Source organism: Methylobacterium sp. TK31 (genome assembly GCF_055361545.1).
In genome coordinates this window covers 2,662,377-2,716,588 of record NZ_CM143964.1, presented here as the reverse complement: position 1 = coordinate 2,716,588, position 54,212 = coordinate 2,662,377, and the positions used below count along the sequence as shown (strand labels likewise).

The 54,212-nt window shown below is 71.7% G+C and carries 56 protein-coding genes and 1 tRNA gene (2 of these 57 cut by a window edge); 29 read left to right on the top strand and 28 right to left on the bottom strand.

Annotated features, from left to right (window positions below):
- A protein-coding gene (locus tag ACXJY8_RS12585) for a hypothetical protein (protein WP_463769339.1) crosses the window boundary here: on the top strand, positions 1-209 show its 3' portion. 10 nt of this gene lie to the left of the window's left edge; 209 of the gene's 219 nt are visible here — the last part of the coding sequence; its start codon lies off the left edge, out of view; it ends in the stop codon at positions 207-209.
- 12 nt (positions 210-221) lie between these two features.
- On the opposite strand, the gene ACXJY8_RS12580 is transcribed toward ACXJY8_RS12585, so the two are convergent.
- Entirely contained in the window at positions 222-401 is a 180-nt protein-coding gene (locus tag ACXJY8_RS12580; protein ID WP_463769337.1) for a hypothetical protein, read from the bottom strand.
- 277 nt (positions 402-678) lie between these two features.
- On the opposite strand from ACXJY8_RS12580, the gene ACXJY8_RS12575 reads away from it, so the two are divergent.
- Genes ACXJY8_RS12575 through ACXJY8_RS12565 form a run of 3 tightly spaced genes read left to right on the top strand, consistent with a single transcriptional unit; the run spans position 679 to position 3,332 of the window.
- On the top strand, positions 679-1,410 hold the full coding sequence (locus ACXJY8_RS12575; protein ID WP_463769335.1) for an NUDIX hydrolase: 732 nt from the start codon (positions 679-681) through the stop codon (positions 1,408-1,410).
- Positions 1,411-1,439: 29 nt separating this feature from the next.
- The gene (locus ACXJY8_RS12570) at positions 1,440-2,429 is read left to right on the top strand and encodes an SPFH domain-containing protein (RefSeq protein ID WP_463769333.1); all 990 of its coding nucleotides are present in this window, start codon (positions 1,440-1,442) and stop codon (positions 2,427-2,429) included.
- A gap of 9 nt (positions 2,430-2,438) precedes the next feature.
- Positions 2,439-3,332 carry an NAD(+)/NADH kinase gene (locus ACXJY8_RS12565; RefSeq protein WP_463769331.1) on the top strand — a complete coding sequence of 298 codons (894 nt, stop codon included), beginning with the start codon at positions 2,439-2,441 and terminating at the stop codon, positions 3,330-3,332.
- Between the two features lie 98 nt (positions 3,333-3,430).
- Here the strand turns inward: ACXJY8_RS12565 and ACXJY8_RS12560 are convergent.
- Positions 3,431-3,506: transfer RNA gene (locus tag ACXJY8_RS12560), tRNA-Glu, on the bottom strand.
- Between the two features lie 154 nt (positions 3,507-3,660).
- On the opposite strand from ACXJY8_RS12560, the gene rlmB reads away from it, so the two are divergent.
- Entirely contained in the window at positions 3,661-4,488 is an 828-nt protein-coding gene (gene rlmB / locus ACXJY8_RS12555; RefSeq protein ID WP_463769329.1) for a 23S rRNA (guanosine(2251)-2'-O)-methyltransferase RlmB, read from the top strand.
- A 91-nt stretch (positions 4,489-4,579) separates the two neighbouring features.
- Here the strand turns inward: rlmB and ACXJY8_RS12550 are convergent, their stop codons facing one another.
- Complete coding sequence (locus ACXJY8_RS12550) at positions 4,580-6,127, bottom strand: CYTH and CHAD domain-containing protein (RefSeq protein WP_463769327.1); 1,548 nt, start codon at positions 6,125-6,127, stop codon at positions 4,580-4,582.
- Between the two features lie 251 nt (positions 6,128-6,378).
- Between ACXJY8_RS12550 and ACXJY8_RS12545 the strand changes: the two genes are divergently transcribed.
- From ACXJY8_RS12545 to ACXJY8_RS12500, 10 genes are all read left to right on the top strand, one after another.
- Complete coding sequence (locus ACXJY8_RS12545; RefSeq protein WP_463780594.1) at positions 6,379-7,125, top strand: TlyA family RNA methyltransferase; 747 nt, start codon at positions 6,379-6,381, stop codon at positions 7,123-7,125.
- A complete protein-coding gene (locus ACXJY8_RS12540) occupies positions 7,122-8,384 on the top strand; it encodes a class I SAM-dependent RNA methyltransferase (protein WP_463769325.1) in 1,263 nt (420 codons plus the stop codon). Before ACXJY8_RS12545 ends, ACXJY8_RS12540 begins: the two co-directional genes overlap by 4 nt.
- A gap of 40 nt (positions 8,385-8,424) precedes the next feature.
- Positions 8,425-8,871, top strand: coding sequence for a hypothetical protein (locus ACXJY8_RS12535; RefSeq protein ID WP_463769323.1), 447 nt, complete (start codon positions 8,425-8,427; stop codon positions 8,869-8,871).
- Positions 8,872-9,132: 261 nt separating this feature from the next.
- Positions 9,133-9,582, top strand: a complete 450-nt coding sequence (locus tag ACXJY8_RS12530; protein WP_463769321.1) for a hypothetical protein — start codon at positions 9,133-9,135, stop codon at positions 9,580-9,582.
- Positions 9,579-9,980: a hypothetical protein gene (locus ACXJY8_RS12525; RefSeq protein ID WP_056475038.1), complete on the top strand. Its 402-nt coding sequence runs from the start codon at positions 9,579-9,581 to the stop codon at positions 9,978-9,980. The genes ACXJY8_RS12530 and ACXJY8_RS12525 overlap by 4 nt, the downstream gene beginning before the upstream one ends.
- A gap of 116 nt (positions 9,981-10,096) precedes the next feature.
- Positions 10,097-10,357, top strand: coding sequence for a hypothetical protein (locus ACXJY8_RS12520; protein ID WP_463780592.1), 261 nt, complete (start codon positions 10,097-10,099; stop codon positions 10,355-10,357).
- 79 nt (positions 10,358-10,436) lie between these two features.
- On the top strand, positions 10,437-10,934 hold the full coding sequence (locus tag ACXJY8_RS12515; RefSeq protein WP_463769319.1) for a DUF2934 domain-containing protein: 498 nt from the start codon (positions 10,437-10,439) through the stop codon (positions 10,932-10,934).
- A gap of 247 nt (positions 10,935-11,181) precedes the next feature.
- Positions 11,182-11,469: a hypothetical protein gene (locus ACXJY8_RS12510; RefSeq protein ID WP_463769317.1), complete on the top strand. Its 288-nt coding sequence runs from the start codon at positions 11,182-11,184 to the stop codon at positions 11,467-11,469.
- Positions 11,470-11,582: 113 nt separating this feature from the next.
- A complete protein-coding gene (locus ACXJY8_RS12505) occupies positions 11,583-12,257 on the top strand; it encodes an HAD family hydrolase (RefSeq protein WP_463769315.1) in 675 nt (224 codons plus the stop codon).
- Between the two features lie 219 nt (positions 12,258-12,476).
- Entirely contained in the window at positions 12,477-12,734 is a 258-nt protein-coding gene (locus ACXJY8_RS12500; protein WP_463769313.1) for a hypothetical protein, read from the top strand.
- Positions 12,735-12,762: 28 nt separating this feature from the next.
- Here ACXJY8_RS12500 and ACXJY8_RS12495 read toward each other — a convergent pair whose 3' ends face one another.
- The 4 genes from ACXJY8_RS12495 to ACXJY8_RS12480 all read right to left on the bottom strand — a co-directional run bounded on the left by ACXJY8_RS12495 (position 12,763) and on the right by ACXJY8_RS12480 (position 14,420).
- On the bottom strand, positions 12,763-13,023 hold the full coding sequence (locus tag ACXJY8_RS12495) for a hypothetical protein (protein WP_463769311.1): 261 nt from the start codon (positions 13,021-13,023) through the stop codon (positions 12,763-12,765).
- Positions 13,024-13,052: 29 nt separating this feature from the next.
- Complete coding sequence (locus tag ACXJY8_RS12490) at positions 13,053-13,397, bottom strand: hypothetical protein (protein ID WP_463769309.1); 345 nt, start codon at positions 13,395-13,397, stop codon at positions 13,053-13,055.
- Positions 13,394-13,828, bottom strand: a complete 435-nt coding sequence (locus tag ACXJY8_RS12485; RefSeq protein ID WP_463769307.1) for a hypothetical protein — start codon at positions 13,826-13,828, stop codon at positions 13,394-13,396. The genes ACXJY8_RS12490 and ACXJY8_RS12485 overlap by 4 nt, the downstream gene beginning before the upstream one ends.
- Before the next feature lie 88 nt (positions 13,829-13,916).
- Positions 13,917-14,420, bottom strand: a complete 504-nt coding sequence (locus ACXJY8_RS12480) for a peptide deformylase (RefSeq protein ID WP_463769305.1) — start codon at positions 14,418-14,420, stop codon at positions 13,917-13,919.
- A 117-nt stretch (positions 14,421-14,537) separates the two neighbouring features.
- On the opposite strand from ACXJY8_RS12480, the gene ACXJY8_RS12475 reads away from it, so the two are divergent.
- Positions 14,538-14,726, top strand: a complete 189-nt coding sequence (locus tag ACXJY8_RS12475; RefSeq protein ID WP_463769303.1) for a hypothetical protein — start codon at positions 14,538-14,540, stop codon at positions 14,724-14,726.
- A 3-nt stretch (positions 14,727-14,729) separates the two neighbouring features.
- On the opposite strand, the gene ACXJY8_RS12470 is transcribed toward ACXJY8_RS12475, so the two are convergent.
- Complete coding sequence (locus ACXJY8_RS12470; protein ID WP_463780590.1) at positions 14,730-19,010, bottom strand: translocation/assembly module TamB domain-containing protein; 4,281 nt, start codon at positions 19,008-19,010, stop codon at positions 14,730-14,732.
- 188 nt (positions 19,011-19,198) lie between these two features.
- Complete coding sequence (locus ACXJY8_RS12465) at positions 19,199-21,118, bottom strand: autotransporter assembly complex protein TamA (RefSeq protein ID WP_463780586.1); 1,920 nt, start codon at positions 21,116-21,118, stop codon at positions 19,199-19,201.
- A gap of 597 nt (positions 21,119-21,715) precedes the next feature.
- On the opposite strand from ACXJY8_RS12465, the gene ACXJY8_RS12460 reads away from it, so the two are divergent.
- On the top strand, positions 21,716-21,925 hold the full coding sequence (locus tag ACXJY8_RS12460; protein WP_055952791.1) for a cold-shock protein: 210 nt from the start codon (positions 21,716-21,718) through the stop codon (positions 21,923-21,925).
- 272 nt (positions 21,926-22,197) lie between these two features.
- Positions 22,198-22,572, top strand: coding sequence for a DUF6481 family protein (locus ACXJY8_RS12455; RefSeq protein ID WP_463769301.1), 375 nt, complete (start codon positions 22,198-22,200; stop codon positions 22,570-22,572).
- A 118-nt stretch (positions 22,573-22,690) separates the two neighbouring features.
- Here ACXJY8_RS12455 and ACXJY8_RS12450 read toward each other — a convergent pair whose 3' ends face one another.
- Positions 22,691-22,969: a hypothetical protein gene (locus ACXJY8_RS12450; protein ID WP_463769299.1), complete on the bottom strand. Its 279-nt coding sequence runs from the start codon at positions 22,967-22,969 to the stop codon at positions 22,691-22,693.
- Positions 22,970-23,107: 138 nt separating this feature from the next.
- Positions 23,108-25,243 (bottom strand): TonB-dependent receptor, encoded by a 2,136-nt coding sequence (locus ACXJY8_RS12445; RefSeq protein WP_463769297.1) that lies wholly within the window; start codon positions 25,241-25,243, stop codon positions 23,108-23,110.
- Positions 25,244-25,501: 258 nt separating this feature from the next.
- Here ACXJY8_RS12445 and ACXJY8_RS12440 point away from each other — a divergent pair, with 258 nt between their 5' ends.
- From ACXJY8_RS12440 to ACXJY8_RS12430, 3 genes are read left to right on the top strand one after another with little or no spacing between them, the layout of a single operon-like run.
- Positions 25,502-25,768, top strand: a complete 267-nt coding sequence (locus ACXJY8_RS12440; RefSeq protein ID WP_463769295.1) for a ferredoxin — start codon at positions 25,502-25,504, stop codon at positions 25,766-25,768.
- A complete protein-coding gene (locus ACXJY8_RS12435; protein WP_463769293.1) occupies positions 25,765-27,057 on the top strand; it encodes an NAD(P)/FAD-dependent oxidoreductase in 1,293 nt (430 codons plus the stop codon). The genes ACXJY8_RS12440 and ACXJY8_RS12435 overlap by 4 nt, the downstream gene beginning before the upstream one ends.
- Positions 27,054-28,298, top strand: coding sequence for a cytochrome P450 (locus ACXJY8_RS12430; protein WP_463769291.1), 1,245 nt, complete (start codon positions 27,054-27,056; stop codon positions 28,296-28,298). Before ACXJY8_RS12435 ends, ACXJY8_RS12430 begins: the two co-directional genes overlap by 4 nt.
- Before the next feature lie 502 nt (positions 28,299-28,800).
- On the opposite strand, the gene katG is transcribed toward ACXJY8_RS12430, so the two are convergent.
- Complete coding sequence (katG, locus tag ACXJY8_RS12425; RefSeq protein ID WP_463769289.1) at positions 28,801-31,122, bottom strand: catalase/peroxidase HPI; 2,322 nt, start codon at positions 31,120-31,122, stop codon at positions 28,801-28,803.
- A gap of 438 nt (positions 31,123-31,560) precedes the next feature.
- Between katG and ACXJY8_RS12420 the strand changes: the two genes are divergently transcribed.
- Positions 31,561-31,842, top strand: coding sequence for a hypothetical protein (locus tag ACXJY8_RS12420; protein WP_463769287.1), 282 nt, complete (start codon positions 31,561-31,563; stop codon positions 31,840-31,842).
- Positions 31,843-31,940: 98 nt separating this feature from the next.
- Here ACXJY8_RS12420 and ACXJY8_RS12415 read toward each other — a convergent pair whose 3' ends face one another.
- Complete coding sequence (locus ACXJY8_RS12415; RefSeq protein ID WP_463769285.1) at positions 31,941-32,210, bottom strand: DUF6894 family protein; 270 nt, start codon at positions 32,208-32,210, stop codon at positions 31,941-31,943.
- Between the two features lie 181 nt (positions 32,211-32,391).
- Positions 32,392-33,228 carry a DUF2778 domain-containing protein gene (locus tag ACXJY8_RS12410; RefSeq protein ID WP_463769283.1) on the bottom strand — a complete coding sequence of 279 codons (837 nt, stop codon included), beginning with the start codon at positions 33,226-33,228 and terminating at the stop codon, positions 32,392-32,394.
- A gap of 686 nt (positions 33,229-33,914) precedes the next feature.
- Here ACXJY8_RS12410 and ACXJY8_RS12405 point away from each other — a divergent pair.
- A complete protein-coding gene (locus ACXJY8_RS12405; RefSeq protein WP_463769281.1) occupies positions 33,915-34,511 on the top strand; it encodes an AprI/Inh family metalloprotease inhibitor in 597 nt (198 codons plus the stop codon).
- 61 nt (positions 34,512-34,572) lie between these two features.
- Here ACXJY8_RS12405 and ACXJY8_RS12400 read toward each other — a convergent pair whose 3' ends face one another.
- On the bottom strand, positions 34,573-36,225 hold the full coding sequence (locus ACXJY8_RS12400) for an outer membrane beta-barrel protein (protein ID WP_463780584.1): 1,653 nt from the start codon (positions 36,223-36,225) through the stop codon (positions 34,573-34,575).
- Positions 36,226-36,564: 339 nt separating this feature from the next.
- Here ACXJY8_RS12400 and ACXJY8_RS12395 point away from each other — a divergent pair, with 339 nt between their 5' ends.
- The gene (locus ACXJY8_RS12395) at positions 36,565-37,581 is read left to right on the top strand and encodes a KpsF/GutQ family sugar-phosphate isomerase (protein ID WP_463780579.1); all 1,017 of its coding nucleotides are present in this window, start codon (positions 36,565-36,567) and stop codon (positions 37,579-37,581) included.
- A 4-nt stretch (positions 37,582-37,585) separates the two neighbouring features.
- Here the strand turns inward: ACXJY8_RS12395 and ACXJY8_RS12390 are convergent, their stop codons facing one another.
- On the bottom strand, positions 37,586-38,749 hold the full coding sequence (locus ACXJY8_RS12390) for a glycosyltransferase family 61 protein (protein WP_463769279.1): 1,164 nt from the start codon (positions 38,747-38,749) through the stop codon (positions 37,586-37,588).
- A 96-nt stretch (positions 38,750-38,845) separates the two neighbouring features.
- On the opposite strand from ACXJY8_RS12390, the gene mutL reads away from it, so the two are divergent.
- Positions 38,846-40,747, top strand: coding sequence for a DNA mismatch repair endonuclease MutL (gene mutL, locus ACXJY8_RS12385; protein ID WP_463769277.1), 1,902 nt, complete (start codon positions 38,846-38,848; stop codon positions 40,745-40,747).
- Here the strand turns inward: mutL and ACXJY8_RS12380 are convergent.
- Positions 40,744-41,355: an FMN-dependent NADH-azoreductase gene (locus ACXJY8_RS12380; protein WP_463769275.1), complete on the bottom strand. Its 612-nt coding sequence runs from the start codon at positions 41,353-41,355 to the stop codon at positions 40,744-40,746. The two genes, mutL and ACXJY8_RS12380, sit on opposite strands and share 4 nt — an antisense overlap.
- A 76-nt stretch (positions 41,356-41,431) precedes the next feature.
- On the opposite strand from ACXJY8_RS12380, the gene ACXJY8_RS12375 reads away from it, so the two are divergent.
- Positions 41,432-41,827: a winged helix-turn-helix transcriptional regulator gene (locus ACXJY8_RS12375; RefSeq protein WP_463769273.1), complete on the top strand. Its 396-nt coding sequence runs from the start codon at positions 41,432-41,434 to the stop codon at positions 41,825-41,827.
- Between the two features lie 15 nt (positions 41,828-41,842).
- Here the strand turns inward: ACXJY8_RS12375 and ACXJY8_RS12370 are convergent, their stop codons facing one another.
- The 3 genes from ACXJY8_RS12370 to ACXJY8_RS12360 form a co-directional block, all read right to left on the bottom strand.
- Positions 41,843-42,955, bottom strand: coding sequence for a spore photoproduct lyase family protein (locus ACXJY8_RS12370; protein WP_463780576.1), 1,113 nt, complete (start codon positions 42,953-42,955; stop codon positions 41,843-41,845).
- A gap of 89 nt (positions 42,956-43,044) precedes the next feature.
- Positions 43,045-43,602, bottom strand: coding sequence for a 16S rRNA (guanine(966)-N(2))-methyltransferase RsmD (rsmD, locus tag ACXJY8_RS12365; protein WP_463769271.1), 558 nt, complete (start codon positions 43,600-43,602; stop codon positions 43,045-43,047).
- On the bottom strand, positions 43,599-45,635 hold the full coding sequence (locus ACXJY8_RS12360; protein WP_463780573.1) for a pseudouridine synthase: 2,037 nt from the start codon (positions 45,633-45,635) through the stop codon (positions 43,599-43,601). Before ACXJY8_RS12360 ends, rsmD begins: the two co-directional genes overlap by 4 nt.
- A 607-nt stretch (positions 45,636-46,242) precedes the next feature.
- Here ACXJY8_RS12360 and ACXJY8_RS12355 point away from each other — a divergent pair.
- Positions 46,243-46,707, top strand: coding sequence for a hypothetical protein (locus ACXJY8_RS12355; RefSeq protein WP_463769269.1), 465 nt, complete (start codon positions 46,243-46,245; stop codon positions 46,705-46,707).
- Between the two features lie 142 nt (positions 46,708-46,849).
- Here the strand turns inward: ACXJY8_RS12355 and ACXJY8_RS12350 are convergent, their stop codons facing one another.
- Entirely contained in the window at positions 46,850-47,053 is a 204-nt protein-coding gene (locus ACXJY8_RS12350; RefSeq protein ID WP_463769267.1) for a CsbD family protein, read from the bottom strand.
- 234 nt (positions 47,054-47,287) lie between these two features.
- Between ACXJY8_RS12350 and ACXJY8_RS12345 the strand changes: the two genes are divergently transcribed.
- Complete coding sequence (locus tag ACXJY8_RS12345) at positions 47,288-47,755, top strand: nucleoside deaminase (protein ID WP_463769265.1); 468 nt, start codon at positions 47,288-47,290, stop codon at positions 47,753-47,755.
- 4 nt (positions 47,756-47,759) lie between these two features.
- On the opposite strand, the gene ACXJY8_RS12340 is transcribed toward ACXJY8_RS12345, so the two are convergent.
- Positions 47,760-48,080, bottom strand: coding sequence for a hypothetical protein (locus tag ACXJY8_RS12340; protein WP_463769263.1), 321 nt, complete (start codon positions 48,078-48,080; stop codon positions 47,760-47,762).
- A gap of 96 nt (positions 48,081-48,176) precedes the next feature.
- Positions 48,177-49,667, bottom strand: coding sequence for an MFS transporter (locus ACXJY8_RS12335; RefSeq protein WP_463769261.1), 1,491 nt, complete (start codon positions 49,665-49,667; stop codon positions 48,177-48,179).
- 131 nt (positions 49,668-49,798) lie between these two features.
- Here ACXJY8_RS12335 and ACXJY8_RS12330 point away from each other — a divergent pair, with 131 nt between their 5' ends.
- The gene (locus ACXJY8_RS12330; RefSeq protein WP_463769259.1) at positions 49,799-50,056 is read left to right on the top strand and encodes a hypothetical protein; all 258 of its coding nucleotides are present in this window, start codon (positions 49,799-49,801) and stop codon (positions 50,054-50,056) included.
- Here the strand turns inward: ACXJY8_RS12330 and ACXJY8_RS12325 are convergent.
- The 5 genes from ACXJY8_RS12325 to ACXJY8_RS12305 all read right to left on the bottom strand — a co-directional run.
- Entirely contained in the window at positions 50,040-51,122 is a 1,083-nt protein-coding gene (locus tag ACXJY8_RS12325) for an ABC transporter permease (RefSeq protein ID WP_463769257.1), read from the bottom strand. The two genes, ACXJY8_RS12330 and ACXJY8_RS12325, sit on opposite strands and share 17 nt — an antisense overlap.
- Positions 51,119-52,042: an ABC transporter permease subunit gene (locus ACXJY8_RS12320; protein ID WP_463769255.1), complete on the bottom strand. Its 924-nt coding sequence runs from the start codon at positions 52,040-52,042 to the stop codon at positions 51,119-51,121. Before ACXJY8_RS12320 ends, ACXJY8_RS12325 begins: the two co-directional genes overlap by 4 nt.
- Positions 52,039-53,643, bottom strand: a complete 1,605-nt coding sequence (locus ACXJY8_RS12315) for a peptide ABC transporter substrate-binding protein (protein ID WP_463769253.1) — start codon at positions 53,641-53,643, stop codon at positions 52,039-52,041. Before ACXJY8_RS12315 ends, ACXJY8_RS12320 begins: the two co-directional genes overlap by 4 nt.
- A 4-nt stretch (positions 53,644-53,647) precedes the next feature.
- A complete protein-coding gene (locus ACXJY8_RS12310) occupies positions 53,648-54,082 on the bottom strand; it encodes a GlcG/HbpS family heme-binding protein (protein WP_463769251.1) in 435 nt (144 codons plus the stop codon).
- A 69-nt stretch (positions 54,083-54,151) separates the two neighbouring features.
- Positions 54,152-54,212 carry the 3' portion of an alpha/beta fold hydrolase gene (locus ACXJY8_RS12305; protein ID WP_463769249.1) on the bottom strand. Its footprint extends 923 nt past the window's final position, so the window shows 61 of its 984 coding nt (coding positions 924-984); its start codon lies beyond the right edge, outside the window — the gene reads right to left on this strand; the stop codon is at positions 54,152-54,154.

The window sequence follows — 54,212 nt, the reverse complement described above, 5'->3', positions numbered from 1 at the left end:
TGGCTTCCTACTGGCAGACGTTGGTCGACCTCGTCAGCGCCGCCTGGGAGGCGGCGGTGGGCGACGTCGCCGCCATACCGGCGCCGATTCTCCTGAGCCGCTATGCGCCGGGCCTGCTCCTGATCGGATTCGTGCTCGGCTACGCCCTGCGGGCCTCGATCTCCCGGCGCCGGCGCAACCGCATCCGGCGCATGCGCGAAGGCTGGTGAGCGGCCGCCGCCCTAGAGGCTTTCACCCGAATCCGGGCCGGCGACGAGTTGTTCGCTCTCGATGGTGGTGTAGCCCTCCAGCCAGTCGGCGCTGTCCTGCGATTCCGACGGATAGGGATTGGCGCTGACGGGCTGTCCAGCGGTCCGGGCGGCACTGCCCTCCAGCCAGATTGCGTTCGAAACGACGGTCATGGATGCACCTCCTGCCGGGAGGAAAGCGCCGCCACCGGCGAATGGTTCTCGTGTCAACGCGATCCCCGAAATCCCCGGCGACCCGGTGCGGGGACGCCACGGGCGTATCGCCGGATCCCCGTCACCGCGGACGCCCGATCCGATCCGCGCGGATCATGCGATGAGCCGGGCTCGGCACGGTCGTTCGCGGATCACCGCGGGTGGTCGTTCACTCCGACCCTTGACTTATATCCATATCGCATCTTAGTTAGATGCGAGATGGATATAAGGTGGTGCCGTGAGCGAGGATGCCTTTCTCGACGCCTATGACCCCGACGCCTTCGCGCGGCCGTCGCTGACCGTCGATCTGGTCCTGATGGGCGTGCGGGACAACCGGCCCGCCGCTCTGCTCCTGCGGCGCGATCGGCACCCGCATGCCGGCCGCTGGGCGCTGCCCGGCAGCTTCGTGCGCCTCGACGACACCCTGGATCGGGCGGCCGAGCGCATCCTGCGCGAGAAGGCCGGGATCGCCGCCGCGCATCTCGAACAACTCTACACCTTCGGCGCACTCGACCGGGACCCGCGCATGCGCATCGTCACGGTCGCCTATCTCGCGCTGCTGCCGGAGGCGGACTTCGCGCGGGCGCTGGCGAACGGGGCGGGGCTGTCGGCGGCGATCCTCGACATCCCCTGGGCGGGTGAGGCCGGCGGCCCGGTGGCGGCCTTCGCGCCCGGCGACCGCACGACGCCCCTGAGCCTCGCCTTCGACCATGCCGAGATCCTGGCCCTGGCGGTCCTGCGGCTGCGGGGAAAGCTCGACTATTCCGAGGTCGCCTTCGCGCTGCTGCCGGAGGTCTTCACCCTGCGCCAGCTGCAGGACGTGCACGAGGCGATCCTCGGCACCACCCTGAACAAGCCCGCCTTCCGCCGCCGGATGCTCGACCGCGGCTGGCTCGCGCCGACGGGCGCCCGCGAGGCCGGAACCTCGTTCCGCCCCGCCGAACTCTACCGCTTCCAGAAACCGCTCTGATCCCGGAGCGCGCCTGACAGGAGGGTCCCATGGCTACGATCCGCAACCTCGGCCCGGTCGCCCAGCTCAGGAGCGAGGCGAGCAGCCACGTCATCCGCTACCGCAACGGCCGGGTCCGGCAGAGCGGGCGCGGCCTGGTCTTCTGGTTCCGGCCGGAAACCGCGAGCATCAGCGAGGTGCCGATGGACGACCGCGAGATGACCCTGTTCGTGCGCGGCCGCAGCCGGGACTTCCAGACCGTCGTGGTGCAGGGAACGATCGGCTGGCGCGTCGTCGATCCGGAACGGCTGGCGAGCCGGGTCGACTTCTCACTCGGCCTGCGCACCGGCAAGCCGCAGGGCGAGCCGATCGAGCGGATCGAGGCGCGGCTCGGCGGCATCGCCGGCCAGGACGTCCTGCAGGCGATCGGCGCCAGCCCGGTGGGCGCGCTGCTCGATGCCGGCCCCGAACCCCTGCGCCTGGGCCTCGAAGCCGTGCTCGGGGCGGCGCCGGCCCTCTCGGAGATCGGCCTCGCGGTGGTCTCGGTGCGGCTCACCAACCTGGCGCCGTCGAGCGAGCTGGAGCGGGCGCTGCAGACGCCGACCTTCGAGGCCCTGCAGCAGAAGGCGGATGCAGCGACCTTCGCCCGGCGCGCCCTGGCGGTGCAGAAGGAGCGGGCCATCGCCGAGAACGAACTGGAGACGCGGACGGAACTCGCGCGGCAGGAGGCGGTGCTCATCGCCCGGGAGGCGGAGAACGCCCGCGACCGGGCGGCGGGCCTCGCCGAGGCGAAAGGCCTGGAGGCGGCGGCGGAGGCCGAGCGCATCCGCCTCGTCGAGGGCGCGCAGGCCGAGGCCGAGCAGCGCCGTGCCGCGATCTACCGCGACCTGCCGCCGGCCGTGCTCCTGGGCCTCGCAGCCCGCGAACTCGCGGGCAAGCTCGAGACCATCGAGCACGTCACCGTCACGCCGGACCTGCTCGCGAGCGCGCTCGGCGCGTTCCGGGGGGCGGCGGCCGCGCCGTCCGCCCTGCCGCGCTGAGGAGCGGCCATGCCGGCCATCAGCCCGCGCGCGGTGTTCGTGGTCCGCGAGACGGATTACGAGGCCCTGCTCGCCCGGCACGCCACCCGCGGCCAGGCCCGGTTCTTCCTGCAGAGCCGCGGCCAGGATCTCGCCGAGGTCGAGGAGCGGCATGCCCGCTTCCACGCCGTGCTGGCCCGGGCCCGGGCGGCGGTACCGGGGGATTGGCGGCAGGCACTGGCCCGGCGCGTCGACCTCGACCGTTTCCTGTTCGCCCCCGAGGACGTCGTCGTCACGGTGGGCCAGGACGGTCTCGTGGCCAACGTGGCCAAGTACCTGAACGCGCAGCCGGTGATCGGCGTCAATGCGGCCCCCGACCTCTATGACGGCGCCCTCGCGCGGGTCTCGGTGGAGCGCCTCGGCGCGCTGCTCCCGGCCAGCGTCGCCGGAGCCGCGCCGGTGGAGCGCCGCACCATGGTGCAGGCGGCCCTCGACGGCGGCCAGCGCCTGCTCGCCCTCAATGAGATCTTCGTGGGCCATCGCAGCCACCAGTCCGCCCGCTACCGGATCGAAGCGGAGGGCGCCGCCGAGGACCAGTCGTCCAGCGGCCTCATCGTCGCCTCCGGCACCGGCCTGACCGGCTGGGCCCGCTCGATCGGCGAGGCGACGCATCTTACGGTCGGGATCGGCGCGGAGGAATCGGCGGTCGGCTACTGGGTGCGCGAACCCTTCCCGAGCGTCGCCACTGGCACGAGCCTCCGGGCCGGCCGGCTCGCCGCGAGCCCCCTGGCGATCACCTCCCGCATGAACGAGGGCGGCGTCATCTTCGCCGACGGAATCGAGCAGGACTTCATCGCCTTCGACTGGGGCCGGCGGGTGGAGATCGGACCGGCGACCCGCGCGCTGACCCTGGTGGTCGCGTAGGCGCTCGGCGCCGGCGACAGGTCCGCGGCAGCGGGGCCGAGATCTCGCGAGGCGCCCGAACGCAACCTGATAAATCTGAGAAAGCTTCGAAGGCCGGATGGCGCGCCCTACGGGAATCGAACCCGTGTTTTCGCCGTGAAAGGGCGACGTCCTGGACCGCTAGACGAAGGGCGCCGCTGCGGTGAGCGGTTCTATATGCGGCTTCGGGCGCGGGGGCAACGGGGGAATCACCGCGCGTTTGCGGCTTGACGAACGGGGCCCCGGCCGGTTTGTCGGGGGAGGCGCGGCCCGCATCCTGGATCGGCGGCCGGAGAGCGGACCTGACTGCATGACGACGCGACGTGACGGCCCGCCGGGGCCGCGGACGAACAAGCCGGGCTTCTCGCGCGGTCCCTTCCGGCGCGGGCCGCCTCAGAACCAGCGCGGCGCGGCGAGCGTCGCGGCGGCCTCCGGCGACCACGTCGTGCTCTACGGCTGGCATCCGGTGGCGCAGGCGCTGGCCAACGAGGGCCGCAAGCTGCACCGCCTGCTCGCCACCGAGAACGCCATGATCCGCCTCACCGAGGAGATCGGGACCCTGCGGATCGATCCCGAGCTGGTGCGCCCGAGCGCCATCAACGCGCTGCTCGGGCCGGACGCCGTCCACCAGGGCCTCTACCTCGAAGCCGATCCGCTGCCGGGGCCGGACCTCGACGAGTTGGGCGACGACGTCCTGCTCCTCGCCCTCGACCAGATCACCGATCCGCACAATGTCGGCGCCATCGTGCGCACCGCCGCGGCCTTCGGCGTCGCCGGCATCATCACCACCGCGCGCCACTCGCCCAACGCCACCGGCGTGCTGGCGAAATCCGCCTCCGGCGGCCTGGAGCACGTGCCGCTGATCGTGGTGCGCAACCTGTCCGACGCCCTGGTCGATCTCGGCAAGCGCGGCTTTACCCGGATCGGGCTCGATTCCGATGCCGAGACCGCGCTGGACAGCATCGGTCCGAAGCGACCGGCGGTGATCGTTCTCGGCGCCGAGGGCAAGGGCCTGCGCCAGCGCACCCGCGACAATTGCGACGTGCTGGCCCGCATCCCGTTCAGCGGCGAGATTCGCAGCATCAACGTCTCGAACGCCGCCGCGATCACCCTCTACGCCCTCAGCCCCCGCGGCTGAGGCGCCCGCGACCCGAGATTCCATAGCCTAGGATTCCGCGGCCGAAGATTTCTCGCCTGATGATTTCTCGCCCGAGGATCCCGCGCCGGCCTCAGCGCCAGAACGGCTTGACCTCGACGAGTTCGGAATGGGCCTCGGCCGCCGCCTTGAGGAGCTTGCGGCCGTCCACCTCGTTGTCGCCGGCAGCGAGTCCCGCTGCGAAGGCGGTCTCGCCCGGCATCTCCTGGGGGTCGGGCACCGCCACCAGGCCGGCCAGCACCGTGTGGGCGGTGGCCTGGTCGTTGAGGGTGCCGAGGTAGTCCTGCAGGTCGGACAGGGCCGAGACGAAGGCCTTGTGGCGCTTGCGCAGCTTCTTCTCGCTGTAGAGGCTCGCGAAGAATTCCGCCCCGTAGCGCAGCTTCTTGGCCTCGATGCGGACCCGGTGGCGCTCCTCGGCCTCCAGCCGGTCGAGATGGCGGCCGCGCTTGCGGATTCGGCGCAGGGCCTTGTCGAGGACCTGGGCGGCGAAGTCGGCTGCCGGCGCGTCGCGGTCCGGGGCCGCCGGCCCGGTCCGCCAGGCGCCGGTCTCCAGCCAGGCGGCGACGTCGAGGATCAGGCCGCGCCATTCCTGCGATTCGAGGGTGGCGAGCACGCCGTCATGGGCGCGGGCCCGCTCGGCTTCCAGGCGCTCGCGCAGGTCGTCGAGGCCGGCCTCGTCGGGCCGCTTCGCCATCTCCGCCGGCAGCGTCTCGGCCAGGAACACGTCGAGGTTCCGGGCATGGCCGAAGGGCTCGGTGATGCGCTTGATCTCCTCGCGCAGGGTGGCGGCGGCCGCATCCTGGGCCAGGACCGGCTTGAACAGGGTGAAGGCCGAGCGCAGGCGGCGCAGGGCGACGCGCAGCTGGTGCAGAGCCTCCGCGTCCCGGCTGTGGAGGAAGACGTCCTCGTTGAGGCGCAGGTGCGCGAGGCAGGCGAAGGCGATGGCCCGGAACGCGTCGCCGGCGCTCGCGTCGTCGGCCAGACTCACCGGGCGCGCCTTGCTTGGGCGGCGCAGGGTCCCGTCGAGGAGGCTGAAGCCGCGGGCCGACTTGCTCAGGGCGCCGAGGCGGAGGGGCACGGTCTCGGCGAGGGCCTGGGCCAGGGTGAACAGGTCCTCGGGCCGGCCCTCCTTGAGTTCGAGCTCCAGCTCCCAGAGGGGCGCGTCCCCGTTCGGGGTCTCGATCCGGCCCTCGTCGAAGGCAACCTCGATCTGCGAGGCGCCGTAGCGCACCGCGCGGGCGCGCCGCTGCACCAGGGTCGCGAAGGCCGGGGCGAGGTCGGGCGTCCCGGCGGCTTCGAGCACGCCCGGCACCGGGGTCTCGGCCAGCGGCGCGAGGTCGGGGGCGTCGCCGGCCACGGGGGCTTCCCATTCCGAGCGGTCGAACAGGCCCGGCGCGGTGGCGGCGGCCTTCACGGTCTGGATGAAGGCGTCGCCGTCGCGGCGGACCCGCAGGGTCAGGCCGGCCTTGCGCAGGTCGCCGTCCGCGGTGTCGTAGTAGGTCGAGGCGAGAAGGTGGGAGATCTCGGGGGCCTCCGCCTGCAGGAAGGGGTGGCGGCCCAGCTCGGCGAGGTCGCCGCCCTCGCATTCCAGCTTCAACTCGATCTCACGCGGCGCGGCCATGGTCTGTCCCAGGTTTCGGCCCCGGCCCGTCTTTCGCGACGGACCCTGCGGACCCTTTCACGACCGGGACAAGCCCGGCCCGGCGCAACCGTTCCGCGAGGAATCAGTCGTGGCCGCCGATGGTTATGGAGCAGGGCACCCCGGCAGCGCGACTGAAATCGTCACGATTTCGGTTCGTCCCTCGCGTCGAGTGGTGTAGCGGGAGGGACCGGCCCGGGGGCCGGTCGATCGGGGACATGTCGGGCGTCGTGATGAATCGGGAGCGGCTGAGGGCCGACCGCCTGCTGGTGGAGCGGGGTCTCTTCGAGAGCCGCGCCCGGGCGCAGGCCGCCATCGCGGCGGGGCTCGTCCGGGCCGATGACCAGCCGGTGGCACGGGCCTCCGACCTGATCGCCCGCGACGCGCGCCTCGACGCCACCGCCCCGCACCCCTTCGTCTCGCGCGGCGGGCTGAAGCTCGAAGCCGCCCTCGACGCCTTCGGGTTCGACGCGGGCGGCCGGGTCTGCCTCGACGTCGGCGCCTCGACCGGCGGCTTCACCGACCTCCTGCTGACCCGGGGCGCCGCCCATGTCTACGCGGTCGATGTCGGGCGCGACCAGCTCCACGCCTCCCTGCGGGCTGATCCGCGCGTCACCAGCCTGGAGGGAACCGATGCCCGCGGCCTCGACCGCGCGGCGATCCCGCGCGCGCCCGACCTCTGCGCCATCGACGTCAGCTTCATCTCGCTCCGGCTGATCCTGCCGGCGGTCCTGCCGCTGCTCGCCCCCGGCGCCGGCCTCGCCGCGCTGATCAAGCCGCAATTCGAGGCCGGGCGGGCCCGGGTCGGACGCGGCGGCATCGTGCGCGATCCGGCGATCCACGAGGCGGTCTGCGCCGAGATCCGCGACGCGGTCGCGGCCGCCGGCCTGCGGATCCTTGGACTGATCCCGTCACCCGTCGCCGGCGGCGACGGCAACCGCGAGTTCCTGATCGGGGCTCGCCTGGACCCCCCTTCATGACCGAACCCCAGCCGCAGACCGACACCCTGGAGATCCGCCGCCTCGGCGCCCGCGGCGATGGGCTCGCCGAGGATGGCACCGCCGTCGCCCTCGCTCTCCCGGGCGAGCGCGTCACGGTCGTCCGGGCCGGCACGCGGGGCACGCTCGTGGCCGTGGAGCGAGCCTCGCCGGACCGGATCGCGCCGTTCTGCCCGTATTTCGGGACCTGCGGCGGCTGCGCGGTGCAGCACCTGGCGCCCGAGCCCTATGCCGTCTGGAAGCGTGACCACCTCGTCCAGGCCCTGTCCCATGCCGGGCTCGGCACCGTGCCGGAGCCGCTGGTCGATGCCCGCGGGGAGGGGCGCCGGCGCCTCACCCTGCACGTGCGGGCGGTGGAGGGGATCGCGCAGGCCGGCCTAATGGCGGCGCGCAGCCACGACCTCGTCGCCATCGACCATTGCCCGATCACGGTGCCGGCGCTGCACCGGGCGCCGCAGGCGGCGGCCGCCCTGAGCGCCCCCCTCGGGCATGGCCGCAAGCCCCTCGACGTCGCCTTCACCGCCACCGAGGCCGGCCTCGACGTCGACATCCGCGGGCACGGCCCCGCCGCCGAGGGTGTCCGCGCCGTCCTGGTGCGCCTGGCCGGCGACCTCGACCTCGCCCGCCTGTCGCTGCACGGGGAGGTGCTGGTGGAGCGCCGGGCGCCGGCCGTCACCACCTCGGGCCTGCGCCTGGTGCCGCCCGCCGGCGGCTTCCTCCAGGCCACGGCGGCGGGCGAGGCGGTGCTGACCGAGGCCGTCCTGGGCGCCCTCGACAAGAAGGTGAAGCGGGTGGTCGACCTGTTCTCCGGCAGCGGCCCGTTCACCCTCGCCATGGCCCGCACCCGCGACGTCCACGCGGTCGAGGGGGAGGCCGCCGCCCTCGCCAGCCTCGACCGGGCGGTGCGCGCCGTGCCGGGCCTGCGCCGGGTCACCACCGAGCGCCGCGACCTGTTCCGGCGCCCGCTCCTGCCCCTCGAACTCGACGCCTACGACGCTGTCGTGTTCGATCCGCCGCGGGCCGGGGCCGGGGCCCAGGCGGCCCGGATCGCCGAATCCAAGGTGCCGCTGGTGATCGGGGTCGCCTGCGACACCGGCACCTTCGCGCGGGACGCCGCCACTTTGGTGGCGGGCGGATACACCCTGGAGCGGGTGATCCCGGTCGACCAGTTCGCCTATTCGGGCCATCTCGAGATGGTCGGCGTGTTCCGGCGTCCGCGCCCGCCGCGCAAGCGGCTGTAGGGCGGCTCGACAACCGCGCGCACGCCCTTAGGTGAGGGGCATGCGCGCATTTCTCCTCGCCCTGGCCACGACCCTCGCCCTCGCCGGGCCCGCCGCGGCGGATTCCTGCGGCGAGCTCATCGACCGGGTCACGGCCGGGACCGGGGCGACCCTGGTCAAGCGGACGGCGGATTTCGCGGAGTTCAGCGCCGCGGACGGGATCGGGATGACGCTCGCCTGCGGCGAGCTCTCGGCCACCGGCACCCAGTTCCGGGGCACGCCGCTGCCTCCCGGCTATTTCGAGCTGTTCGGACGGGCCGGCCACGCCGTCACGGGCATCGCCGCCGACGTGCTGACCCAGGCGGGGCGGACGGCGCTGACCGCCGCGGCGACGACGCGGCACAGCAACGTCGATGCCGGGACGGCGCTCGTCACCTGCTCGCTCTCGGGGCCGCGCGACGCGCCCGTGACCGCCTGCGCGGTGATCGAGCGCGACGAGCGCCGCTAGGGTCGTTTGAGCAGCGCGGGTTCACGGTGCGCTCAGGAGCGCATGGCGATCACCATGTAGCCGGAATACAGGAGGGCTGCGGCCATCAGGAGGTAGACGTTGGGTTCCATGGCGCCCTGTTAGGCTGCGCGACCGCGGAGGGTCGAGCGGACGCGCTGCCGCTGCGGCATCCGGTTCGCTTCAGACAACGTTAACCCTGTTCGGTCGAACGATGGCACCGGACGTGACCGATCCCATCGTGGGCGCCCGCTCGAGGAGCCGATGCACCGTCTGATCCCCGCAATCCTGCTGATCCTCGCAATCCTGCGCCTGCCCCTGGCGATCGCCGGTAGCCTCGTCGCCCTCGCTCCTGCTATCGGGGTCCCGACGATCGGGATTCTCGCGGCGGACCCGGCCGCGGCGCAGGAGCCGCTGTTCATCCGAATCCGTCCCGGCGCCGAGCCGGCGCCCGGCCTCGGCGGGGGCGGCGCGTTCGACGAGGCCGCCGCCCAGGCGGCACGCGCCCGCAGCGAGGCGGTCTGGCAGCGGGCGGAGGCGCGCTCCCGCATCGCCATCGCCTCGATCTGCACCGGCTGCCTCGTGGCCCTCCGGCCCCCGGCGCCGCCGGTCCCGGCCGCTCCCGTCCGCGCCGATGCGGACGACCCGACCCCCATCGCGGCCGATCCCGCGGCCGCTTCCCTTCCGCCCCTCGCACAGGCAGACGCTCCATGACGCAGTCTCATCCGACCAGCGGCGCCGTTCCCGATCCGGATTGCCCGGTCTCCCTCGAACTCCTCGGCCAGGTCTACCGGGCCGACGAGGACGACCTGCCCGAGATCCTCGACGCGATGTCGACGACGACGCGGGCGCGCCTCGCGGTCTACCTCTACGGCAAGAGCCACATGCACCAGCTCGGCCTGCGGGTGGCCCGGGCCTGCGAGCGCGAGGACCTCGTGCGCGTCGCCGACGAGATCGGCTCGGTGGTCTACGGCCAGTCCCGCCTGAAGCCGGCCCGCCCGGCGACGCCGAGCCCCGCCGCCGCGCCCCCGAAGAAGATCAGCCTCGGCGGCTCGGGCACGAAGAAAATCAGCCTGGGCGGCTCCGGCGCGAAGAACCGCCTGTTCGACTGAACCCGGGCACGTCCGCGGACGCTCCGGCGGCGCGGGCGCGTTCCCATCCGGCCGGGCCGCTGCGGCGGCGCGCCGGATCCGATTCGCAACGAGACCGGCTTGAAGAGTGGATGCTGATGTTCGGTTCCTGGTGGAAGCTCGGCATGGACGCGACCCTGCTCGCCATGGAATCGCAGCAGGTCATCGGCCTGCGGCTCGCCAAGCTATCGACGGGCGGCGCGGCGGCGCAGGCGGAGGCCCAGCGCATGATCACCGAGAAGATCCTGGCCGCCAACGAGGCCGCCCTGCTGATCGCCACCGGCGGCTCCACCGCCCGTGTCGTTGCCGGCTACCGCCGGACGGTGCAGGCCAATGCCCGCCGCCTGTCCAAGGGCTGAGCGGGGCCGATTAACGCCCGCTTAACCATCCGGTTTCATCCTCGCCCGGGACGTCGGACCGACCGGACGAGGAGAGACCATGACCCCCTTCGAGCAGCAGGTGCGCGAGCGCGCCTATCATATTTGGGAAGACGAAGGCCGCCTGCACGGCCACGCCGACGCGCACTGGCTGCGCGCCGAGAACGAGATCCTGACCCCGTCGCGGATGGGCGTCGAGGTCATCCAGGCCGCCACGGCGGACGTCACCCTGTCGGCCAGCCCGGCCGCGGTGCTCGCCGAGAGCCTGAAGGCCAAGCCGAGCCGCAGCCGCAGCGCCGGCGCCAAGGTCGAGACCAAGCTCAAGGCCGCCACCGAGACGAAGACGGCCAAGGCGGCTTCCGCGAAGGCGCCCGCGGCCAAGGCAGCTGCCGCCAACGCTGCGACGACCAAGGCCGCGACGACCAAGTCGCCGGCAGGCAAGTCTCCGGTAAGCAAGGCTTCGGTGAGCAAGGCTCCGGTGAGCAAGGCCGCCGCCGCGAAGACCCCGCGGGCCCCGGCCCGCGCCCGCGCCGTCGAGACCGTCGCCACCGTGCATTGAGGCGCGCGGCCGGAGCGCTCCGGCCCCGCCATCGGACGAAGAGATCAAGCCCGCTTCGCCGGACCGGCGGGGCGGGCTTTCTGCTGGGTTCGGGAAACGGCCGTAAAACAGGGCTGCGAGGGGCTGGCGCAGCGGAAGTCCTCCTCGGGTGGCGCCGGAACGAAGCGGAACCTTGACCGTTGTCAGGCCAGACCCAGACACGCGCGTGCGGTCCGGACGGCTGCGCGCATCCTCACGCGAGGCTTCCATGAAGACGACGATCTCCACCCTCCTGGCCCTCAGCCTGGCCGGCCTGCCCATCGGCGCCGTGGCGTCCCCCGCGGGCTTGCGCGGCGGCCCGGCCCTCATCGACGTCGACACCACCGGCGGCGTCGGCGGCCGCGCGCCGTGGAGCCGCCCCTACGAGTACGATTCGGGCGGCGACAACGATCGCCGGCCCGAGCTGCCCTACTACCAGCAGGGCCGCGGCCAGCAGACCGGCGGCCCGGCCCGCAACCTGCTCCCGGATGACGGGCTGCAGATCTTCCCGCGCTGATCGGACCGGCGAATCGAATCGCGCCATCCGGGCGGAACAGCCCGGGTGGCCATCCGTTCGCTCGACGGAGCGTCGGCGTACAGCCCGGCGCCGAACCGGTTCGGGACGACGCAATGACCAAGACCGTACGGGCGGCCATCTTCGATATCGACGGCACCCTGCTCGACAGCGTCGACCTGCATGCCCAGGCCTGGGTCGACGCCTTCGCGCATTTCGGCGTCGCCGTCAGCCACGACGCGGCCCGCAGCCAGATCGGCAAGGGCGGCGACCAGTTGCTCCCGGTCTTCCTCGACGAGGCGCGGATCGCGCGCGAGGGCGAGACCATCGAGGTCTACCGCTCGGACCTGTTCAAGCGCGACTACCTGCCGAAGGTGAAGCCCTTTTCCGGCGTGCGGGCCCTGTTCGAGCGCCTGAAGGGCGAGGGCCTGACCGTCGCCCTGGCCTCGTCGGGCAAGGCGAAGGAGGTCGAGCATTATCAGGCGCTGATGAAGATCGAGGACCTCACCGACGTCGTCGTGAGCTCCGACGACGTCGAGCGTTCGAAGCCCTTCCCCGACATCTTCCAGGCCGCCCTGAAGAAGCTCGCCCCCCTGACGGCCGCCGAGGCGATCGTGATCGGCGACACGCCCTATGACGCCGAAGCCGCCGCGAAGGCCGGGCTGCGGACCATCGGCGTCCTCTGCGGCGGCTTTCCGGAGGCCGGTCTCAATGAGGCCGGCTGCATCGCGATCTACAAGGACCCGCAGGATCTCCTCGACGGATACGCCTCCTCGCCCCTGGCGAAGTGACCGGCGAAGAGATCGGCTGAGAGATCGGCGAAGGGCCGCGCATCGATTCGCGCGGCCGGCGTGGTAAACGGGCGACCAGGGCGTGGGATCTGACGCGATCCACACATTTCCCGCTTAATCCCGTTTTGTTCCCGCACGCAGAGCAGGATTGCGTGCCGGCTATGGATAGATGGCAAAAAACTCTAGCCGAGGCCCCGGGGATGGCGTAGCAGGCCGGCCGTGATCGCGCCCGATCACGCCCTCGATCTCGCCACGGATCCCCGGACCATGCTCCAGTCGGCCCAGACGACCTCGAAACCGCATCCGGTCAGCGAGCCGACCTCCCTGCGGACGCTCATCGACGCGGCGGTCCAGGACCGCACCACGCCGATTAGCCGGCTGCTCCGCCTGATGGCCGCCCTCGACGCGGACACCAACGACAACGAGAATCTCCGGCACGTCCTGCGGGCCCGGATCGGCGCGCCGCTCAGCGTCTGAGCGCGCCGGGCGGCCGCTTCGCGTCCCTTTAGGACGCGCGCGCCCGCTCTCGCCCGCGCGGTCCGGGTTGCGCGCGCTTCATGCAGGCGAAGTAGAGCTGCCGGCCGATCGCGTAGAGGCCGAGCCCCTTCGGATCGGGCGTCGAGAACACCCGGCTCCGCGCCTCGTTCCGGCAGGCGGCGTCCTGCGGACTCTGGATCGGCGTCGATTCGCCCTGCGCCGCGGCTCCTGAAGCCGCCAGCGCGAGTGCCGCGGCGAGCGCCGGCCCGGTCCATCCCATCGTCGTCATCCTCTCTCCTTCATCTTCGGTGGGGCGCGTCAGGGCATCACCCAGGCGCATTCGCTCTCACCGGCCACCCCGAGGCATTCGAACGGCGCACCGCCCACCATGGCGCGGTGCTCGGCGGCGCCGATCCGCGCGCGGGGAATCCGGCGGCAGCCCGGATGCTGCGGCAGGGCCGCTTCGGCCGCGGCCCTGTCGCCCTGGGCCATCAGAACCCGCAGCTCGACCAGGGTCTTGCAGGCCACGACGTCGGTCGGTTCGGCCAGCTGCGCATTTGCCGTTGCGACCCTTGCCGTCAAGACCCCTGCCGTCGCGGCGGCTCCGAGAAGGGTTGCCAGGAGGACAGCGCCTAGGGGACCGGGGCGGAGCGTGAGGGTCATCGGCGAGCCTTCTCGGGTGGCGGGGACCGGTCGGGCGGCGCCGGCTTGTCGGAGGGCCGCGGCTTGTCACCCGCGCGGGGCTTCGGCCCCGCCTCCACGGGCTTCGCCGTGCCGGCGACGACCCAGTGGCAGATGCTCGTGGTCCGCAGGGTCAGGCAATCATAGGCGCTGCCGTTGAGGGTCAGGTGCTCGGCGATCTCCGCCACCGTGTCGCGGGGGATGGCCGCGCAGCCGAGATGGTCGGCCTTGTCGTCGCCGAGGAGAACCACCGCCGCGGCCGCATCGTCCTTGCTCTGGCGCAGGAGCAGCCGGAGGTTGGCGAGCGAAGGGCATCCGACCGCCGGGGACGAAGCCGGCTGGGCCGCCGCGGCGGGAGAATGCGTCGGGCAGGCGAGCGCCAGGGCGAGCAGGGCGGGGCGAAGCGCAGGCATCGGGTCGAATCTCGGCGGGACGGCCGCCCGGGCGGGCCGCCGGGCTATAACGCGCGGCATCGCAAACCGCACCACGCCGGTGGCGCGTTCAGCCACCGGAGCGGCGCAACTTGGCGAAGCGCTTGATCGCGCGCTCCCGGCGCAGGCGGGACAGCCGCTCGATCCAGAAGATGCCGTCGAGCTGGTCGATCTCGTGCTGGAGGCAGGCCGCGCGGAACCCCTCCGCCTCCTCCTCGCCCTCGGCGCCGTCGAGGGTGCGGTAGCGAACCCGGATCCGCACCGCCCGGTCGACCACGTCCATCACGCCCGGCATGGAGACGCTGCCCTCCTGCTGCGGGCCGCGCTCGGGCGAGGCCCAGACGATCTCCGGATTGACGTAGGCCGCGATCGGCTCGCCGGGTTCCATCCGCAGCAGCACCAGGCGCTGCGCACGGCCGATATGCGGCAGGGTGAGGCCCAGCGCCGAGGCCGCCAGCATCACCGCCTCGAGATCCGCGGCCGAGGCCCGCAGGGCGTCGTCGAACTCGGTGACCGGCTCGGCCGAGCGGCGCAGGCCGGGGTCGGGATAGATCAGCAGGGACGGAGCGGACACGACGGCGTTTCCAGCGGGATATGGGAGTCACGGATGCGCGAGGCGGGCGCCCGGCGGCTGCCGTGGCCCGTGCCTTGCGGCGTCCGGCCCGAGCGACACGCCCGACCCGGAGACGGAATGGCACGGCCACCCAGCGAGACCCAACCCCCCAAGGCCGCCCGGCGGTTCCTGCGGCTGCGCGATTCCGGCGAGGTGATCCTCGTCGCCCTGACCACGCTTCTCGGCATGCTCTGGGCGATCGTCCTGGTCACGCATTTCCACGAGCCGCTGAGCGGCATCGGCCAGTCGCTCTGGCTGACGCGCTGAGCCTCAATATTCCCACTCGGCCCCGACGCCCACGGCGGTGCGGCCGTCGCTGCCGGCCTCGCCCTGGATCTTGACCCGACGGGTCACGTCGTAATCCACCGTCGCCGCGGTGTCGGCGGGCTTGGCGCCCGCCTTGACGCCGACGCTGAGGCGGTCGCTGAGATAGCGCGAGGCGCCGAGCGCCGGCCCGCCGCTGGCGCCGGTGGAGACGTCGAGGCTGTCGAGCCCGAGGCCCTTGCGCGCCTGCTCGAAGACGTCGACGCCGCCGGCCCCGCCGGAGAACTGCGCCACGGCCTGGGCGAGCTGCAGCGCCTGGAATGGCGACAGGCCCCCCGAGGCCTTCTTGAACAGCAGGCGCGACAGCACTTCGTCCTGCGGCAGGCTCGGGTCGGAGGTGAGGAGGAAGCTCGGCTGGTTGGCCGGGCCTGTCACGGCGATGCGCGCCGTGACCTCGGCCGCCTTGGTCTCGGCGATGAAGTCGAGTTCCGGGGTGGCGATCTCGCCACCGAAGGTGAGGCGTCCCCGGGTGAAGTCGAGGCGCTGGCCGACGACGCTGAGGCGCCCGCGCCGCATCTCGAAATCGCCGGTGGCGTTCGGGTCTCGCGAGGAGCCCGTGAGCCGCAGGGCGCCGCCGAGCTCGGCGTCGATCCCGCGCCCGCGCACGAAGATGCGGCTCGGGGCGTTCACCGCGATGTCCAGGGTGGCGTCGAAGGGCGGGGCGGCCTTGCCGCGCTTGCCCAGGGCCGCAATCTTGGCGCGACGGTCGGCCCGGGCGGCGAGACGGGCGCGCACCTCCGGTGGCGTGTTCACCCGGCGGATCTCGGGCAGGGGCTGCACGGTGGCGGGCAGGCGGTCCGGCACCGAGACGTCCACGGAGAGGAGCTCGATCCGGCCGGCGACCTTCGGGGTCCGGGCCAGCGGTCCCGTCAGGGCGAGGTTGAGGCTCGCCACCGCGGTCATCAGCGGACTCGAGACGAGTTCGGCCCGCTCGGCGGTGAGCCGGAGCGTGCCCGGGAAGCCGGCGGCGGGCTCCAGTGCCACGCGGCCGTCCCCCCGCAGGGTCCCGCCGTTGCGGGTCTGCGCGGTCAGGCGCTCCACCACCAGGGTGTCGCCGCGCCCCGTCACCCGACCCTCGATGTTGGTCAGGCGGATGCCCTGGAGCGGATCGGTGAAGGAGCCGCCCGTGAGGGTGGCGGCGCCCTCGGCCCGCGGGGCGGCCAGGGTGCCGGTCACGCCGGCATCGAGGGCGATGCGCCCGGCGACGCGCTGTCCGCCGACGCTGAGCAGGCTGTTGGCCAGGGCGGCATCCAGGGTGCCGCGCAGCTTCACCGCCAGGGCCTCGCCGGGGGCCACGGGCAGGGAGCCGGTGACGGTCATCTCGGCGCTGCGCCCGGCGGAGACCCGCCCGTCGATGCCGGCGCGACCGTCGCTCACCGTCCCGCTCGCCCGGGCGTCGATGGGCGGCAGGCCGGCCTTGCGGGTCTCGGGGGTGACGAGGCGGGCGACCGTGAGGGCGTAGCGCCCCTCGGGGCGGTCGGCGGAGCCGCGCAGGTCGGCCTCGCCGTCGAGGGCCCCGGTCAGGGCGAGGCCGGGCGCGGCGATCCGGGCCAGCGCCAGGGGGAGGGCGCGGATGCCGAGCTTGAGGTCGAGGGCCTGCCCGACCCGGCCGGACAGGCTCAGCCGCCCGCTGCCGGCGGCCACCACGAGATTGTCGACCACGGCCGAGCCGCCGTCGAGGGTGACGCTGGCGGGGCCGGCCAGCGCCAGCCGGTCGCCGCCCCGGGCGGCGGAGAAGCGCGCGAGATCGATGCGGGTGCGCTCGCCGGGAACGAGGCGGGCGGCGCCGTCGAGGTCGAAGCCGCGCGCCTTCGCCGTGAGGGTGATGTCGCTGGCGCTGGGCGCGCCCACCGCCACGAGGCGGATCGTGTCGAGGGTCTGACCGGCCGCGACGATCCGGTCGGCATTGACCCGGCCGTCGACGATGGGCCGGGCGAGCAGGTCGCGCCCGGTCAGGTCGGCCTCCAACCGCGACAGCCCGGTCTCGCCGAAGCGCAGCGAGGTCCCGGTCGCCCTGACGGCGGCGTCCTGGCGGCCGCCGGCCCGCGACAGGGTGACGGCGGCGTCGAGATGGCCCGCCATCGGCGTCAGGGCGAGGGGCGCGAGGTCGTCGAGGTTGCCGGCCGCGAGGGTGAGGGCGCCCTCGCTGAGCAGGGTCCGCGCATCGACGGCGGCGCGGCCGTCGAGGGCGACGGAGCCGAGCCGGAAGGCGAGCCGGTCCAGAGACCAGTCGTCGGGCGTGCGGCGGGCGACGTGCGCATCGCCCGTGAGCGCCTTGCCGGCGACGTCGCCGGAGAGGCGCAGGATGCCGTCGAGCGCCCCCGTGAGGTCCTTCAGGACGGCCTCGACCCGCAGGTCGCGCAGCGGCCGGCCGAGGGCGCGGGCCTCGCCCGCCGTCAGGGTGGCGGTGAGGTCGGGCTTCTCCAGGGTGCCGGTCAGCCGCCCGTCGAGGAGCGCGCGCCCGGCGAGCTTCGGATCGAGGGTCGAGAGATCCTTCAGGTCGACCACGAGCTTGGCGTCGGCGAGGCGCGCGGTGGCGCGTCCGTCGAGGCGCCCGACGATCTCGGCACCCTCGAAGCGGGCGCCGTCGAAGGCGTAGCCGTCATAGACCTGGGAGAGCCGGCCGCTGAAGCGCGGCGCGGGCCCGAGGGTGCGGTCGAGGGCGGGGAGCGAGAGGACGAGGCCGCTGGTGCGCAGGTCGACATCGGCACCGACCGCCTTGCGGGCGGGGTCGCCGGTGAGCGCGGCCCGCGCCGTCAGGGTGCCGGCGAGGGGCCGGCCGGCGACCTCCGAGAAGGCGGCGAGGTCGGACAGGGCCGCGTCCACCGTTCCGTCGAGGATGTTCTGGCCGATCCGGCCCGCATAGGCGGCCTTGGCGGTCGGCCCGTCGAGCCTGAGTTCGGCGACGTCGATGACGTTGTCGGGCTGCAGGGTGCCGCGGAAGGTGAGGGCGGCTCGGGTTCCGATGGCCCGGCGCAGGGCCGGGTCGGCGAGGCGCAGGCCGTCGACCTTCGCATCGGCCGCGAGGGCGAAGCGGGCCGCGGCGGGGTCGGGTCCGGCCGGCAGCATCGACAGGGTGGCGTCGATCCGCTCCAGGGCGGAGCCGCCGGCGCGCAGGCCCGCGGCCTTCAGCGTGCCGTTGACGGTCGGCCGCGCCACCGGACCCTTCAGGCTGCCGTCGAAGACCAGGGTGTCGAGTTCGGCATCCGCCGCCTTGGTGACACCGCCCTCGGTGGGCACGGCCCGGGCGGAGACGAGGAAATCCGCGACCCGGTCGGCCGCGAGGGTTCCCCGGGCGTCGAGCCGGGCGGTGCGCGAGGTCAGTTCCAGGCGGTCGATGCCGAAGGCGCCGCTGTCGGCGAAGCGCAGGCCGCCCTCGAGCTTGGTGGTGCCGGAGAAGATCGCCGCGGCCGGTCCGGGCAGCAGTCCCTCGATCCGCGAGGCGAGGTCGAGGGCGAGCCGGCGCTCGGCGCCGATGCGGGAGATCCGCGCGGTGCCGCGGGCGCCGAGGTCCGGCCCGGCATCGAAGTCGAGGCGGGCGTTCCAGGCGTCCAGCGTGCCGCGCCCGTCGAGGTCGAGATTGATCGGCGGCGTGCCGGGCAGGTTGGCGGCCTTGGAGAGGAGCCCGCCGGCGGGCTCCACCAGGGTGGTCTTGAGCTCCAGGGTCGCGCCCTTCGGCACGAAGAGCAGCCGCGCCCCGAAGCGGCCCTCGGCGTCGAGGCGACGCACCGCGACGTCCAAGTCGAGGCCCTCGGACGGGGCGCCGAGCTTCGCCCGGCCCTGGGCGGTCAGGCGGGCCGGCTGCCCGGCCAGGGCCTCGCCGAGGACGAGTTCGGCCAGGGTGAAGGCCTTCACCTCCACCTTCACCGGCAGGTCGGGGAGCAGCGATCCGTCGGGCTCCGGCGTCGCCGAGACCGGGGCGGGGAGGGGCCGGCGCAGGACTTCGAGGCGCCCGACCTCCAGGCTCTCCACCTCGAGACGGCCCGACAGCAGGGCCAGCCGCCGCCAGACCAGCCGGGCCCGGTCGAGCTTCAGCCAGACGCCGTTGGCGTCGCTGATCGCCACGTCGCGGATGGTGGCGTCGGAGGACAGGGCGCCGTCGACCGCCCCGATGGCGACCCGCGATCCGGGCGTCGACAGGGCCTTCGACAGGAGTCCGCCGAGCACGGTCTTCTCGCCCTCGTCGGCCCGGGTGAGGGTGGCCGGGCTCGCGGCGAAGAGGGACATGCACAGGATGGCGGCGAGGCGCAATCTCCCTCCCCCCTCTGCGGGGGAGGGTGCCTGCGGAGCAGGCGGGAGAGGGGAGCCCGCTGTCCGAAGATGGCGCTGCCCCTCACCCGGTCGCTGCGCGACCACCCTCCCCCGCAGAGGGGGGAGGGTCGCGATGCGGGCGAACAGTGCGGTCCAGAAGGCCATCAGAAGGACTGCCCCAGGCTGATGTACAGGGCCACCGGGCGCTCGCGGTTGCCCTTGATGCGGTCCATCGGGAAGGCGACGTCGACGCGGATCGGGCCGATGCCGGTGTAGTAGCGCAGGCCGAGGCCGACGGCGTAGCGGATGCGCTCGTCGAAATCGGGCAGGCTGCCGGCGAAGGCGGTGCCGGCATCGATGAAGGGCACCACGCCGATGGTGTCCGTGACCTTGATGCGGGCCTCCACGGACGCTTCGAGCAGGCTGCGGCCGCCGATGGGCAGGTTGAACGGCCCGCGCGGGCCCAGCGTCCGGTAGGGGAAGCCGCGCACCGAGCCGCCGCCGCCGGCGAAGAACCGGATGTTGGCCGGGATGTCCTCGAGGTTCGCCCCCGAGATCGAGCCGAAGCCGATGCGGCCGGCCAGGATGTAGCGGGCCTCGTCGTCGAAGGCGTAGTAGGTCGAGCCCTGCGCCTTGGCGACGAAGATCGACGGATCGGAGCCGAGGAAGCCCGCATAGGGCGTCGCTGAGGCGGTGAGGCGCACGCCCTGGGTCGGGTCGAGCAGGTTGTCGGTGGAATCGTAAGCCACCGAGAGCGGCACGCCCACGAGCCGGTAATCGACCTTGCCGAGGGCGTCCTGCGAGCGCCCGGCCTGCCCGTCGACGCCGATCTGCGCGAAGAAGCTGTCCGAGAAGCGGTGGCGCAGGGCCACCGTGCCGCCGGCCGCGTCGCTGACGTAGGATTGCTGCGCCTCGCGGCCCGCGAAGACGTTGGCGATGAAGTCGTTGCGGGTGCCCCAGAGGGCCGGCTTGACGAAGGTGGCGGAGAGGCGTCCGCCCAGACCGTTCGAGTCGATGCCGGCGGCCTTGCGCTGCTTGGCGTAGAGGTCGTTGCCCAGGTAGTAGATGTCGGCATCGACCCGGAAGGTCTCGCCGCCGCCGAACAGGTTGCGGTTGGCGTAGTAGGCCCGGATGCCGGGGCCGTCGACGGTGGAGTAGCGGGCCGCGACGCCGATCAGGTTCTTCTCGCGCTCGGTGACGTCGACGAAGATCGGCAGGTTGCCCGAGGGATCGAGGGTCTCGCCCTCGCGCACCCGGATCGAGCCCAGACCCTCGACCTTGGCCACCGAGCGGCGGATGTCGGAGACCGCCTTCGGCGAATAGGGGTCGCCCGGCTCGGCGTAGATGAACGAGCGCACCACCGCCGGATCGATGTCCTGCGTGCCGCGCACCGCGACCTCGCCGAGGCCGGCGATCGGGCCCGGGTCGATCGTGAAAGTGACGTCCATGACATGGGCCGCGTCGTCCACCACGGGATCGCGGGAGACGGCCTTCGCGAAGGGATGGCCGAGCGCGCGGAAGCGGTCGACGATCTTGGCCTCGCGGGCCAGCACCGTGGCCGAGCGGGCCGGCACGTCGTCGCCGACGCGGGTGAAGCGCCCGGGCAGGACCTCCTCGGGGAAGGGGTTGCCCCGGGGGTCCCGGGCCGCGACCGAGCGCAGGGTGTAGAGCGGGCCGGGATCGACCACGACCTTGACCGGCACCAGGGCCCGCGACCGCGAGGCCTCCGCGGCGCGAGCGGCGGCCACGACGGTGGACTCGCCCGCCAGCACGACGCCGTCGATGCGGATCGTCACCGTGCCCTGGTAGTAGCCGTAGCCGGAGAGCACGTCCGCGAGGCGGCGCTGGTCGGCCTCCGCCCGGCGGACCAGGCCCTCGCCGTCCGGCGGCGCCTCCTGGCGCAGGCGGTACAGGGTCGAGGTGTCCTGGAGCGCGCGCAGGACGTCGTCGTCATCGACGCCCGAGACCTTGACCGTGTAGGGCAGGGCGCCGGCGCTCGGGGCCGGCGGCTCCTCCTCGGAACCGAACAGGCCGAAAAGGTCGAAGGCCGAGGCCGGCCCGGCCGCGAGTCCGCCCACGGCCAGGCCGAGCGCGAGCGGCCACGCGGCGGCGGCGAGCCTCCAGAACGATGCGCCACGAACCCGCCCCCGAATTCGCGTCACGAATGGCCGTTCCCGCGAGCCGGGCGCGATCGCGTCCCCGGCTCTGGTCGCTGCAGCGCAGGCCCCGCCATCCCATCCCCTTCATCGAACCGCGGCCCCGCCGGCGGTCCCGCATCCCATCCTGGTCGGAGTCCCCTTCGACCCCCTTAATCTGGTCCGCAGACTACCGTCCCGGCGCCGGTGCAGCAACCAAGGCGGGCCCCGCCGCCCCCAGGCGCAGCGCCGGTTGCGCGCTTCGCCGCAGGGGGGCGGGTTTCGGCCGTCGTCCAGGGAACCCGGCTTTGCCTTGCGCCTTGTCCTTGCGTCGCAGGCTTCCTACTTTTGTAACCATCGCACCATGGCCGGATTTCACCGGGTCGCACACCCGCCATTTCGTCGGAAATGCATGCCAGTCCCGATCGCGGGTGCCGCTTCGATCGCATCCCATTCGAACACCCTGCGCCTCGGGCGCCCGCGCGTCTGCGCGCGGGTGCCGGGCAGCCGATGGCAGGCAAAGCAACGTTTCAGGAGAACAGCACCATGAGCACGGGTACCGTGAAATGGTTCAACGAGACCAAGGGCTACGGCTTCATCCAGCCCGATGACGGCGGCAAGGACGTCTTCGTCCACATCTCCGCCGTGGAGCGCGCCGGGATGCGCAACCTGATCGAGGGTCAGAAGGTCTCTTACGAGATCGAGAACGACCGCCGCACCGGCAAGCAGTCGGCCGGCAACCTCCAGGCCGCCTGATCCCGGCGGCCGCGTCCCGGTTGCCTGAGACCGGGCCCACGGTGCTTCCCGATTGAGTCCGCTGCCGACTGAGGCCGCTCCTGACTGAGGCATCGTGTCAACAACCCGACAGAAGCCGCTCGCCGAGGGGCGGCTTCTGTTGATTCCCGGCAGTCCGTCAGGCATGGGGCTGCTGCGATGCAAGACTAGCCGAAAACTTGATTCGCTTCACGACCCCATGCCGCGCGTGCTCCACGCCGGATGCGGGCGACACACCACATGAGAAAGGTCAGATGGGCGCCTTCGACTACAGGAATTTCGACGACCGCCGCAAGAACTCCCTCAGCGCCAAGCAGATGCTGCTGGAAAAATTCAAGGCCCGTCCTCCGGCCGACGATCCGGAGATGATCGCCAAGGCGCAGGCCCGCGCCGAGGTCGCCCGCGCCCGCGAAGAGCGCGCCCGCGAGCGCGAGGCTGCCCGGATCGCCGCCGAGAAGGCCGCGGCGGAGGAGAAGCGGGCCCGCGAGGAAGCCGAGCTCGCCGCTCAGATCGCCCGCGAGGAGGCCGAGGCCCTGGCTGCGGCCGAGGCGAAGGCCGCCGAGCTCGCCGCCAAGAAGGCGGCCCGCGACGCCCGCTACGCAGCCCGCAAGGCCAAGGCGCGCCGCTAGCCCGGACCGACGCGCCGCCCACCCGTGGCGGCGCCTGATCCGGTTCCGGACACGAAAAAGGGCCGACGCAGTGCGTCGGCCCTTTTTGCTGAACGATCGCGCAAGCCGGGCCGGAGCCTCAGGCTTCGCTGCGGTCCCCGGACTCGTGGTTGTCCGTCTCGCCGTCCTCGTTCTCGGTCTCGGCGGTCTCGTGACCCTCGGTCTGGGCCTCGGCCGGCTCGGTGGTCTCGCCCTCGGGACGCGGCCCGGCCTTGAAGGTGCGGCGCGGCGCGTTGGCGCGCTTCATCTGCACCGGCTTCTCGATGGCGCCGAGGCGCTCGGACAGGAGCTTCGCGCGCTCGTTGAAGTCATTGGTCGAGCGTGACTGGGATGCACCGCTCTTGAACGCATTTGCCACTTGGGCCTCATGGATTTGCCCAGGGCACGGGTTCGTGCGGGGTTGGCTTCTTCTAGCACGTCCGGCGCCCCGCGTCGGCTTTTATCTTCCCGCCCCCGGCGATGGACCGGCCGCCCCCGGCGATGGACCGGCCGGACCTTAGAACCGCGCCGTCAGGAACAGGCGCACGTTGCGGCCGGGCAGCAGGATCTCGTCCTTCTTGAACGACGCCGAGTTGCGGATGTCGTCGTTCAGGAGGTTGCGCCCCTGCAGGCCGAGGGTGAACGCGCTCGCGCCGTAGATCGCCGGGTCCACAGTCTTGGTGTAGCTCACCTCGGCGCGCAGGTCGTTCCAGCCGGGCGTCACCGTCTCGAAGGGCGCGATCTCGACATGGTCGAAGGCGTGCAGCAGGTTGACCCGGGCGAACCAGCCGTCGGTCGCCAGGAAGACGCCGCCGCCGAGGCGGTGGGGCGGGATCCGCGGCACGTAGGAGCCGTCGTCGAACTGCGCCCGGACGAAGTCGTACTGCGCCTCGATTCCGGCCCAGCCGTCGCCCACCGGGATCAGGTCGAGCTGCGCGGCGATCTCCGCCCCGTAGAAGGTGGCGTTCTGCTGCGAGTAGACGATCTGCCGGAGTTCGTCCCCGATCCCGCAGGAGGCGAAGTCGTCGTCGCAGCGGTTGCCCGTGTCGCGCTTGTAGATGAAGCCGGTATAGCGGGTGTAGTAGCCCGTGGCGTCGAGGCGCAGCGGGCCTTGCGCCCGGCGCAGGCTCATCTCCACCGTGCGGGCGCGCTCGAGCTTCAGGCGCGGATCGCCGATCTCGAAGGTCTCGGTGGCGTCGTGCGGCCCCTGCGAGAACAGCTCGTAGGCGGTGGGCGCCCGCTCCACGTAGGAGCCGTTGACGCTGGCCACGAAGCCGTAAGGCAGGTCCTGCAGGGCGCCGACGCTCGCGCTCTTGGGCGCGAACCGGCGCGTCAGGCCGAACGAGGCCGGGTCCTGCCCCACCACCGGCAGGTAGTCGCTCGGGAAATCCACCGCGGTGCTGGCGGAGCGCGCGCCCTCGATGCGCCCGGCCGCCTGCAGGCGCAGGCCCTGGCCGAGATTGAGCTGCTCGAAGAGATAGACCGCGTTCGAGCGCGACTCGGTCGGCGGCAGGAAGCTCTCGCCCTGGGTATTCAGCACGCGCCGGCCGCTCTGCACGCCGAGGGCGCCCGTCAGCGTGCCGAGGGGGGTGAAGACGGGCACGTGCTGGGCCTCGATGCGCCCCTCCGCCTCCCGGCTCTTGAAGGTAGCCTGGATGCCGTCGATGCCGTCCGCGCCGATGCCGCGCTCGTCGTGCCGGTAGACCGAGCCGCCGGCCCAGAACCGGATCACCTCCAGCGGGCCGTCGAGCGGCCGGTACTCGCCGCGGGCGAGGACCCGGTCCTGGCGCGGGTCGAGGCGGGTCCGGCTCTCAGCCGCCTCGCCGCCGGGGATCTGGTAGAGCGCGTCGTAGTGGCTGAACGAGATGCCCACGAAGCCGCGGTCGCCGATGGCCGAGATGCCGACGGAGCCGCCCTGGGACTCGGTGGCCGAGTTGCGCTGGATGCCGCCCGGGATGGCGTAGCTGTCCGTGGCGCTGCGGAAGCCGTCGGCATGGACTGCGATGCCGTCCTTGCCGGCATCCACGGTCGCGGCGCCGAGCCGCCCGTTGTCGACGCTGGAGAATCCGGTGGTGACCTGCCCCGAGACCCCGTTCGCCGGGATGAAGGTCGGGACGCGGTTGTTCTCGGCCGAGACGACGCCGCCGATCGCCCCGGAGCCATAGCGCAGGGTGGCGGGCCCACGGATCACCTCGATGCGATCGCTGACCAGGGGATTGACCGGGACGGCGTGGTCCTCGCCGAGATCGGAGACGCCGTTGTTGATGACGCCGTTCTCCTGGATGCGCACCCGGGCATTGTCGAGGCCGCGGATGATCGGGCGGCTGGCCGCCCCCGGCGCGTAGGTCGAGGAGGAGATGCCGGGCCGGTCGAACAGCGCGTCCCCGAGGGTGCGCGGCTGGTCGCGGGCGATCTGCTGCTGCGTGACAACCGTGACCGGCGAATAGGTGTTGGTCACCACCGGGAGCACGCCGACCGGGAAAGCCGCCCCGGAGCCCGAAGCGCCCCCCGTCCCCGAGACGGGCTGGATCGGGCTCGGCGAGGTGACGCTGAGCTCCTCCAGGGTCGCCTGGGCCTGCTGCGCCGCCGCGGACCCCGCCCCGAGACCGGCTCCCGCCGAGACACCCGCCAGGGCCGCCCCGGCCCACACCATCCGCGATCGCCGCACGCGCGCACCCCGTTTTCAACGTTATAATGTTTCGTGCCGCAGATGTTATAGTATGACAAGTGCGGGGAGCCGAACGGCTCCGCTTCCCGCCGCCCTGTGGCCCATGCGCATCATCGGCGGCCCGTGCGGGGCCTGCGCTTCGGCGCCCCGGATGATCCCCGGCCCGTGGACGTCGCGCGGGCGCGTCCCCACACCGCGCCGCCCGGGGCGGAACTCCGGAGCGCCCGGGCACATTGCGCAAACATGTCCGATTTTCCCCCCCACGACCGGCCGAGCGCCGATGGCCGGCGCGCCGCCGGCGGCCTGCGGGTCACCGTCGACCTGAACTTGTGCCAGGCCTACGCCCAGTGCTGCTACGCGGCCCCCGACCACTTCGTCCTGAAGGGCCGCGAGGCCCTGCACTACGACCCGGCGCCCACGGCGAGCGCCCGCGACGACGTCGAGCGCGCCCGCATCGCCTGCCCGGTCCAGGCCATCCGCGTCGAGGATGCCGGGGCCAATTCCCGATGACCGACGGACCGTCGCGTGCCGTGGTGGTCGGCGCCTCCCTCGCCGGCCTGCGCGGGGCCGAGAGCCTGCGACAGGCGGGTTTCACCGGGCCCCTGACGATCATCGGGGCGGAGCCCCACCGGCCCTACGACCGGCCGCCGCTCTCGAAGGCGGTGCTGACCGGCGAGGTTCCGGCCGATGCGACGGCCCTGCCGAACCTCGCGACCCTCGAGGCCGACTGGCGCTTCGGCGACCCGGCGACGCACCTCGACCGGAGCCGGCGCACGGTGACGCTCGCCAGCGGCGAGGCGGTGCCGTACGACCGGCTCCTCATCGCCACCGGCGCCTCGGCAAGGGCCTGGCCGAACGCCGCGGAAGCGGGTCTGGCGGGGGTGCACACCCTGCGCGGGCGCGACGACGCCGAGGCCCTGCGGCGCGACCTCGCCGCCGGCCCGGACCACGTCGTCATCATCGGCGGCGGCTTCATCGGCTGCGAGGTCGCGGCCTCGTGCCGGACCCTCGATCTGCCCGTCACCCTGGTGGAGACCGGCCCGACCCTGCTGGCGAAGGTGCTGGGCCGGCATCTCGGCTCCGTAGTCGAGGCGCTGCATGCCAGCCTCGGCACCACGATCCGCAGCGGGGTCAAGGTCGCGGCCCTGGAGGATGACGGCGCCGGCCGCGTCGCCGCCGTGCGCCTCGCCGACGGCACCCGGCTGCCGGCCGACGTCGTGGTGGTGGCCCTCGGCGCCGTGCGCAACACCGGCTGGCTCGCCGGCTCCGGCCTCGCCTTCGATGAAGGCGGGATCGACTGCGACGCGCAGGGCTACGTCCTCGACGGGTCGGAGCGGCCCGACACCCGGATCGCGGCCGCCGGCGACGTCGCCCGCTTTCCGCATCCGCTCTATCCGGGCCGGCGCATCGCCCTGGAGCATTGGGGCCACGCCGTCGCGCAGGGCCGGCATGCCGGGCGGCTGCTCGCCGGCCCCGCGCCCGAGCCCTACGCCGAGGTGCCGGCCTTCTGGTCGAGCCAGGGCGGCATCACCGTCAAGTCGGTGGGCCTGACCGAGGGCGCCGACGGCTTCGTCGTGGCCCGGGGCAGCCTCAAGGAGGGGCGGTTCCTGGCGGTCTACGGCCGCGAGGGCCGCTGCATCGCCGCCGTGGCCTTCGACTGCGCCCGCTGGCTCCCGACCTATGCCGAGCACATCGCGGCCGGCGCACCGTTCCCGCCGGAATCCGGCGGCGTCGATGCCGGCCCCTTCACGGTGCTGCCGCCAGCCTTCCCCGAACCTGCCGAGAAGGACAAGGCATGAGCGACCACACCCTGTTCGCGCAGATCAAGGACGAGGCCGCCCGGACGGACCCGTACCCGCTCTTCGCCCGCCTGCGGGAATGCCCGGTCTCACGCCAGGAGGACGGCACCTACGTGGCCGCCTCCCACGCGGCGATCGCGAGCCTGCTGCACGACCCGCGGGTGAGCTCGGAGACCCTGCCCCCCGCCGACCGGCCGAAGACCGGCAACCCGCTCAAGGACTGGCTGGTCAAGCCGGTGCGCGACCACATCACCGACACCCACCGGCCCTTCATCTTCCGCGATCCGCCGGACCACGACCACCTGCGCGCCGCGGTGATGCAGCAATTCACCCCGCAGCGGGTCCAGGCCCTGCGGACGCGCTCGCACGTCCTCGTGGACGAGATCCTCGACAAGCTCGGCGACGCGAAGACGATCGATATCGTGGACGACCTCGCCTACCCGCTCCCCGTGACGGTGATCTGCGAACTCCTCGGCATTCCGCCGGCCGACGAGGCGCAGTTCCACGGCTGGGCGACGCAGCTCGCCACCGCCCTGGAGCCCGACACCCTGCAGGACGACGACCTGCGCGCCGAGAACAGCCGCACCTTCGACGCCATCTCCGAGTACATGCAGGGCCTGATCGCGGAGAAGCGCAAGGACCCCAAGGACGACATGCTCTCGGGGCTGGCGACGGAGGGCGTCGAGGGCCGGGGCCGCATGAGCGACTTCGACCTCATCGCCACCGCGATCCTGATGCTGGTGGCCGGGCACGAGACCACGGTGAACCTCATCACCAACGGGATGCTGACGCTGCTGCGCCATCCGGAGGAGTTCCGCCGCCTGCGCGAGGACCCGAGCCGGGCCCCGCGCGTCGTCGAGGAATTGCTGCGCTACGAGCCGCCGGTCCAGTTCCGCACCCGCAAGACCCTGTGCCCGATCACCCAGAACGGGGTCACGATCCCCGAGGGCGCGCCCCTGGTGCTGCTGCTGGCCTCCGGCAACCGCGATCCCGAGGTCTACGCCGAGCCCGACCGCTTCGATCCCGACCGGACCGACAACCGCCATCTCGGCTTCGGCGGAAGCCTGCATTACTGCGTCGGCGCGCCGCTCGCCCGCTTCGAGGTCGAGGCCGCCCTGGTCGCGCTCACCCGCCGCCTGAAGAACCCGCGCCTGACAGCGGACCCGCCGCCCTACCGCCCCGGTTCGGCCCTGCGCGGGCCGAAGCACCTGCGGCTGACGATCGACGGCATCGCGCCCTAGGGGCGAGACCGCGCGGCAAGACCGGCGCCCGGACCCGACGGGCTCGGCGCGCGATTCCGTCTGCCATGGACCCAAATCTGTCGTGCGGACGGCCGTCGATGCTGCCCGAACGTGGCCCTGCGTGGGCTAAGACAGTTTCCCGCGGAATCGTTCGGGTTCCAGCGCGGGTCCCCTCTCCTGGCAGGAGAGGGACAGGGTGAGGTGTGTGATCTTTCCGGAGATGGACCACACCTCTCCCCAACCCTCTCCTGTCAGGAGAGGGAGACCGGCGCGCACAGGCTGACCGAAGCCATCATCCGGATACCGTGTCAGGAACCGAACGCATCGGGCAGGGCACTCCGGCCTCTGTTCTCGGAGCGGCATCGCGATGGTGATGCCGCTCCGACCGCACGGTGGGACGCGCCGCGGCGATCCCACCTCGCTTGTCGTCGATCCGTCCTTGCAGGCCCCCGCCCCCTGGAACGCCGGGACGGGGGCGAGGACGATCCGCGTCGGCCGCCGCTCAGGCCGCCATGGGTCCGAAGCGGCGGTGCCCCTTCACGTCGTATCGGTCGAGCATCATCACCTTGTCCCAGACCCGCACGAAGTCCGCGACGAACCGGCGCTGACCGTCGCTGCCGGCATAGGCATCGGCGATGTTGCGCAGCTGCGCGTTCGAGCCGAAGACGAGATCGTTGCGCGTGGCCTCGAACCTGACCTGGCCGCTGTCGCGATCCTTGAGCGTGAAGGCCGTCCCGGCGGAATCCGCCTTGTCCCAGACCAGGTTCGTGTCGGTCAGGGCCTTGAAGAAGTCCGTCGTCAGCACGCCCACCCGATCGGTGAAGATGCCCCGGTTCGATCCGTCGTGATTGGCGTTGAGGGCGCGCAGGCCGCCCGTCAGCACCACCCATTCCGGTGCCGTCAGCGTCAGCAGGTTGGCCCGGTCGAGGAACATCTCCTCCGGCGACAGGCGCGGTGCCATGGCCCCGAACCCGTCGTCGACATAGTTGCGGAAGCCGTCCACCACGGGCTTCAGCCACTCGAACATCTCGATGTCGGTCAGCTCCTGGCTCGTGTCGACCCGGCCGGGCGTGAACGGCACCACCGTCTCGACCCCGGCATCCTTGGCCGCTTTCTCCACGGCGACGCAGCCGGCGAGCACGATCAGATCGGCGAGCGAGACCTGCTTGCCGTCGCTGCGGCCCGCATTGAACGCGGTCATCACCCCGCGCAGCGCCTCGACCACCGGCGCGGCCCGGCGATTGACCGCCCAGTCCTTCTGCGGCGCGAGGGCGAGCCGGCCGCCATTGGCACCGCCGCGCTTGTCGCTGTCGCGGTAGGTCGCGGCGGCCGAGAAGGCCGTGAAGGCCAGGTCCGAGACCGTGACGTTGGTGGCCAGGATCGCCTGCTTGAGCGCCGAAACCTCGGCCTCGCCGACCATGCCGTAGGCGGCATCGGGGATCGGGTCCTGCCACAGCAGGCCGTCCTCGATCGTCACCTCCGGGCCGAGGTAGCGGTGCTTGGGCCCCATGTCGCGGTGGGTGAGCTTGTACCACGCCTTCGAGAAGGCCTGGGTGAAGGCGTCGAAGTCGTGCAGGAACTTCTCACAGACCTTGCGGTACTCCGGATCGACCTTCAGGGCGATGTCGGAGGTCATCATCATGAGGGGATGCATCTGCCCCGCGACGTGGGCGTCGGGGGTCTTCGGTGCGTTCGGGTCCTTCGGGGTCCATTGCAGGGCGCCGGCGGGACTCTTGGTCTGCTCCCAGTCGAACTTGAAGAGGTTTTCCAGGTAGGCGTTGTCCCACTTGGTCGGATCGGGGGTCCAGCTGCCCTCGATGCCGTTGGTCATGGTGTCCTTGCCCGAACCACTGCCCTTCGGGTTGTGCCAGCCCAGGCCCATCGCTTCCATCGGCGCCATCTCCGGCGGCGGTCCGATCTCCTTGGCCGGGGTCATGCCGTGGCTCTTGCCGAAGGCGTGGCCGCCGGCGATCAGCGCGACGGTCTCCTCGTCGTTCATGGCCATGCGGCTGAAGGTGACGCGGATGTCGTTGGCGGACCCCTGCGGATCGCCATTCGCGTAGGGCCCCTCGGGGTTCACGTAGATCAGCGACTGGTGCGAGGCGGCGAGCGGGTTCTCCAGGTCGTAGTCGGCGTCGCCGTTCTTGCCGCGCCAGCGCTGGTCGCGGTTGACCATCTCGTCGAAGCTCGACACCGAGCCCATCTCGACGACCTCGGGGCCCCAGTAGGTGGCGTCGTCCGCCTCCCAGGCGTCCAGGCGCCCGCCGGCGAAGCCGTAGGTCGGCAGGCCCATGATCTCCAGGGCGCAGTTGCCGGTCAGCACCATCAGGTCGGCCCAGGACAGCGCGTTGCCGTACTTGTGCTTGATCGGCTGCAGGAGGCGGCGCGACTTGTCGGTGTTGCCGTTGTCCCACCAGCTCGAGATCGGCGCGAACCGTTGCATCCCGGTGCCGGCCCCGCCGCGCCCGTCCGCGATGCGGTAGGTGCCGGCCGAGTGCCAGGCCATGCGGATCATCTGCGGGCCGTAATTGCCGTAATCCGACGGCCACCAGGCCACCGACGACGTCAGGAACTGCTTGATGTCGCTCTTGAGGGCGTCGAGATCGATCGCCCGGAACGCCGCGGCGTAGTCGAAATCCGGTCCGAGCGGATCGGCTGCCAGCCCGTTCTGGTGCAGGACTTCGACCCTGAGGCGATGCGGATACCAGTTCTCGAGGGTCGGACGGCTGCCCTGGGCCCCGCCGATGCGATCGCCGCCGAAGGGGCACTTGCCTTCCATCGGGTACGATTGGGTATTCGTCTTGTCGATCGTCATGTCGTTCATCAACGTTTCCCTCGCCGCAGGGCCGGCGCCATCGGACGGATCGGGCGGCCTGCCTGTTCCCGACAGCGTCGTGAAGCGGGCAATGCCTCATGCGCAAGCAAGGCTCGCGCCCCGTCACTACGAGCGAAGTTTGGCAGCTCCGGTGGAAATCAAGGTGCCGGCACCCCCCGCGAGGCCCGGGGGGTGCCGGCACGCCTTGGAACAACCGTCTCACGTTTGCGCGATGCGAAACGTGGGGTCCGATTCGATGCTAGGAAGACGGTCGCGTCCGATGCGCCGGGGCACGACCGGGACCGCGACGCCCCCTTCACCGCGAATCCGCCGCGAAGCGAAGGGGCGGCGATCCAGCCATCCCGGACGTTTCCGGCCGTCACCCAGCATCGGGCTTCTTCCGAGAAGCTCGCTGAATCGCGCCGCGTCCGGGATCGAGAGCGGACCATGACCCAGATGTTTCGCGTGCTCGGCCTCGTCGCATCCCTGGCGACGCTGCTGATCCTCGCGGCGATCCGTCATCTCAGCAGCGGCAGCGTCCCGGAAGGCCGGATTCCCATGCAATGGGACGTCCACGGCCATCCATCAGGGTTCGCGGACGAGCCGGTCAGCCCGTGGGTGCCCGTGGCGGTCTTCCTCTTCGTCGCAACCGCGATGTCTGCACGGCGGGACGCCCGGCGAAGCCCGCCTGGTCGCGTTTCGGCGCCCTCGCGGCCTTCTGTGTGCTGATGGTCGGGGTGCGGGCCTGGCACGTGTCGAAGATCATCGCCTGTGCAAAGGCCCTGCCCTGAGCCGGGCCCGGGAACCGTCCTGTTCTGCGGCGCGGATCACCGCTCCCCGGCGCGCGTGCAGAGGTCCTCCGCGCGCGTGCTGAAGCCGTGGAAGATGAGGGTGGCCGTGTAGACCGTCTCGTTGCGCTCGTCCCGCACGCGACAGGTGATCGCGTGGTGGTCGCCATCCTCGGGCAGGAAGTCCCGGGCGATCTCGGGCAGGGTGCGCTTGGCCTCGCGGCGGACCTCGTCGAAATCGACGCACTCGACGCCGTCCTCGTCCAGCCGGAAGATCCCATCATAGATATCGAAGTAGTAGCGAGGCATAGCGCTCTCCACGCATCGAGGCGGGAGCACGCTCTGTCTCTCAAGCGCGGAACGCCGAACCAGGGCCGCGACCGGAGGACCCTACGCGATTACTTGCGTGACCGCATCGGGGCGCGTGTGAAAACTTCGGCGCCCCCCCTTTTGTGTCGGATACCCGACCGACATTGAGTAGGGGGTGATCCTATCCCCCCGCCACCACGACGAGGCGCTGGACCTCGCCGCGCAGATAGGCCTGCAGGAACTTCTCGTAATCGCGGAACGAGACGCAGCCGTTCGAGGCCCCGCTCGGGCCCAGCATGTAGGTGTGGGCGAGGAGGCCGACACGGCCGTGGACGGCCTCGGGCCCGCCCACCGGCGTCAGGCGCAGGGCGCGGACACCGTGGAAGGGCTGCTCGCGCTCGCGGATGTCGTAGGTGCCGAGGGGCGTCGGCCCCTTCATGCGCACATGCACGTGGCCGGGATTGTCCATGGCCTCGCCCAGGCCGGAATGGGCCTCGAGCTTCTCGCCGTTCGGCAGGGTCACGACCTTGGCACGGATATCGTAGACGGCGACCCCGCCCGCTCCGCTGGGCGGGAGGGCGCTCAGGGCCTGGCGGAAGACGTTGTCGACGGGCTTCGTCTCCAGGGCGGCGTAGGCGAGCCGCGGCGGCTCCGGGCTCTCGACCCCGAACAGCTTCTCGATGAAGGAGCGCGTGTCCTCCGGCGGCGGCGCGGCGCTGGTGGTGCGGGCCGGAAGCGCGCGCGGCGCCCGCGCGGTCAGCCGCCCGGCCCGGAATTCCGGCGGGCGCGGCACGGGCAGCGGCACCCACCGCGCGGTGAGGGGGGGCGTCGCCGTGGTCGGATCGACCGGGGCCGGCGGAGCCTCCGCCGGGGCCGGGGCGAGCGCCGCTTCGGCGACCGCCTCCGATGGGGCCGCCGCGAGGCTCTCGGCCGCCGGGCCCTCCTCGGGGGCCCTCAGCGCGAAATTGGCACCGCTCTCGGCCTCGGTCTCCCCGGGTGCCGGGGTTTGCGGCTGCACCGGCGCGGGCGCATGCGCGGCTGTCTCGACCGTCGCGGGCGGGCCTTCGACCGGCGCTCGGGACCAGAGCGCGAGTCCACCGGCTCCGCCGCCGAGCAGGAGCGCCGCCGCGAGGAGACCACGGAGGGCAGGCCGCGACGACGGCGTGGGCGGGGATCTCTCGGCAGCTTCAGCCATGCTCGGCGCCATCCGCTCCACGGGACCGGCGCAGATGCCGGCCCTTCGTTCCGCACCATCCCGGGTGCGGCTGGCGGCTTCCGAATCCGTCGGCCGTCGGGATGCGATTCCACCGGGTGGACTCGGCGTTTCTACGGCCGGATTGTGCCGAAACTGGACACCGCCTCGAAGACTCGCCGATCTACTGACGATCACAGATGAGGATCGATCCGACGACGTTCGCTCGATTGTCGCCACATTGCGCCCGGACCGGCGCCCGGGCCACGCGCCTCGCGCTCCGACCCATGCCGCCCGGAGGGGCGCCTGTGGCTCTCCCGAAAAGGCGCGGACCGGCGCCGCCGAGACCCCGTGCGGCACGAACGCCACACCGGCCGCCAAATCCTTGGCCGTCCCCCCAAAACCCGCATGGGCCGCGGGCGATGCCTTGCCGCCAGCGCAATTGCCGGTGACGCAGGCTCGAACCGGGGATTCCAGGCCCCGATCCCGCTCCTGCTCGGAATTTGTCATCGATGCCGCGTTCGCTCCTGTCGACAGCTGCCGTCCTCGCGCTCGCCGCCGGTCTCGGCGCCTGCGCCTCCCAGCGCCTCGAAGGTCCGACCCGCGGCCGCCTCGCCCCGGGACCCCAGGCGGCCCTGGAGCCCGTCGTGCCGGCCATGCCGTCCGGTCCGGTCACCTCGGAGCCCCTCGCCCCGCCGCCGGGTGCCTCCGCCGCCCCGGCCGAGCTGGCGCCGCCCGTCGGCGCCAACGTCGCCGTCGCCCCCGCGACGCCGGTGATCGCGCCGGAGCCGGCCCCGGTCGCGCCGCCTCCGCCGCCGGTGGTGGCCAGCGGCCGCTCCTCGGTGGTCGGCACCTGGAACGCCAAGGACGCCACCGGCGCGAGCTGCAAGGTCTCCCTGTCGAGCGCCCCCGCCCTCGATCTCTACAAGGCCAGCGCCTCGGGCTGCCCGAACAAGGACCTCTCCAAGGTCACCGCCTGGGATTACCGCGACGGCGAGGTCTATCTCTACCAGCCCGGCGGCACCGTCGCGGCCCGCCTGCGCCAGGGCGGCGGGGCGCTCGACGGCGCGCTGTCGAAATCCGGCGCGTCGCTCGCGATGGTGCGCTGAAAACCGCGCGACCTCTCCGCGACCCTCTCGGTATACCGCGGGCAAAAAACGGCCCTGCGCGTCACGGATTGACGCGCAGGCCGAGCAGGAACGTGTTCGCGTGGAAGCTCGAACCGGCCGCCGTGCTGTCGAGACGCTGGTAGATGTAGCTCCCGCGCATCGCCAGCCAGCGGTTGAAGCGATAGTCGAGCCGGGCCGTCGCGGAGAAACCGCGCTCGGTGATGTTCACCCGGTCATAGTCGTTCGACAGATAACTGAAGCCGCCGGTCAGCGAGAGATTGCGCAGGAGATCGTGCTGGACTTCCAGCGTCGCGGTCTGTGTCAGGACACCGCTCGAACCCGGGACCGACGTCTCGGTGACGCCGGTGGCGGCATTCAGCCGGACGGTGGTGAGCGGACTCGCGCTCCAGATCAGCCCCGCGCTGACGACCGGCGCGGTCAGATCGCGCAGACTCGGGTCGACATAGCTGCGATGCTGAAGACCGGCGGAGATTTCGCCGGTGACGAACCGGGTCAGCGCGAAGGTCGCACCGCCCGAGAGCGTAATGCCATCCGAGTCCCGCCGTATTCCCGCAGAATCCACGCGGGTGTCGTAGACGCGCGTATCGGCCAGGACATCCACGAACGGGGTGATGATCGGCGAGATCTCGTAACCCGCCCGCAGTTGCAGGCCGTACTGGTTCAGGTTGCGGTCGCTCTGGCGCAGGATGGTGCCGTCGGAGAGCTGCGCATCCTCGAATTCCGAGCGGTCGAGCAGGCCCCGCAGCGACACCTGCACCCGGTTGAACCGCTCGGTGACCCCGACCGTCGTCCCGTAGCTCGCGACCAGCGGCCGGGTCGCCGTCGCGGCCGCCAGGTCGGGCGTACCAGTGCGTTGTGTTTCCAAGAGAAATCGGCCTTCGACCTCGATCCGCGTATCGCGGTTCGCATCGATCCGCAGCCGGGTCACGCCGGCGCCGTTGGGGCGGCTCGCCCCCTGGTTATCGGGAAAATCGACGTAGCCGCCGCGCAGATCGCCGGTGAGTTCGCTCGACGACCAGTCGCTGCGGAAGCTCAACTCGCCGTCGGTCCGAAGCGCCAGCGAAGGCTTGGCCAGCCGGTTGGTGATCTGGTCCGGATTGGTGTCGTAGCCGATGCTCTGCTGGATCGCCGGCAGGATCGTGAAGGTCCCGACCTTGATGCCGAGCGGGGCGTAGGCCTCGTCGATCGTGATCGGCCGGCGCAGCGCCGTCGAGAGGAAGAAGCCCGGTGTCTGCACCCCGGCGAGCGGCAGGATCGTCGGCAGCGGTACGCCGCTCACGGCACTGCGCACCACCGGCGTCAGGCGCAGGTCGTAGGGCGGCACCTGCGTGATCGACCGCACCGGTTGGACCGTGGCGCTTCCCAACCGACGCGGCGGTATCGCCCGTAGGCGCAGGATACTGGTCAGGCCGCGATTGTTGGCGCCGCTGCCGCTGCCCGATGTCAGCGCGCTGCCCGAGCGGCTCCCTGAGAGCGCACGGGTCGCGAGGCCGCCCCCGCCCGTCGTCTCGCCGCCGGTCGCGCTACCGCTGCTGCTGAGGACGGCACTGCCGGAGGCGCTGCTTCCGCGCAGGCTCGGGCCCAGAGGCTGGACATCACCGACGCCCGCGGTCTCGGACGTCCCGCCGGCCGTGTCCGAAGGGGTGGCTTGGGCATACGCCGGCTGCACCGGCAGTGTGATCGCAGCGATCACCGCCAAGCCACCAAGGCTTCGGAAGCGCCATCCTGCGGTCGGCCCTGCGCATGTCACGGATCGACGTCTTTCGGCTGACCTTCGCGCCGAACCCGGCGCTGCGAGACCTGGACCGCCGGCGGAAACGCGCGGCGGACGACGCCGCGGCATCCCCCTGCGAGGATGCCTGGACGCCATAGTTAACAGGCCTACAACCGGCACGGTTAATGGGGCGTCAACGGGAGGCGACCGGCATCGGCGAGGCCGCCGGAGTCGCCATCCGACCACAATCGCTGTTCATAGGCAGTCGGCTTTTGCGGCTCACAGATCCGCGATCTTATGAGAAGGACGTGGGGCGGTATGGCTCCAGTAGATTCCGCGCAGGCCTTGCGCCCAGCCGAAACGACGCTTTCGCCCGCGGTCGCATCGGCCTTGCGAACCATCGAGACCGAACGCGAAGGGCTCGCCTGCCTGATGGAGTCCATCGGCAATGGACTCGGCACTGCGTTCACGGAGGCGGTTTCGCGTATCGCTCAGGCCAAGGGGCGCGCGATCCTGACCGGAATGGGCAAGTCGGGCCATATCGGACGCAAGATCGCCGCGACCCTGGCATCGACCGGCACACCGGCACTCTATGTCCATCCCGCCGAGGCGAGCCATGGCGACCTCGGCATGATCCAGCCCGAGGATGTCGTGGTGGCGCTGTCGTGGTCGGGTGAGACCACCGAACTCGCCGACATCATCGGCTATGCCCGACGCTATCGGGTCGGGCTCATCGCGATCACGTCCAACCGCACGTCGACCCTGGGCCGCGAGTCCGACATCTGTCTCGCGCTGCCGAAGGCGCGCGAGGCCTGCCCGAACGGTCTGGCCCCGACGACTTCGACGGCCATGCAACTCGCGCTCGGCGACGCCCTGGCCATCGCCCTTCTGGAGGCCCGCGGTTTCTCGGCGCGGGAATTCAGTATCTACCATCCCGGCGGTCGGCTCGGCGCGTCGCTGCGCCAGGTCCGCGAGGTCATGCACACCGGTTCCCAGTTGCCGGTCGTTCCGCGCGGAACGCCGATGCGCGCGGCCATCGCCGAGATCGATGCGAAGGGGTTCGGCTCGGTGGTCGTCGTAGAGGCCGACGGGCGCCTGGCGGGAATTCTCACCGACGGCGATCTGCGTCGGAACGTCTTCCGCAGCGACCTCGACAGCCTCGCCGTCGAAGCGCTGATGAGCGGAAAGCCTCGGACGGTATCCCCCGAGACCCTGCTGGCGAAGGCCTTGGAAATTCAGGAATCGATGAAGATCACGGCGCTGATCGTCGTCGACAACGAACATCCGGTCGGCCTCGTGCACTACCACGACTTGCTACGCTCGGGCGTCGCCTGAGCGGTCAGGTCCGGCGATCGAGCCAGCGCTGGACCGGCCTCCAGCCCGGGATCCACTTGGCTCGCCACCGAGCCGCGTCCTCCGCCGCATCGCGGGCGTCAAGGGTTACGAAGGTCCGGACCCGCTCCAGCATCTCCGCGGCGACCGCCTCCGGGTCGGGAATGGACCAGCCGAAATGGAAGCCGGGCTCGTCTCCGATCGTGCTTCCGGGAACGAAATAATAGCGGGCTCGCGTGCCATTCAGGGCATCGAGCAGGAGAAAGTTGGCATTGATCGGCGGTGTCCAGTTCAGAGCCAAGATGCGCCGGTTCGGAGCCGCGAACACGGCGGTGTGAAACGCCGATCCCGCGGTTCCGAGCACCATCCACCGCTCGGAAAGCAGGCGGACGAGTTCGGGGAAGCGCAGGGTCTCGGGAAAGACGATGTCGACGCCCTGCCGAGCCAGGGCATCACACAACGCGTCCTCGTTGCGCAGCCGCGAAATCCCCGACGCCAATCGCGCCTTCGACAGGTAGACGGGCCGCTTCTCCTGATCGACGGCGGACCGGTCGTAGAATGCTTCTCCGGCGAAACGGGTGAGCGTGCCGTAGATCGCGTAGGTGAAGTCCTGCTCCTTCACGCAGGGCTCGGGGATCAACAGTTCGGGGATCCGCGTCACCTCCTGGAAGGTGACGAGATCGTCGATACCCAGATCGAAGCGACTCAGGATGTCCGCGAGGAACGGAAGCGTGGACCATTTGGCGTGCAACGCGTCCAGCGGTCCCTCCGCGTAGCAGAGGAGCCGGGGCTTCGGCCCTGTCCAATTCAGCAGCGGCCAGAGGCGCGCGAAGGTACCCAGCAGGAAATGGCCATAATGGGTGATCAGCGGACCGATGAAGAGGGTCGGGCGATCGTCGGCCTGATCGACGACGTCCGTCAGCATCGGGTTGGCGCCGAACTCGATGATTGTCCCGGCGGCGTCACAGAGCGCCCAACTCCCATCCGGGGCCGCCGGTTGATAGATGGCGTTCTTCTCGGTGCGGAGAGCCGGCAGGGTGTCGCGGTGTTCGGTACGTCCCCAGACTGTGCGGCAACGCTGAAGCTTGGGTCTCACGCGCGAACAGGTCCTCGGATCATGATGTAAGGTGGCGTCATCCTGTGCGCGGGAACCGCCGGCCGTTCGGGTCAACGCGACAGGTCGACGATCCAGCACGGCCGGTGCCAGCGATTAGGGGCTTCGCATGGCCTTTCGGCCGGGTCTGGGCGCACCTATAGTTGCCTCCGCATGCTCACGCCACCTCGCCCCGTCCGCCGCCTCGATCCGATCCTCGTCGACCGCATCGCGGCGGGCGAGGTGGTGGAGCGACCCGCCTCGGCGGTCAAGGAACTCGTGGAGAACGCGATCGATGCGGGCGCGCGAAGCATCGAGGTTTCGCTTGAGAGCGGCGGCCGACGCCTGATCCGCGTGGTCGACGACGGCGCCGGCATGGATGCCACAGACTTGGCGCTCGCCGTCGAACGGCATGCAACCTCGAAACTCCCGGGCGGCGATCTGACCTGCATCGAGACACTGGGCTTCCGGGGTGAGGCGCTCCCCTCCATCGGTGCCGTCGCGCGCCTCACTCTCACCAGTCGTACAGCGCAAGCGGACACCGGCGTGACGTTGACCGTCGATGCCGGCGTCAAGGGTGAGGTTCGGCCGGCACCGAGCGCGAAAGGCACGCGCATCGAGGTTTGTGATCTTTTCGCCGCCACGCCGGCACGCCTGAAATTCCTCAAGTCCGACAGAGCCGAAACGGCGGCGGTCGGTGACATTCTGCGTCGCCTCGCCGTCGCGCAGCCGCAGATCCGTCTGGTGCTCCGCTCCGAGAGCGGAACGCCTCTTGTCTTTCCGGCGGAAGCCGACACGGGACCCTCCGCTACACTGCGCCGGCTGACCGGGGTGTTCGGTCCCGATTTCGGAGCGAACGCTCTCGCCCTCGACATGGCCCGCGAGGGCTTTGCCCTCTCCGGGCATATCGGACTGCCAAGCTTCCACCGGGGGGCCGCCAATCAGATCCACTTCACGGTGAATGGCCGGCCGGTTCGCGACCGGCTTCTGCTCGGTGCGGTACGAGGCGCCTATGCCGATACCATGAGCTCCGACCGCCATCCGGTCCTCGCTCTCGCGATCCACTGCGACCCGTCGCTGGTCGACGTAAACGTACATCCGGCCAAGACGGAGGTCCGCTTCCGCGATCCGGGCCTAGTCCGTAGCCTGATCGTCAGCGCGATCCATGAGACTCTGCGCCAAGCCGGCCTGCGCGGTTCGACCACCGGTATGGCCCGGACCCTGGATGCCCTGCGTCCAGCAGGGCTTACCGCGCAGTCCGCTGCGACCGCCTACCCGAACATCCTGCAGCACCACTCTCGTTACACCCCATCCGTTTCGGCCCCGAGCCAGTACCGCCCGGCGATCCCCCGGGCTTCGGCGTTTGCCGGACTGGCCGAGTCGGCGCAGGCTGAGTTCGAGCATGACATCACGGCACCGTCGGTAGATTACCGTCCTGAGCGGGAGCGTTCGGAGGATGTCGCTCACCCGCTCGGTGCGGCCCGGGCGCAGCTGCATGAGACCTATATCGTGGCCCAGACCACGGATGGGCTCGTGCTGGTCGACCAGCACGCGGCCCATGAGCGTCTGGTCTACGAGCGACTGAAGCGGGAACGCGCGGGCGGCGGCATCGCCCGGCAGGGGCTGCTGATCCCCGATGTCATCGACTTGCCTCCCGGGGACGCGGAGCGCCTCGTGGCCGCCGCGCCGGACCTCGACCGCCTCGGTTTGACGCTCGAGCCCTTCGGCAGCGGCGCTGTTCTAGTCCGGGAGGTTCCCTCCATCCTCGCCGGTGCCTCGACCCGGAACCTCGTCGAGGATATCCTCGATGCACTCAGCGAAAGTGGACTCGAGGACGGCAGCCCGGACGGCACCGACGAAGGGGGGGGGCCCCTCGGCCGGCGCCTGGATGCGATCCTGTCGCGGATGAGCTGCCACGGCTCGATCCGAGCGGGTCGACGCCTGCGCCCCGAGGAGATGAACGCCCTCCTGCGCGAGATGGAGGCGACGCCCCTCGCCGGCACCTGCAACCATGGCCGCCCGACCTTCGTGGAACTCAAGCTCCACGATATCGAGCGGCTGTTCGGGCGTCGCTAGGCTGCGGGCAGGTTCGAGGCAGCCTGCAGGGCTCCGTCGAGGGCCTTCTGCCGGGCTTCCGGGCCCAGCGCGATACCCTCGGCGACGATCACCTCAGGTTCGGTGACGCCGATGAAGCTCAAGACCACCCGCAGGTAGGTTTCGGCATGTTCGGCCGCGGCGTTCGGCGAATCCGCTTCGTAGAGCCCACCGCGGGCGACGGCGACGATCACCCGCTTCTGAGGGACGAGGCCGACCGGTCCGTTCTCCGTGTACTTGAAGGTCTGGCCGGCCACGAGGATCCGGTCGATCCAAGCCTTGAGCTGCGAGGAGATCGTGAAATTGTAGAGCGGAGCGCCGATCACCACGATATCGGCTGCGAGGAATTCGGCGAGGACGGTGCGACCGAGTTCGACGTCGTGCTGGATGTCCGGTGCGTTCGTCGCGTTCGGCTGCTGGCCGGCGAGATACGCTCCTGACAGGTGCGGAATAGGCGTGGCGGCAAGGTCGCGATAGCTGACATCCAGATCGGGGTTCCCCTTCCTGAGATGCGAGACGATCGCCGCCGACACCGTGCGGCTGACGGAATGGTCGCCCAGGATGCTTCCGTCGACGTGAAGGAGTTTCATGATCGGTTCCCGGTATCAGAAGTGTACCGGGGCGCTATAGAGAATTGCAGGGACGCCGGCGCAAGGAGGCACATTCGTGGAACCGGGGCACACCGAGGGAACCGAGTCCACGCAACCGCACAACCACGGCGATTGCCGAGCCGTCGGAACGGTGCTGTCGCGGATCGGTGACAAATGGACGATTCTCGTCGTCATGACGCTGACCGACGGCCCACGGCGCTTCAATGAATTGAAGCGGATGATCGGGGGCGTTTCGCAACGGATGCTGACCTTCACGCTGCGTGGACTCGAGCGCGACGGCCTCGTTTCGCGCACCGTCTATCCAACGATTCCACCTCGCGTGGAGTATGCGCTTACGGACCTCGGCCGGTCCCTGCAGAAGCCGGTCCAGGCCCTGGGGTCCTGGGCGTTCGCGAACCTTCCGGCCATTCAGGACGCTCGCATTCGCTTCGACGGACCTGGAGAAGGCTGAGATCGCAGTGTCGTTTCAGGTCCAGTAGAGTACCTTGGCCTGCGGAAGGTAACGCGTAAGGTTCTCGGTAATCGACAGACGCATCGCCTGCATGAGGTCGCGCGGGTAGACATATTTGAGGGAGCCGAACTTCGTCATCTTTCGGCTGCGGTCTGTCTCCTGCATCGGCAGATCTGAACCTGGATACCAGGTTTGCAGCACCTCCTTCGAGCCGGGCGTGAATCGATGGGTGATGAGTTCGGCCGTGAGATCGAGGTTCTTCACGCCGGTCAGCGCCGTAGCGGCATCCTGGATCAGACCGGAATAGGCGGCCTCCCAGTCTGGTACGGGCAGGATCGGCGCGATGGTGAGGCCGACGGGATAGCCGGCCTCCGCGATGGCTCGAAGGGCCGCGAGACGGGCGTCGAGGCTGCTGGTTCCGCCCTCGTAGCGGGCGGCGGCGCGCGCATTCACCGAGAAACGGATGCGGGTGCGGCGGCGATGTGGAAGGTCCAGCAAGGACTTGACTGCCGCGAACTTCGTGGTGAAGCGCAGCTGAACTGGCGCATCCCAGGCCCCGAAACGGGTGATGGCAGCGGAGAGCGAGCCGGTCAGATGTTCGATGCCGAGGGGGTCGGTGTAGCAGGAGGCCTCGAAGGTGGTGCCTTCCTGAGCACGGGTCGGTTGGGCGGAGGTGACGGCGCCCTGGCCGAGATAGGCCGGGAGGTTGTCGAGGATGGCGTCGAGATTGGCGTAGGCGCGCGTCACCGGGGGGCCCGAGAGCGAGCCGGCGAGGTAGCAGTACTGGCAATGGGCCGGGCAGCCCTCGGCGAGGTCGAAGCGCCAGTCGGCACTCGGTGGAATCGGCTGGAGTTTCAGCTTGGTCGGCGGGGCGACGACGATGGCGAGGGTGGCCTTGGCCTCGCGATAGGCCACGCGCGGATCCGGATTGCGCAATCCTGTCAGACGGTTGGCGGGAAGACGCTCCACCGGCAGGCCGAGGGCTTCGGCGCGGGCGACCATCGCGCGGCCGTGGTCGTAGTCCAGGGCGGCGGGCGTGACGAGGACGCGGCGCGGGCGCCAGAGGCGGGCGGGGCGCGGGTCGGGAGCGACCGGCGGGGCATCGGTTCGGGCTTCGGCGAGGACCATTTCGGGTGAACGCACCGGCCGTCGTCGGGGTCCGGAGCGCGCGCGCGGGTCGCGCCCGTATACCAGGAGGGTCGCGTCGAGGTCGTGTCTCAGGCGGCGTAGCGCGCGTAGGCGAGGGCCGTGTCGCCGTAGACCCGGCGTTCAAGCTCGGTGAACCCGGCCGGGAGCGCGACGTGGACGCTCGCGGATTCCTCGACGACCGCCAGGGCGCCGGGCGCGAGCCAGCCGCCAGCCGCCGCGCTGGCCAGGGCCGCCGCGGCGAGATCGCGGTTGTAGGGCGGATCGCAGAACACGAGGGTGAAGGTGCCGCTGGTGCCGGCCGGACCGAGCCGCGTGGCGTCGCGCCGGAACAGGCGGGTCGATCCTTCGGCGCCGAAGGATTCGATGTTCTCGCGAATCAGCGCCCGGGCCTCGGCGCCCTCGTCGACCAGGAGGGCGTAGGACGCTCCGCGGGACAGGGCCTCGAAGCTGAGGGCGCCGGTGCCGGCGAACAGGTCGAGCACCCGGGCCCCCGCGACGGCGTCGTCATAGGCATGGGCGAGGACGTTGAAGATCGCCTCGCGCAGGCGGTCCGAGGTCGGCCGGATGGCGTCGGTCTTCGGCGTGGCGAGGCGGCGACCGCGATGATCGCCGCCGACGATCCTCACCGGCTTCCACCGCGGGGCGGACGGGCGCCGCCGCCACCGGGCTTGCCGCCGCCGGAACCGCCGCGGCTGAAGCCGCCGGGCTTGCCGAAGCCGCCGGGCTTGCCCGACCCGCCCGGCTTGCCGCCGCCCTTGAAGCCACCGCCGGGCTTGCCGGTTCCCTTGAAGCCGCCGCGATCGCCATCCGGGCGGGCGCCCTTGTAGCCGCCACGCTCGCCGTCCTGGCGGGGGGCGCCGCCCTTGAAGCCGCCGCGCTCGGTGCCGGGGCGGTCGTTGCCGCGGAAGCCGCTGGGCTTGTCGTTGCGGAAGCCGTCGCGGGCCGGGGCGCCGCGGGAGGCCGGACGGGCACCGCGCTCCTCGCCGCCTTCGGCGCGGTTGGCGTTGCTGCGGAAGGGGCCGCGCGGCCGGTCTTCGCTCCCGCGAGGGGGACCACGGCGCTCGGCGCCGTCCTGGCTCCCGCGAGGGGGACCACGGCGCTCGGCGCCGTCCTGGCTCCCGCGAGGGGGACCACGGCGCTCGGCGCCGTCCTGGCTCCCGCGCGGCGGGCCGCGACGCTCGGCACCGTCCTGCGAGCGGAAGTTCCCACGCGGACGGTCGTCGTCCCGACGCGGCGGTCGGCCCTCGCCGCCGAAGCTGCGGGCGGGCCGGTCACCGGAGGGGCGAGGCCCCGAGGCACGATCGTCGGACTGCCGGAAGGGGCGGGCCTGCGCCTCGGCGCGGGGGGCGCGGTTCTCGCGGGGGGCGGTCTCATCGCTCCGACGGCGCACGGCGCTGTCGCGGCGATGCGGCTCGGCGGCGGCCTCCTGCGGAGACGACTTCAGGCGCTCGACCAGCACCCGGCGCTCGCCGGTGCTGATGGCACCGACGCGCTCGCGCCCCCGGGAGGCGGCGGCCTCGCGCTCGGCCTTCGGATCGGCGCCCCGGCGCGGGATCTTGACCCGGCGCGGCGCGTCCTCGGGACGGGCTTCGTCCTCGGCGCGCCACACGGAGCGGCGCGGGCCGGCGCTGTTGCCGCCGGTGGGCACGCGAACGGGCTTGGCCGGCGCTATCGGGCGACCGCCCCCGCGCAGGGCCTCGTCGTCGTAGCCGCGGGTGTCCCGGCGCTGGGCGGCCGAGGCGCTGCGGGCGGGCTGCTTGGCCTGCTGCTTGGGCGAGCCGAAGGGCGCGATCGGCTCGCGCACCGGGCTCTCGAAATCGACGCCGGCCTGCTCCGAGAGGGCCGGGCCGAGCTGCTCCTTGAGCACCTTGGTGCGGATCTCCTCCGCGAGGCCCGCCTCGAGATCGCCGAGCTGGAACGGCCCGAAGGAGAGCCGGATCAGGCGGTTCACCGCGAGCCCGAGATGCTCGAGGATGCGCTTGACCTCGCGGTTCTTGCCCTCGCGCAGGCCCAGCGTGATCCAGAGGTTGTCGCCGGAGGCGCGGTCGAGGGTCGCCTCCACCGGGCCGTAATCCATGCCGTCGATGGTCACGCCGCGACGCAGCTTGTCGAGCTCGGCCTGGGTGGTATCGCCGTGGGCGCGCACGCGGTAGCGGCGCAGCCAGCCGGTATCCGGGTGGGCCACGACCTTGGCGAGGCCGCCGTCGTTGGTCAGGAGCAGGAGCCCCTCGGTGTTGATGTCGAGCCGGCCGATGGCGACGACGCGGGGCAGGTCCTCGGGCAGGTTGTCGAAGACGGTCTGGCGACCCTCGGGGTCGCGCGCCGTGGTCACGAGGCCGCGGGGCTTGTGGTAGATCCACAGGCGGGTGCGCTCGCGGGCCGGCAGCGGCTCGCCGTCGACGGTGATCCGGTCGTCGGGGGTCACGTTGATCGCCGGCGAGGTCAGGACCCTGCCGTTGAGGGTGACGCGGCCCTGCTCGATCATCGCTTCGGCGTCGCGGCGCGAGGCGATGCCGGCGCGGGCGATGGCCTTGGCGATGCGGTCGCCCTCGGGCGTGCCCTCGTCGCGGGCCGGCCCGTCGGCGGCGGCCTCGGGCCTCGGCGCGGGCTTGGCCAGGGCCGTCTTGCGGCGCAGGGGCGCATCGCCGCCGCGCGGCATGGCGGCGGGCCGGACCTTGGGCTTCTCCTCGGCCGACGGGCCGGGAATGCCGGCATCGGTCGCCGGGGCCCAGGGCTCGGGCGGGACCGGCTTGCGTTCGGACGATGCCGGCTCGGAGCGTTCTGGCTCCGGCGCCGAAGCCGCGACGGGCTTCGCCTTGGCGCGCTTGGCCGCAGGCTCGGCCACGGACGGTTCCGCGGCGGATGCGGGGGCCTCGGCTGCGGACGTCTTGGATTCCGAAGTCTTCAATTCCGAAGTCTTGGATTCCGGAGTCTTGGACGCCTTCGCCGGCTTGGCCTCGGCCTTCACCGGCTCGGCCTCGACGGACGTGTCCTTGCCGGACTTGGCCTCGGTCGACTTGGCCTCAGTCGACTTGGCATTTTCGGACTTGGCCTTGCCAGCTTTGGCCTCCACCGGCGCGGCCTTGACCGTCTTGGCCGGCGCCTCGGACACGGCCGCCGCGGGCGCGCGCGACACGGATTTCGACTTGCCGGAGGCGGCCTTAGGCGCCGTCGCCTCGGCAGGCTCGGTCTTGGTAGTCGCGGTCTCGGAAGGCTCGGTCTTGGCAGTCTCGGTCTTGGCGGTCTCGACCTTCGCGGTCTTCGACTTGGCCGAATTGGCCTTCAACGGCTCGCTCTTGGAGACCGCAATCTCGGTGGCATCGTCCTTCGCGGAGGCAGCCTTACCCTTCGAAGACTTGGACTCCGAAGCCTCGGACTCTGAAGTCTTGCCGTTCGAAGCCCTGCCCTTCGAAGCCTTGCCCTTCGAATCCTCGATCTTCGAAGGTTTCGCCTCGGACGTCTTCCCCTTGGAAGCCTTGGTCTCTGAAGCCTTGGTCTCGGAAGACTTCGTGGCGGAGGCCGTTGCGCGTGCAGGCACGCTCGTCTCCGCCTCGGCCTTGGCAGCCTTGCGCGCCGGCGTCTCGGCCGCCGCTGCGGCGGGCGTCGTCGCGCTGCTCTTCGGTGAGGCCGTCTTCGACGAGGCCTTTGCCTTCGAACGGGAGGTCTTGGCAGGCGCGTCCTCGGACCCGCCCATCGTATCGTCAGTCTTGTCGGTCATGCCTGCCCCATAACAGAGCAGGGGCGCTGTTGCGAGTGATCCCGCGCGCACGGGCCGCGGGTTTGGTGAATCCAGGCATCAGACACGAAAAAAGGCGGCTCGCGCCGCCTTTTGCCGTTCCGCTCGCCGCGGCGTCGAACGCCGGGCCGCGATGCTTAGAGCTTGCTCTTGACCGTGTCGGCGGCATTCTTGACGCCGTCCTTGGCGTCGCCGACGGTCTTCTGGGTCTCGCCCTTCAGCTCCTGGGCCTTGCCCTCGGCCTTCAGCTTGTCGTTATCGGTCATGTTGCCGATGCCCTGCTTGACGTTGCCGACGGCCTCGTTGGCGAGACCCTTGATCTTGTCGGTGGTGCTGCTCATCGTGCGCTCCTCGTCTTCGGGTTGGCGGTCGGCGTGGGGTCCACCGTGCCGCATTGCCCATCCCAACGGCCTCGCCCCGGCGATGTTCCGGCGCTTAACATCCTCGTGATGGCGTGCCGTCCCCGGCGCGGGGTGGCGACGCGGCCACCGTCGAACTCTGTCGGGCCGGCGGCCCATTGCGCCGCGGCGGCGCGGCGCTCAAGGATCGCGGATCGATCGTCAGGATTTCGCCCGATGCCAGAGACCGATCCGCCCGCCTCCGATCCCCTCAGCCTCGCCTTCGCGGCGGCGCGCCGGGCGGCGGGGGAGGGCGAGGTTCCGGTGGGCGCGGTGATCGTGCGGGACGGGGCGGTCGTCGCGGTGGCGCACAATCGTCCCCGCGCCCTGCGCGATCCGACCGCCCATGCGGAAATCCTGGCGATCCGGGCCGCCTGCCGAGCTTTGGACGACGAGCGCCTGAGCGGCTGCGACCTCTACGTGACCCTCGAACCCTGCGCCATGTGCGCGGCCGCGATCTCGTTCGCCCGCATCCGGCGCCTGTACTTCTGCGCCTCGGACCCGAAGGGCGGGGCGGTGGAGAACGGTCCGCGCTTCTTCAACCAGCCCACCTGCCACCACGGCCCGGAGGTCTATGGCGGCCTCCGGGAGGGGGAGGCCGCCGCCCTGCTGCGGGCCTTCTTCGCCGAGCGGCGCGAGGCCTGAGCGCTCAGCTGCCGCCGCCGCCCCCGCCGCCGGTGTTGCCGATCGGCTTCTGGTTCTGCTCGGCATTGCCGGAGGCGCCGGAATTGTTCGAGACGCTGGAGGCGCCGGTGGCCCCCGGGGCGATCGTACCGATCGAGCCCGGGCCGCCATTGTCGACGCCCCCGGGCTTCACCACCGGCTCGCCGACGACCCCCGGCGCCGTCATGCGCGGCGGACCGGGCTGCTTGATCTCGGCGGGGGCATTGCCCTGGGCAAGCGCCACGGACGCGCTGGCGAGGAGGGCGCTGGCCAGGACCAGCGCGCGCGTGGTGGGGATGATCCGCATGAGGTCCTTCCGGGTTGGAGGTGACACGATCCGTGCGTCACCAACCCGGACCATCCCCGGTGGTTTCAAGCTTTGCCGGCGCGAAACGCCGGGTTTTCAGGCGGCCGCCAAAGGTTTCGAGACGTCTTCCAGAGACTTCCCCTCCGCCGCCGTGCCGAAGAATCCGCCGACGATGGCCGCCACCGCCATCAGGGTCGCGCCGACGAGGTAGCCGATCAGGACGTTGTCGCGCGAGCCCGTCTCCACCAGGGCGCCGAACAGCAGCGGGCCGGAGACGCCGCCGATGCCGGTGCCCAGCGCGTAGAACACCGCGATGGCCAGCGCCCGGATCTCGAGGGGGAAGGTCTCCGCCACCGTGAGGTAGGCCGCACTGGCGGCCGCCGAGGCGAAGAAGAACACCACCATCCAGGCCGCGGTCTGGCCGACCGGGCCGAACACGTCGATCTTGAACAGGTAGCCGGTGATCGCCAGCAGAATCGCCGAGATGCCGTAGGTGAAGGCGATCATCGGGCGGCGGCCGATGGTGTCGAACAGGCGCCCCAGCAGCAGCGGGCCGAGGAAGGAACCCAGGGCGAAGGGGAGCAGGTACCAGCCGACATGGTCGCCCGGCACGTTGTAGAACCGCTGCAGAACCAGGGCGTAGGTGAAGAACAGAGCGTTGTAGAAGAACGCCTGCGCCACCATCAGGGCGAGCCCCACCAGGGTCTGCTTGCGATGGCCGACCAGCATGGTGCCGAACACCTCCTTGAGGGGCGTATGGCTGCGGGTCCTCAGCTTCATGCGCCTGCTCTCGTCGATGGGCGGCAGGGTGTGGCCCTCGTCGGTGAAGCGCTTCTCGATGGCGGTGACGACCCGGTCGGCCTCGGCGACGTAGCCGTGGGTGGCGAGCCAGCGCGGGCTCTCGGGAATCCAGGTGCGCAGCAGCAGGATGATCAGGCCGATGCCGCCGCCGACGAAGAAGGCGATGCGCCAGCCCCAGGCCGGGTCGATCATGCCCGGGCGCAGGACGACGATGGAGAGGAACGAGCCCATCGCGGCGCCGATCCAGAACGAGCCGTTGATCACGAGATCGGTCCAGCCGCGCACGCGGGCGGGGACGAGTTCCTGGATCGTCGAGTTGATGGCGGTGTATTCGCCGCCGATGCCCGCGCCGGTCAGGAAGCGGAACAGGCAGAAGCTGTAGATATTCCAGGACAGGCCCGTGGCGGCGGTGGCGGCGAGGTAGAGTGCCAGGGTGATGAAGAACAGCTTCTTGCGGCCGATGCGGTCCGTGAGCCAGCCGAAGCCGAGCGCTCCGGTGACGGCGCCGACGAGGTAGGAACTCGCCGCGAGGCCGATGTCGAATTCGGTGAAGCTCATGGGCTCGGCCCGCAGCGCGCCCACGAGGGAGCCCGCGAGGGTGACTTCGAGACCGTCGAGCACCCAGGTGATGCCCAGAGCCACGATGACGAGGACGTGGAAGCGCCCCCAGGGCAGGCGGTCGAGCCGGGCGGAGATGTCGGTGTCGATCACGCTGCCCATCGGGACCCGCTCCGGCGTCGAGCCCGACGCGCCGCTTCCCCGTTCCGCCACGGCCCTGGTTGCCATCGAGTCCTCGTTAACCGTGCTGTACGACAGTTGTTGGCAATCCGGCGCGACGCCCGGCGGTTCCGCCAAGCTTCGCGCAAAGGTTAAGTGATCTCGGCTGAACTCGACGGGCTCTTCCGGACGCTCCGCCGATGTCTCCCTCCCCGTTTCGCGTGTCCCCCGCACTGCTCCTCGCCCTGACCGCCCTCGGCCTCGGGCCCGCCGCCGCCGCCGAGGCCGGACGCGGCGCGGCGGCGCGCCCCCCCGATCCCTGGCGGCTGCGGCCGAGCGACGTGGAGGCGGCGGACGCGATCCCGGCGCGGGACGCCAAGGGGCGCCCGGTCTCGGAGATCCCGGAGGAGCGGCGCGTGGTCCGCGTGGTCTATCCCGGACTCACCGGTCCGCGCTGAGGCGCGGGTCGAGAGCCTCGGCGAGGCCGTCGCCCAGCACGTTCAGGGCGACCAGGGTGGCGACGAGGAACCCGGCCGGGGCCGCGAGCATCCAGGGCGCGGATTCGATGGCGCGCGAGCCTTCCGCGATGAGGGCGCCCCAGCTCGTGGCCGGCTCCTGCACGCCGAGACCCAGGAAGGAGAGGAAGCTCTCCAGCAGGATCACCCGCGGCACCAGCAGCGTCGCCGCCACCGTGACCGGCCCGAGGGTGTTCGGCACGATGTGGCGCCGCAGGATCGCGGCCGCCGAGAGGCCCAGCGCCTCGGCGGCGCGCACGAAGTCGCGCTGGCGCAGGGACAGGGTCTGCGCCCGGGTGATCCGGGCCATGTCGAGCCATTCCACGGCGCCGATGGCGATCAGGATCAGCCCCAGCCCGGCCCGGAAGAACACCAGCAGCATGATCACGAAGAACACGAAGGGCAGTGCGTAGAGCACGTCGACGAACCGCATCATCACCGCGTCGACCCGGCCGCCGGCATAGCCCGCCACCGCGCCGTAGGTGACGCCGATGAGGAGGGCGACGCCGGTGGCGACGAGGCCGATCAGCAGGGAGACCCGGCCGGCGACGAGGCTGCGGCTGAGGAGGTCGCGCCCGAGCCCATCGGTGCCGAGGGGAAAGACTAGCCGCCGCACCGGCACCTCCACCACGAGGCGGCGCCCCTCCGCCTCCCGCGCCACGACGGTGGCGGGGCCGAACAGGTCCGAGCGGGGCAGGTAGCTCAGCGCCCGCTCGTTGATCGGGTCTCGCGCCGACAGGGTGACGTGCAGCCGCCCGTCCGCGACCCGGATGTCCTCGGCCGTCACCCGCATCCGGAAGGCGAGGCGCTCCAGGGCCGGGGCGATGGCCTCGGGCCGCGGATGAGGCCGCAGCGACGGCGCCGTGCGCACGAGGTCGGGGTAGATCCGCCCCGGATCGTGCCCGGTGAGCGGGGGTCCGGCGAGGCAGGCGAGGGCGACCAGCGCCAGCACGGCGAGGGCCGCCAGGGCGCCCCGGTTGCGGGCGAGGCGCCCGAGGGCGCGCCTCACCGGGCCGCCCGCAGGCGCGGGTCGAGGAGGCCGGAGAGGAGGTCGGCCAGGAGGTTGAGGGCGATGACGAAGAGCGCCACCAGCACCACTGTGCCCATCACCAGGGTGTAGTCGCGGTTGAGCGCCCCGTCGACGAAGTAGCGGCCGATGCCGGGCAGGCCGAAGATGGTCTCGACCACCACCGAGCCGGTCAGCAGCGAGGCCGCCGTCGGCCCGAGGATCGCCACCACCGGCAGCAGGGCCCCGCGCAGGGCGTGGCGGACGATGCGGTGGGGCGGCAGGCCCATGGCCCGCTGGGTCCGGACCGGCTGGGCCGCCAGCACCTCCGCCAGGGCGGCGCGGGTGAGCCGGGCCAGCGCCCCGACCTGGGGCAGCGCCAGGGTGACCACCGGCAGCACGAGGTTGGCCGGCGCGCCGTTTTCCCAGCTGCCGACGGGGAGCCAGCGCAAGGTCAGGCCGAAGACGATCTGCAGCAGCGGCGCCACCACGAAGGTCGGCACCGCCAGGGTCAGGCCGGCGGTGAGGCCGACGAGGCGGTCGAGGGCGCTGCCCCGGTGGAAGGCCGCCAGCGCGCCGAGGCCGATGCCGAGCCCGAGGGCGAGCGCCAGGGCGAGGGCGCCGAGCGTCATCGAGACCGGCAGCCCGCGGGCGAACAGCTCGCCGACGGTGAGGTCGCGGAAGGAGAACGAGGGCCCGAAATCGCCGGTGAGCAGGGCGCCGAGATAGCGCAGGTACTGGACGCCGAGGGGCTGGTCGAGGCCGTAGACCCGGGCGAGGTTGGCCATGGCGGCCGGCGGCAGGGGCCGCTCCAGGTCGAAGGGACCGCCCGGCGCGAGCCGGATCAGGAAGAAGCTCGCGGTGACCACGGCGAACAGGGTCGGGATCACCTGGGCGAGGCGGCGCAGGACGAAGCCGATCACGCGCCCAGCCTCAGGAAGCGCGTCGGGGCGGCGTTGCGCAGGTTCGGGTGGTAGCCCGACAGGCGCGGGGCGATCAGGGCCTTCGAGCGGGTGTGCATCACCGGAATCCAGGGCAGCTCGGTGACCACGATGGTCTCGGCCTCGTGGAGCAGGTCGGCCCGCCGGGCGATGTCGCGCTCGTCCGCCGCCCGGCGCATCAGGGCGTCGTAGGCCGGGTTGCTGTAGTGGCCCGGGTTGAGCCCGTCGTTGCCGCTCTCCAGCAGGAACAGGAAGTTCTGCGGATCGGAATAGTCGGCGATCCAGGACATGCGCGCCACGTCGAAGTCGCCGCCGTCGCGCAGGTAGGCGAAGTGGGTCTTGGCGTCGGTGTAGACGAAGCGGGACACGACGCCGATGCCGCGCCACATGTCGGCGATGGCGAGCGCGGTGTTGCGGTTGTTGTCGCTGGTGTTGAAGCGGTACTCGACGCGCAGGGGCCGCCGGCCCTCGCCGAAGCCGGCCGCCGCCAGCAGCGCCCGGGCCTCGTCCTCGCGGTCGATCGGCAGCGCCTCGCGCCCGGCGGTCTCCGGCGGGGTGCGGTAATGGTCGAGGCCGGGCGGGCAGAGCGAATAGGCCGGGTCCATGGTCCCGCCCCAGAGTTTCTGGGCCAGGAACTCGCGGTCGATGACCAGCGAGAGGGCGCGCCGCACCCGCAGGTCGTCGAAGGGCGCCTTGCGGGTGTTCACCGCGAGTGCGTAGAGGCCGAGCGAGGGCCCGAGCACCACTTGGCTCCCGAAGCGCGCCTGGAGCGAGGCGATCTGGTCGCCCGGCAGGTCGGCGAGGGAATCGATCTCGCCGGCCGCGTAGCGCCGGACCGCGCTCGACAGGTCCGGCGTCGGCAGGAAGGCGACCTGCGGGATCGTCACCGTGGCGGCGGCGTGGAAATGCGGGTTGCGCTCCAGGGTGATGCGGTCGTTCGGCACGACCTCGCGCAGGCGGTAGGGGCCGTTCGTCACGCTGTTGCCGGCCTTGGCGAAGGCGTCGCCGTGGCGCGCCAGCGAGGGCGGATGCACCGGCAGCGCGGTCTGGTGCGTCAGGAGTTCGAGCAGGTACGGCGTCGGCTGCTCCAGGGTCAGCACGAGGCGCCGCTCGTCCGGGGCCGCCACGCCGAGGGCCTCGGGCGGCAGCGCCCCCTGGTTGACGGCCCGCGCGTTCCTCAGGGGGAACAGGACCTCGGCGTATTTCGCCGCCGTGGCGGGGGCGAGGATGCGCCGGAGGGCGAAGACGAAGTCCCCGGCCCGGACCGGGTCGCCGTTCGACCAGCGCCCGTCGGCGCGCAGGGTGAAGTCGTAGGTCAGGCGATCCTCGGACACGGTCCAGGCGGTGGCCGCCCCCGGGATGATCGCGCCGTGATTGTCGTAGGTGAGCAGGCCCTCGTAGAGGTCGCGCAGGATATGCGCCTCGGCCACCGTCGAGGACTTGTGCGGGTCGAGGGTCTCGGGGTCCGCATCGTTGCCGCGCCGATAGAGATCGGCCGGCGCGGCCGCGGCCCGGCCGAGGCCGCCGGCGGCCAGGAGCGCCGCACCGCCGACGAGCCAGTGCCGCCGATGCGGGCGCGGCATCGCCTCAGGCGCCGGTCTGCGCGGTGAGCCCCGCCGCCTCGATGCCGGCGACGGCGCAGAGCTCGTCGTTGTCCGAGGTGTCGCCCGAGATGCCGACCGCGCCGATCACGGCCTCGCCCCGGCGGATGAGCACCCCGCCCGGCACCGGCACGAGGGCGGCCGGGCCGACGAGGTGGCTGACAGCGGCGACGAAATAGGCCTGCTCCTCGGCCCGCTTGTGGATCGCCCGGCCGCCGAGGCCGAGGGCGAGGCAGCCATTGGCCTTGCCCATGGCCACCTCGGCCCGGCGGAGCGACGTCCCGTCCTCGGCGCCCATGGCCTTGAGGGCGCCGCGCGCGTCATAGACCACCACCGCCAGCGGCTTCAGCTTGTGGGCGCGGGCGGTCTCCAGGGCGGTGGCGACGATGGTCTGCGCAGCGGCGAGGGTGAGGTCGGACATCGGGGCTCCGGGTTTTTTCGAGCGGGCGTGCCCCTCGACTAACCCGGCGCGGCGCGAGCGGCCAGGGGCTCAGCGCCCCAGCCGGGCGAGGAACGCGTCGTAGCGGGCGGTGACGGCACCCAGGCGCTCG

Bases quoted from the DNA above. Each gene is read 5' to 3' on its own strand.
- ACXJY8_RS12490 (WP_463769309.1), bottom strand. From the start codon at position 13,397: ATGACCCTCACGCTCCGCCCCGGTCCCCTAGGCGCTGTCCTCCTGGCA.
- ACXJY8_RS12370 (WP_463780576.1), bottom strand. From the start codon at position 42,955: ATGGTCCTCGCCGAAGCCCGAACCGATGCCCCGCCGGTCGCTCCCGAC.
- ACXJY8_RS12435 (WP_463769293.1), top strand. From the start codon at position 25,765: ATGACCGACGGACCGTCGCGTGCCGTGGTGGTCGGCGCCTCCCTCGCC.
- ACXJY8_RS12420 (WP_463769287.1), top strand. From the start codon at position 31,561: ATGACCCAGATGTTTCGCGTGCTCGGCCTCGTCGCATCCCTGGCGACG.
- ACXJY8_RS12415 (WP_463769285.1), bottom strand. From the start codon at position 32,210: ATGCCTCGCTACTACTTCGATATCTATGATGGGATCTTCCGGCTGGAC.
- ACXJY8_RS12540 (WP_463769325.1), top strand. From the start codon at position 7,122: ATGACCGAACCCCAGCCGCAGACCGACACCCTGGAGATCCGCCGCCTC.
- ACXJY8_RS12530 (WP_463769321.1), top strand. From the start codon at position 9,133: ATGCACCGTCTGATCCCCGCAATCCTGCTGATCCTCGCAATCCTGCGC.
- ACXJY8_RS12340 (WP_463769263.1), bottom strand. From the start codon at position 48,080: ATGCGGATCATCCCCACCACGCGCGCGCTGGTCCTGGCCAGCGCCCTC.
- ACXJY8_RS12380 (WP_463769275.1), bottom strand. From the start codon at position 41,355: ATGAAACTCCTTCACGTCGACGGAAGCATCCTGGGCGACCATTCCGTC.
- ACXJY8_RS12310 (WP_463769251.1), bottom strand. From the start codon at position 54,082: ATGTCCGACCTCACCCTCGCCGCTGCGCAGACCATCGTCGCCACCGCC.
- ACXJY8_RS12505 (WP_463769315.1), top strand. From the start codon at position 11,583: ATGACCAAGACCGTACGGGCGGCCATCTTCGATATCGACGGCACCCTG.
- ACXJY8_RS12535 (WP_463769323.1), top strand. From the start codon at position 8,425: ATGCGCGCATTTCTCCTCGCCCTGGCCACGACCCTCGCCCTCGCCGGG.
- ACXJY8_RS12395 (WP_463780579.1), top strand. From the start codon at position 36,565: ATGGCTCCAGTAGATTCCGCGCAGGCCTTGCGCCCAGCCGAAACGACG.
- katG (WP_463769289.1), bottom strand. From the start codon at position 31,122: ATGAACGACATGACGATCGACAAGACGAATACCCAATCGTACCCGATG.
- mutL (WP_463769277.1), top strand. From the start codon at position 38,846: ATGCTCACGCCACCTCGCCCCGTCCGCCGCCTCGATCCGATCCTCGTC.
- ACXJY8_RS12335 (WP_463769261.1), bottom strand. From the start codon at position 49,667: ATGGCAACCAGGGCCGTGGCGGAACGGGGAAGCGGCGCGTCGGGCTCG.
- ACXJY8_RS12550 (WP_463769327.1), bottom strand. From the start codon at position 6,127: ATGGCCGCGCCGCGTGAGATCGAGTTGAAGCTGGAATGCGAGGGCGGC.
- ACXJY8_RS12565 (WP_463769331.1), top strand. From the start codon at position 2,439: ATGCCGGCCATCAGCCCGCGCGCGGTGTTCGTGGTCCGCGAGACGGAT.
- rlmB (WP_463769329.1), top strand. From the start codon at position 3,661: ATGACGACGCGACGTGACGGCCCGCCGGGGCCGCGGACGAACAAGCCG.
- ACXJY8_RS12515 (WP_463769319.1), top strand. From the start codon at position 10,437: ATGACCCCCTTCGAGCAGCAGGTGCGCGAGCGCGCCTATCATATTTGG.
- ACXJY8_RS12430 (WP_463769291.1), top strand. From the start codon at position 27,054: ATGAGCGACCACACCCTGTTCGCGCAGATCAAGGACGAGGCCGCCCGG.
- ACXJY8_RS12460 (WP_055952791.1), top strand. From the start codon at position 21,716: ATGAGCACGGGTACCGTGAAATGGTTCAACGAGACCAAGGGCTACGGC.
- ACXJY8_RS12545 (WP_463780594.1), top strand. From the start codon at position 6,379: ATGAATCGGGAGCGGCTGAGGGCCGACCGCCTGCTGGTGGAGCGGGGT.
- ACXJY8_RS12510 (WP_463769317.1), top strand. From the start codon at position 11,182: ATGAAGACGACGATCTCCACCCTCCTGGCCCTCAGCCTGGCCGGCCTG.
- ACXJY8_RS12570 (WP_463769333.1), top strand. From the start codon at position 1,440: ATGGCTACGATCCGCAACCTCGGCCCGGTCGCCCAGCTCAGGAGCGAG.
- ACXJY8_RS12525 (WP_056475038.1), top strand. From the start codon at position 9,579: ATGACGCAGTCTCATCCGACCAGCGGCGCCGTTCCCGATCCGGATTGC.
- ACXJY8_RS12405 (WP_463769281.1), top strand. From the start codon at position 33,915: ATGCCGCGTTCGCTCCTGTCGACAGCTGCCGTCCTCGCGCTCGCCGCC.
- ACXJY8_RS12440 (WP_463769295.1), top strand. From the start codon at position 25,502: ATGTCCGATTTTCCCCCCCACGACCGGCCGAGCGCCGATGGCCGGCGC.
- ACXJY8_RS12495 (WP_463769311.1), bottom strand. From the start codon at position 13,023: ATGACGACGATGGGATGGACCGGGCCGGCGCTCGCCGCGGCACTCGCG.
- ACXJY8_RS12475 (WP_463769303.1), top strand. From the start codon at position 14,538: ATGGCACGGCCACCCAGCGAGACCCAACCCCCCAAGGCCGCCCGGCGG.
- ACXJY8_RS12360 (WP_463780573.1), bottom strand. From the start codon at position 45,635: ATGCCGCGCGGCGGCGATGCGCCCCTGCGCCGCAAGACGGCCCTGGCC.
- ACXJY8_RS12520 (WP_463780592.1), top strand. From the start codon at position 10,097: ATGTTCGGTTCCTGGTGGAAGCTCGGCATGGACGCGACCCTGCTCGCC.
- ACXJY8_RS12580 (WP_463769337.1), bottom strand. From the start codon at position 401: ATGACCGTCGTTTCGAACGCAATCTGGCTGGAGGGCAGTGCCGCCCGG.
- ACXJY8_RS12315 (WP_463769253.1), bottom strand. From the start codon at position 53,643: ATGCCGCGCCCGCATCGGCGGCACTGGCTCGTCGGCGGTGCGGCGCTC.
- ACXJY8_RS12470 (WP_463780590.1), bottom strand. From the start codon at position 19,010: ATGTCCCTCTTCGCCGCGAGCCCGGCCACCCTCACCCGGGCCGACGAG.
- ACXJY8_RS12345 (WP_463769265.1), top strand. From the start codon at position 47,288: ATGCCAGAGACCGATCCGCCCGCCTCCGATCCCCTCAGCCTCGCCTTC.
- ACXJY8_RS12445 (WP_463769297.1), bottom strand. From the start codon at position 25,243: ATGGTGTGGGCCGGGGCGGCCCTGGCGGGTGTCTCGGCGGGAGCCGGT.
- ACXJY8_RS12350 (WP_463769267.1), bottom strand. From the start codon at position 47,053: ATGAGCAGCACCACCGACAAGATCAAGGGTCTCGCCAACGAGGCCGTC.
- ACXJY8_RS12330 (WP_463769259.1), top strand. From the start codon at position 49,799: ATGTCTCCCTCCCCGTTTCGCGTGTCCCCCGCACTGCTCCTCGCCCTG.
- ACXJY8_RS12455 (WP_463769301.1), top strand. From the start codon at position 22,198: ATGGGCGCCTTCGACTACAGGAATTTCGACGACCGCCGCAAGAACTCC.
- ACXJY8_RS12485 (WP_463769307.1), bottom strand. From the start codon at position 13,828: ATGCCTGCGCTTCGCCCCGCCCTGCTCGCCCTGGCGCTCGCCTGCCCG.